The following is a 56,303-nucleotide window of genomic DNA, read 5'->3' on the forward strand; positions in this document are numbered from 1 at the left end:
TTCAGCCGGTCCGCTTGGTGTCAAATTGACACTCGCGGGCTGACCTGCGGGAATTTCGACCACCCCGTCTCCGGGGCAACCCCTCTAACTTACTCGCTCCGAGACCGACATGCAAATCGATCATCAGAACCAGCGCGTTGCAAGGGGATACCGACTCAGCACACGCCAGAACCACCCGAGAGAGGTGGTTGGTTGCGCCGCACTGCGTCGGCCTTAGAAGATTAGCAGCGCCCCAGACCACTCGGGACACCTTCCGCAACACAGAACGATCACAGCCGAACATAGACTCCCCCCGTGAGCAGGAACACGCCGCCGACGGCGAAGAGGGTCCCGACTGAGCGTCTCCATCACGGCGACACCGTGATCGACGAATACGCGTGGCTGACCGACAAGGAAGATCCGGACACGGTCTCCTATCTGGAAGCCGAGAACGCGTATCTCAAACAGGAGACCGCTCACCTGGCCGACCTCCAGGAGCAGGTTTTCCAAGAGATCAAGGGCAGGACGCAGGAAACCGACCTGTCCGTGCCCAGCCGTAAGGGCGCGTGGTGGTATTTCACCCGTACGGAGGAGGGCAAGCAATACGCCGTCTCCTGCCGGGTACCCGCCACCGGCGACGAACCTCCGGAGATTCAGCCCGGCAAGGTTCTCGACCACGAGCAGGTGCTGCTCGACGGCAACGCGCTGGCCGGCGACAGCCCGTTCTTCTCGGTCGGCACCAGCGCGGTCTCCCCCGACGGCACGATGCTGGCCTACTCCACCGACTACAAGGGCGCCGAGCGCTTCACCCTGCGCTTCAAGAACCTGACCACCGGCGAGACGCTCCCCGACGAGATCGAGGACATCTTCTACGGCGGCGCCTGGTCCGCCGACGGCTCGACGTTCTTCTACACCCGGGTGGACGACGCCTGGCGCCCCCACCAGGTCTACCGCCACACCCTCGGCACTCATGACGACGTCCTGGTCTACGAGGAGTCCGACGAGCGGTTCTGGGTCGGCATCGGCCTGACCCGCAGCGAGCGCTACCTGGTCCTGGGCGCCGGCAGCAAGATCACCAGCGAGGTGCGCCTCCTGGCCGCCGACGACCCTTCCGGCGAGTTCCAGCTGGTACGCCCCCGCGAGACCGGCGTCGAATACGGCGTCGAGCACGCCGGAGACTTCTTCTACGTGCTGCACAACAAGGCCGCCGAGAACTTCGAGATCGCCACCGCCCCGCTCGGCTCCCCCGGCGACTGGACGCCGCTGATCGAGCACCGCGAGGACACCCGCCTGCTGGAGATCGACGCCTTCGAGAACCACGCCGTGGTGCACTTCCGCCGCGAAGGTCTCACCGGCCTGCGGATCCTGCCCAAGGACGCGGACGCGTACGAGATCGACTTCCCCGAGCCCCTCTACGACGTCGGGCCCGCGGGCAACCCCGAGTTCTCCACCGGCAGGCTCCGGCTGGCCTACACCAGCATGATCACGCCGCCCAGCGTCTACGACTACGACCTGGCCACGCACGAGCTGATCCTGCTCAAGCAGCGGCCGGTGCTCGGCGGCTACGACCCGGGCGACTACGAGCAGGTCCGCGAGTGGGCCACGGCCGAGGACGGCACCCGCGTCCCGATCTCGATCGTCAAGCGCAAGGACGCCGCCAAGCCCGCCCCCACCGTCCTGTACGGCTACGGCAGCTACGAGACCTCCATCGACCCGAGCTTCTCCGTGGCCAGGCTGTCCCTGCTCGACCGCGGGTTCGTCTTCGCCATCGCGCACGTGCGCGGCGGCGGCGAGATGGGCCGTCGCTGGTACGAAGAGGGCAAGATGACCCGCAAGAAGAACACCTTCACCGACTTCGTGGCCGCCGCGAAGCACCTGAAGGCGGCGGGCTGGAGCGAGCGGGTGATCGCCAGGGGCGGTTCGGCCGGCGGCCTGCTGATGGGCGCGGTCGCGAACCTGGCTCCGGAGGAGTTCGCGGGCGTGGTGGCCGAGGTGCCGTTCGTGGACGCGCTGAACACGATCCTCGATCCGTCGCTCCCGCTGACCGTGATTGAGTGGGACGAGTGGGGCGATCCGCTGCACAACTCCGATGTCTACGCCTACATGAAGAGCTACACGCCTTACGAGAACGTGGACGGCCGGCCGTACCCGCCGATCCTCGCGATCACGAGCCTGAACGACACGCGCGTCCTCTACCACGAGCCGGCGAAGTGGATCGCCAGGCTGCGGGCGGTCGCGAACGGCGGGCCGTTCCTGCTGAAGACGGAGATGGGCGCCGGGCACGGCGGACGCAGCGGACGTTACGACGCGTGGCGCGAGGAGGCGTTCGCGCTCTCCTGGATCATCGAGAGGGGCACCGCATGACCTACCAGGCCGACGAGGGCCGGTATCAGGACCGCATGCCGTACAACCGGAGCGGGCGGAGCGGGCTCAAGCTGCCTGCCGTCTCGCTGGGGTTGTGGCACAACTTCGGCGACGACCGTCCGCTGGAGAACTCGCGCTCGATCCTGCGGCGGGCCTTCGATCTGGGCGTGACGCACTTCGACCTGGCCAACAATTACGGCGTGCCGTACGGCTCGGCGGAGCGGAACTTCGGGACGATCTTCGCCCAGGACTTCGCGCGCTACCGGGACGAGCTGATCATCTCGACGAAGGCCGGCTATGACATGTGGCCGGGGCCGTACGGGGAGTGGGGCTCGCGCAAGTACGTGCTGGCCAGCCTCGACCAGTCGCTCACCCGCATGGGGCTCGACCACGTCGACGTCTTCTACAGCCATCGGCCCGATCCGCAGACGCCGTTCGAGGAGACGATGGGCGCGCTGGACCACGCGGTGCGGTCGGGGAAGGCCCTGTACGCGGGCATCTCCAACTACTCGGCCGAGCAGACCGCGCAGGCGGCCAGGATCATGCGCGAGCTGGGTACGCCGCTGCTGATCCACCAGCCGTCCTACTCGATGATCAACCGGTGGATCGAGGACGGGCTGCTGGACACCCTGGAGGAGGCGGGGATGGGCTGCATCGTCTACTCGCCGCTGGCGCAGGGGCTGCTGACCGACCGCTATCTGAAGGACGTGCCGGCGGACTCCCGGGCGGCGACCAGCAGGTTCCTGTCGGCCGAGCGGGCGGAGCGCGACCGGGAACTGGCCCGTGGTCTCAACGGCATCGCCGAGCAGCGCGGTCAGACGCTGGCCCAGATGGCCCTGTCCTGGGCCATGCGCGACCCGCGGGTCACCAGCGTGCTGATCGGCGCGAGCAGCGTGAAGCAGTTGGAGGACAACGTGGCCTGCGTGAACGGCCCCGCCTTCACCGAGGACGAACTGACCCGGATCGACAAGCTCGTTGTTTAGAGGGCCTCGTGCTTCTGCAGCCAGGTGAAGGCGGCCCATCCGGGGAGGACGGGGAGCCAGAACGTGAGCAGGCGGTAGAGCAGGACGGCGGAGGTGGCCACGGCGCTGTCGACGCCGGCCACCGTGAGGCCGCCGGCGAGCGCGAGTTCGACCGCGCCCAGACCACCCGGTGTGGGCGCGGCCGAGCCGATCGCGTTGGCGGTCAGGAAGACCACGGCGACGGCGGTGAAGGAGATGTCGCCGCCGAACGCCGAGACGCAGGCGTCGAGGCAGGTCACGAACGCGATCGTGATCATCACGGTTCCGGCGAAGCCCTCGAACATCTTCCGCGGTGACTGCAGCACGTCCAGCAGGCGCGGCAGCACGTTCGAGAAGAGTGAGCGCAGCCGTTTGGTGAGCATCCTGCGCAGCGGCGGCACGCCGAGCACGGCGACGATCAGCACCGCGACGGCAAGCATCACCAGGACCAGCCCGCGTGTGGGCGTGAACGACGTGGCGGTGTTGGACCCGGTGATGTAGGCGAACAGCAGCAGCAGGCTGATGTGCGCGATCAGCATGACGAGTTGCGAGGCGCCGACGCTGGCCACGGCCGAGGCGGGCGGGATGCCGCGCTTCTGCAGGTAGCGGGTGTTGATCGCGACGGCGCCCACCGCGGGCGGCGCGACCAGCTTCACGAACGACGAGGCGAACTGCACCAGCACCGTCCGCCACAGCGGCAGCGACTCCGGCACGAACCCGCGCAGCATGAGCGCGGCGGCGATGAAGCTGACGAACGAGGCGGCCAGCGCCAGCAGCGACCAGGCCCAGTTGGCGGTGGTGATGACGGTGACGAGGTTGACCTGGCTGAGCTGGGACAGCAGGAAGTAGGCGGCCAGCGTGCTGGCGATGATCGTGACCAGCGTGCGCGGACGGAACCGCTCCAGCCGGATCTCCTCGATCTTGGCCTGCGGCTTGAGCGCCTCGATCTGCTCCCGGATGGCCGACAGCAGGCCCTTGTCCTTGGCCAGCGCGGACCGTGTCTGCCGGGTCAGCGCGATCTTCTGCAGCAGCGGCATGGCCCCGGCCAGCGCGTCCTCGCCCACGACCCGGGCGGCGGAGGCGACCGAGCGCTCGGCCCCGACGCGCAGCGCGAGATAGGTGAGCAGTTGGACGACGTCGAGCCGCAGCAGCAGGTCGCCGGCGGCGATCTCGCCGCTCCTGGCGTCGGTGAGCACGACCCGGCCGTCGGCGTCGACGTGGATGCTGTCGCCGGTCAGCCGCCGGTGGGCCAGCCGTTGCAGGCGCAGCAGTTCGAGTTGCTCCCAGATCTGGGCGAGCAGGTCGTCGTCGATCTCGGAGTCGGGCAGCGCGTCGAGCGGGCGGGTGCTGAGGTGCTCGTAGGCGAGGAGCGCGGCTTCGGTGCCGACCTCGCTGGTGCCGAGCAGGCGCGGGGTCGAGGCCCCCGCCGCCTGCGCGGCGTAGGCCATGAGCGCCTCGCGTTCCAGTTCCGCGCGCAGCGACCTGATCGCCCTGCGCCTGGTCTCGGAGTTGAGCCTGATGCGCCGCCACAGCCGGTACGGCAGGCCGGCCACCTGCCGGTCACGGTCGAGAACGGTGACGTCGAGGCTGCTGCCGTCGTGGAGCCCGATGGCGTAGCGGCGGCTGCCCTGGTGGTCGTCTTCGATCCGCCGGGCACTGACCGGCTGGAAGGAGAGCTTGCGCAGGGCGGCGATCACCGCGGTGCCGGGGGGTCTGGTGTTGGGGCTGCCGACGCCGTAGAGCGTGCCGTAGCCGATGGCCATGCCGGCCACGATCGTCACCATCGCGCTGGGCAGCGTGAGCTGCTTGCTGGTGAACAGCGAGAGCACGTCGAGCGCGATGACCGTCCAGATCAGCGCCCGCCAGGTGGGTCTGCGTGAGATGCGTACGGCGGTGCTGTAGGCGACCACGGAGGCGAGCAGGGTGTTGAACGGCTCCACCCCCGGCCGGTTGCCGGTGAGCAGTTGGCGCAGGTCGCCCGCGGCGTCGGAGGACATGACCCATTCGCCGATGAGGAACGAGCCGACCAGGCCGATGATCGCCGCGATGAGGCCTTCCGCCACGCGCAGGCCGTCGCGGTGGAAGACGCGCTCGACCGCGAAGGCCACCGGCACGACGAGCACCGCGCCGCCGCCGAGGAAGGCGGCGACCCGGCTGAGCAGGTTGGGTACGAGGTTGGCGCCCTCGGCGACGTCGCCGGCCAGGCCGTTCAGCGTCTGCTTGGCGACCAGCGACAGCAGGACGATCGCGGCGAGCGCGAGCAGGGCGGCGATGAAGCGGAGCAGGTCGGAGGGGCGGCGCAGGCGTTGCGGCAGGAGCGGTTCGACGACGTAGACCTCCGGGTCCTTGTCGTCGCCCTCCGTTTCACGGCGCGGCTCAACCACGGCCGGTTCCCTCTCCGAGAGGTCCGCCGCGTTGTCGCGTTCTCTGATTTCCGCCACCGTCCGCGATTCTGCACCTTCCGGGCCAGACCGTACGATCTTTGGCCTCTAGTGTCCCCAATCGTCACCTGAGTCAACGCCCCGGGTAAGGACTCGACCAGCGACGACGCGTCTAACCCCGGTCCGCGGCCAACGTTGGCATCCTCAGGCCATGATCACTCATACGATGCTGATCCTGGCCCTAGCCGCGCCGGGCGAACCGCTCGTAGACGCGGTCAAGGTGGACAACGTACTAGGACATCTCCAGGCCTTCCAAGCCATCGCTGACGCACACGCGGGTACCCGGGCAGCCGGCACGCCCGGATACGACGCATCTGCAGCCTATGTGGCCGCGCGGCTGCGTGACGCGGGTTACACCGTGCGGCTTCAGCCGTTCGCCTTCGACTTCTACCGGGAGCTGGCGCCGGCGGTGGTGGAGGGCGGCGGGCGGCGGCTCACGGGGGTCACCACGCTGAGGTACTCGGGCGGCGGCGACGTGCACGCGGCGCCGCAGGAGGCGGGCGAGGGGTGCGCGGCCCGTGACTTCAAGGGTTTTCGCGCCGGGCGGATCGCGGTGACGCGGCGCGGAACGTGCATGTTCGCGGTGAAGGCGCGCAACGCGGCGGCCGCGGGAGCCAAGGCGCTGATCGTGGTCGACCAGAAGGGCTCCTTCGCGGGGAGCGCGGGGACGCCGCAGCCGATCCCGGTCGTGGGGGTGCCGCCGGAGGCGGGCGCGCAGGTGACCAAGCTGAAGAGGGTCCGGGTCACGACGAAGACCGTGAGCGAGGAGCACATCACGCACAACGTGCTGGCCGAGACGCGGGGCACGGGCAGGGCGGTTATGGTCGGGGCGCACCTGGACTCGACGCTGGACGGGCCCGGCATCAACGACAACGGCTCGGGCAGCGCGGCGATCCTGGAGATCGCGCTGCGGGCGGCGCGTACGCCGTTGCGGCAGCCGGTGCGGTTCGCCTGGTGGGGCGCTGAGGAGGTGGGCCTGCTCGGGTCCGGCCACTACGTGCGGAGCCTGCCGGAGACCGAGCGCAAGAAGATCGAGGCCTATCTGAACCTCGACATGATCGCCTCGCCGAACCACACGTTCGCGATCTTCGACGGTGACGACTCCGAGCGCACGGGCGCGGGCGCGGGCCCGAAGGGCTCGGCCAGGGTGGAGCGGGCGTTCCAGCGGTATTTCCGCGAGCGCGGCCTGCCGTTCCGCGCCGCCGATCTGACGGGCCGTTCGGATTACGGGCCGTTCGTGGCCGCCGGGATCGCCTCCGGCGGATTGTTCACCGGCGGCGAGGAGAAGAAGACGGAGAAGGAAGCCGGTCTGTTCGGCGGTACGGCGGGCCAACCGCTCGACAAGTGCTACCACCAGGCCTGCGACACATTGCGGAACATCAGTGTGAAGGCGCTGGAGGTGACGGCGGACGCGGTCGCGGCGGTCGTCAGCCGCCTGGCCGCATAAGAACTCCGGGGCAACATCTTCCCCAGTAACCCCCCTTCGGAATATTTTTCACGCTATCGGGGGGATCGTTTCATCTTTACCGAGGAGCCATATGCGTCGTCGCCTGTCCGCAGGCGTGCTGGGTGCGGCCGCGCTCGCACTCGTCACCCCCCTCGCCCTGTCCGCTCCCGCTTACGCCGACCACGGCCGCGATCCGGCCCGCCAGCTCGTCCAGGCCGTCAAGGGCAAGCACGTCGAACGCCACCTGCGGGTGCTCGACCTGATCGCCAAGGCCGGCGGCGGCACCCGCGTCTCCAGCAGCCGCGGCTACGACCTGTCGCGTGACTACGTGGCCACGCTGCTGCGCGCCGTCGGCTACAAGGTGACCGTCCAGCCGTTCGAGTTCACCTTCGACGGCTACCGGACCAAGCCCGTGCTCGAACGGCTCTCGCCCAGTCCCAAGGCCTACAAGAACGGCTTCTTCAACGACTACGTCGCGATGGGCGACTCGCCCGCCGGCGGCGTCACCGGGCAGATCCAGGCCGTGGACCTGGTGCTGCCGCCGACGCCCCAGCCGTCGTCCACCTCGGGCTGCGAGCCGGCCGACTTCGCCGGGTTCGTCAAGGGCCGCGTGGCGCTGCTGCAGCGCGGCACCTGCAACTTCGGGGTCAAGGCGAAGAACGCGCAGGACGCCGGGGCCAGTGCGGTGATCGTCCTCAACGAGGGCCAGCCCGGACGCACCGACGTGGACCTCAACCCGGCGCTCAGCGACCCGTCGATCACGATCCCGTCCTTCTTCACGAGCTTCGCCGTGGGCTCCGACCTGGCGGCGACGCCCGAGGCCACCGTGAAGCTGAACTGGGACCCGCTGGTCGAGCAGCGCACCACCTACAACGTGATCGCCGAGTCGCGCGGCGGCCGGGCCGACAACGTCGTGATGATGGGCGCCCATCTGGACAGCGTGCAGGAGGGGCCGGGCATCAACGACAACGGCTCGGGCTCCGCGGGAGTGCTGGAGGTGGCGCTCCAGATGGCCAGGTTCCAGCCGGTCAACAAGGTGCGGTTCGGGTTCTGGGGCGCGGAGGAGTTCGGGCTGCTGGGGTCGAAGCACTATGTCGAGTCGCTGTCGCAGGAGCAGAAGAACGCGATCGGGCTCTACCTGAACTACGACATGATCGGCTCGCCGAACTTCGCGTACCACATCTACGACGGTGACGGGGATGCGTTCGGGGTGCCGGGTCCGGCCGGGTCGGCGCAGCTGGAGAAGGACTTCCAGGGGTTCTACGGGGCTCGCGGCCTGCCGTTCAAGCCGAGCGAGTTCGACGGGCGCTCGGACTACAAGGCCTTCATCGACGCCGGGATCGCCGGCGGCGGGTTGTTCACCGGGGCCGAGAAGAAGAAGACCGAGGAAGAGGCCAAGCTCTTCGGCGGTACGGCGGGCGAGCCGTACGACCCGTGCTACCACGGCGAGTGCGACACGATCGAGAACGTCGACGAGACCGCGCTGGACGTGAACTCCGACGCGATCGCGGCCCTGGCCGCCAAGTACACCTACAGCAAGGCGGCGCTGGACGCCATCCACAAGCCGGGGGCGCCGCACACGCCGCCCGCGGCGCGGATGGCCGCCACCGTCACCCATGACGGGGTGCCCGCGGCGACGAGCTGACGATGCTGGAGCGCCCCGGGGCAACTCCCGGGGCGCTCTTTCGTAAGCTGTGCGCTATGTCGGGAAATCTGCAGGTTTTGGGGGCGTGTCCGCTGGACTGCCCCGACACGTGCTCCTGGGTCGTCACGGTCGAGAACGGCGAGGCCGTCAAGATGCGCGGGAATCCCGACCAGCCGTACACGCGGGGCGCGCTTTGCGTGAAGGTCAACCGGTATCTGGAGCACACACGGGCGGCTGACCGGATTCTCCATCCGCTGCGCCGTACCGGGCCCAAGGGGTCTGGGCAGTTCGAGCGGATCAGCTGGGACGAGGCGCTCGACGAGATCGCCACCCGGTTGCGGAGCATCGCCGACGAGCACGGCGGCGAGGCGATCTGGCCCTACAACGGCACCGGGTCGCTCGGCTACGTGCAGGGGTGCGAGGGCGTGGCGGGGCGGCGGTTCTGGAACATGCTCGGCGCCTCACGGCACTGGCTCAACATCTGCTCCTCCGCGGGCTCCTCCGGGCTGCGGCGCGCCAACGGCACCGCGGGCGGCATGGACCCGGAGAACTTCGCGCAGTCCAAGCTGATCCTGCTCTGGGGCACCAACACGCTGACCAGCGGGCACCACCTGTGGAAGTTCATCCAGGACGCGCGGGCCGACGGCGCGCACGTGGTGGCGATCGACCCGATCAGGACCCGTACCGCCGACCAGGCCGACGAGCACATCGCGATCCGGCCGGGCACCGACGCCGTGCTGGCGCTCGGCCTGCTCAACGTGGTGCTGGCCGAGGGCACACAGGACGAGGAGTACCTGGCCGCACATACCGAGGGCTGGGATGACTTCCGCGAAGAAATCCTGAAATATCCGGTGGAACGTGCGGCCGAGATCACCGGCATCCCCGCCGCGACCGTCCACAGCCTGGGGATGAGGCTCGCCCACACCCGCCCCACCGCGATCCGCGCCACGATGGGCATCCAGCGCCACGCCGGCGGCGGTACGGCCATGCGCACGATCACCGCCATCCCCGGCGTGACCGGCGACTGGCGCCACCCGGGCGGCGGCGTGGCGTACTCGACCAGCGACCACGTGCACTTCACCATCGACACCCGCGAGGACCTGCTGGCCCAGCCGGTGCGCACGCTGGCCATGACCCGCCTGGCCGCGGAGCTGCCGTCGGTGAAGTGCCTGTTCGTCTACGGCGCCAACCCGCTCGCCTCGACCTCCGACACCAACAGGATCCGCCGCGAGATGCTGCGCGAGGACCTGTTCACGGTGGTCATGGAGCATTTCCCCACCGACACCGCCGACCACGCCGACATCGTGCTGCCAGCGACCATGCAGACCGAGCACATGGACCTGCACGCCGGCTACGGCCACCTCTACCTGCTGTGGAACGAGCCCGCGGTCCCGCCGCCCGGCGAGTGCCTGTCCACGACGGAGACGTTCCGCCGCCTGGCCGAGCGCATGGGCATGACCGAGCCGTCGTTGTTCGACACGGACCTGGAGCTGGCCGAGCAGCTTCTGTCGAGCGGGCATCCGTCGCTGGAGGGCATCACGCTCGACCGGCTGCGCAAGGAGGGATGGGTGCGGATGAGCTACCCCAAGCCCTTCGCGCCCTTCGCCGACGGCTTCCCGACCCGGTCGGGGCGGCTGCGCTTCCCGCCGCCCGGCAAGGCCTACGTGCCGCCGTACTCGGCGGGCAAGGACGGGCTGACGCTGATCACCCCGGCCGCGCACACGTTCCTCAACACGATCTTCGGCAACAATCCCGAGCTGCGCAGGAGGTCGAAGGAACCGGTGGTGCTGGTGAACGCGGCCGACGCGGTGGCGCGCGGGCTGGCCGACGGCCAGCGGGTGCGCGTGCACAACGCCAACGGCGAGTTCCTGGCCGACGTGGAGATCAGCGACCGGGTGGCCGCCGGGGTCGTGGCCTCGCCCAAGGGCCGCTGGCCGAAGTTCTCGCCCGGCGGCGCCGGCCCGAACGCCGTGGTGGACGAGCGCGACGCCGACATGGGCAAGGGCGCCGTCTACCACGACAACATCGTCGAGCTCACGCCGGTGTGAGCGGCAGCTTGAACCCTTCGTGGGACTGGGCGTAGCCGAGGGAGCGGTAGAAGCGGTGCGCTTCCTCGCGCTGCTTGTCCGAGGTGAGCTGCACCATCACGCAGCCGCGTGCCCGGCCCTTGGCGTGCGCCCACTCCATCATCTTGCGGCCCCAGCCCTGGCCGCGCAGGTGGGCGGCGACGCGTACCGCCTCGACCTGGAGGCGGGTGGCGCCGTTGCGGGAGATGCCGGGGATGTAGGTGAGCTGCATGGTGCCGACGATCTCGCCCTTCAGCTCGGCCACGATCAGCTCGTTGTTCGGGTCGGCCTGGATGGCGGCGAAGGCGGCCTCGTGGGCGGGGCCGTACGTGCCGGTGCGCCGGGCGGCGACCGCGTCGTCGGCGATGAGGGCCACCACGGCGGGGACGTCCTCGGCCCGTGCCGCGCGGAACACCAGCGACAGCACGTACTGGGAGTCCTGGAGCGACGGGTTGGACGGCAGGCCCATGACCTTGCCCGTGGGCACGAAACCCTTGCCCGCGTACAGGGCGCGGGCGGCGGTGTTCACGTCGACGGCCCAGAGCTCGACCTCCTCGGCCTGCCTGCCGCGGGCCCAGGCGATCACCTCGTCCACCAGCCGCGAGCCGACCTTGGCTCCCCTGGCCTCAGGGGCGACCCACATGGACAGCAGGTGCACGTGTTCCGGCCGCTCGGCGAGGCCGTAGACCATGCCGTGGATCGCACCGTCCGCCGTGGCGGCGAAGAATACCGAATCCGGATTTTCCAGGCGTTCGACCCATTTCTCCGCCGGGAAGGCGGCCTCGCGCTCATAGGTGGATCCGAACGCGTCGGGAGAGTCGGCGAGGGCGCGCAGCCGTACCTCGCGCAGGCGCCCGGCGTCGGCTGTGGTCAGGCGTTCCATGGTGAATTCAGGCATGTCCGCATCATGTCAGGGACGGGTCAGGGTCCATCCCCGATGTGAACAAGGGCACTGAAGGGGCAATCTGAGGCCATGAACGAAATCAGCCGACGCGACGAGATGTCGCTTTCCGGCGCCGCCCTCCGCGGCGCCCCCTGGAAGGCCGCCGTGGTCGGTGGCGGCGCCACCGCCGCCATCGCCTGGGTGTTCTCCGGATTCGACGACATGGCCTGGGCGCTCGGCCTGGGCATCAACCTGTTCGCGCTGATCGCCGCGATCGGCGCGGTCGCCAAGCCGGACGTGAGCGACCGGGTGACCAGGCAGGCCAGGATGTGGTCGCTGAAGCACCCGTGGAAGTTCGCGCTCCTGCCGGCCGGAATCTCGGCCGTCCTGGACTACCCGGTGCAACTGGTGCTCGACGGCGAGGGCGTCTTCGGGGCCGCATGGGGCGCGCTGTGGCACGGTGCGCTGGTCTACCTGATCGCGGCCGTCCTGACGTTCGTCATGCAGGGACGAGCACGATCTTCCCAGTGACCCGGCGCTCCACCAGATCCGCCATGGCCTGCCCCGCCTGTTCCAGTGGGCGCACCTGCGGGGCCACGGGATCGATGCCCGGCATGGCCAGCAGTTCCTCCAGCATCGCCCGGTTCTCCGCCGCATGGGTCATGGACCACGCGCCCCAGTCCAGGCCCATGACCGACCGGCTGCGCAGCAGCACCTGGTTGGCGGGAAGCCGCGGGATCTCCCCGGAGGCGAAGCCCACCACCAGCAGCCGGCCGCGCTCGCGCAGCGCGCGCAGGGCCTGCTCCGACAGCGCGCCGCCGACAGGGTCGACCGCCACGTCCACTCCCCAGGCGCGCGCCGTGGTCTTGAGGTCGTCGTAGCCGACGGCCTCGTCCGCCCCGGCCGTGATCGCCACCTCGCGCTTGGCCGCGCTCGACGCCGCCGCCAGCACGTCGGCGCCCAGCGCCTTGGCCACCTGAACCGCCGCCAGCCCGACCCCGCCGCCCGCGCCCAGCACCAGCACGCGCTCTCCCGGCCGCAGCCCCGCCCGCTCCCGCAGCGCGAACAGCGCCGTGCAGTGGCTCTGCGCGAAGGCCGCCGCTCGCGCGGCGTCGAGATGATCAGGCAGCGGTACGGCCTGCGCCGCGTGCACCAGCACATGGCTGGCGAACCCGCCGAGCCCGGTGATGGCCAGGACCCGCGTGCCGTCGGGGGTGCGCCCCGCCACCTCGTACCCGGGTGTGAACGGCAGCGGCGGCCTGATCTGGTAGCCGCCGCGCACCATGAGCCCGTCGACGAAGTTCACCCCGGCCGCCTCGACCTCGATGAGCACCTGCCCGGGTCCGGGGACGGGGTCGGGGGTCTCGACGAGTTCGACGGGCTTGCCGTACTCGGTGCAGACGATCGCCTTCATCGGCGCTCCGCCACGCGCTTGAGGTTCTCCAGCGTCGTGACCATGTTCGCGGTGTTGTGGCCGACCCGGTCGGGCACGCCGGTGGCCCAGCCGCCGACGACGCGCATGAACGCGCCGCGGGTGTCCCACGTCTTCTGTTCGACCAGGCAGCCCTCGTCGGTCGGGGTCAGCCCGAACCGCCAGACGGCCACGTCGAGCACCCCCCCGGCGCGGACGTGGTAGGCGAAGGCGCGGCCGGGTTCCGCGGCGGTGACCGTGCATCGCGTGGACCAGCGGCGGGCGCCGTTGCGGTTGCTGCCGACGAAGCGCGCGCCCCTTCTGGGCTCCTTGACCTCGCCGACCCAGCGGGCCCTGCGGCACTCGGCGTTCCACGTGCCGAGGTTGGCGAGGTCGGTGATGAGCTCGTAGACCCGCTGTGCGGGGGCGGCGATCTCGATGCGTGCGGACGCGCTTGGCTCGCTCATGCCGCCCAGTCTGATCGACCGAACTTTATTCGGGCAAGCCTCTCTCGGCCTGGCTTCTGCAGACGTCGAACTCGTTGCCCTCGGGATCGCGCATGACGACCCAGCCGACGCCGTCCGCGGTGCGGCGGTCGTCGAAGATCGTGGCGCCGAGGCCGAGCAGGCGCTCGACCTCCTGGTCGCGGGTGCGGCCCTCGGTGCCGTTGACGTCGAAGTGGATGCGGTTCTTGATCGTCTTGCCCTCGGGAACCTTGACGAACAGCAGGTAGGGGTCCTGTTTGGTGCGCAACATGACTTCGTCGTCGCCGGGGACGTCGCCTTCGCCGAGCGGCAGGCCAGTGGCCTCCGACCACCACACGGCCAGCTCGTAGGGGTTGGCCGCGTCGATGGTGACGGCATGGATCTCAATCATGCGACCCAGTGAATCGAACACCACCAAAGCCGTCAAGCAGGTTATGCGGCCGTGCGGCAGGGGAACAGACCGCACGGCCGAGACCGCGAGGGGGGTCAGTGGGCGGCGCCGCCCGCCAGGTTGAGGCCGATGACGCCGATGACGATGAGCGCGATGCTGGCGACCCGGGCGAACGACACGTTGTCCCCCATGGCGAGCATGCCCACGATCGCGGTGCCCACGGCGCCGATGCCGGTCCAGACGGCGTAGGCGGTGCCGACCTCAAGCGATTTCAGGCTGTACGCCAGCAGGCCGAAGCTCAGGACCGCGAAGCCCAGGAACGAGATGGTCCACCACAGATGCGACAGCCCGTTGCTCATCTTGAGCGACAGGGCCATCACCACCTCGAAGGCGCCGGCGATGATGAGCAGGATCCACGCCATGACGATGCACTCCCTTGCGAACGAGTCGACAATGTCGTGCGTCGTCTTGGCGAACCGGGTACGGCGCGTCTCGTCCGGGAGCTATGTCGCTCATTTCGTCTAACGGCGGGCGTTCTCCGATGATTCCCACCAGATCGTGACCCAGCGGTCACGCGGCACCGGCCACATGCCGAGCTCCATCGCGGTCTCCGCCACCTCGGGGGCGCGGGCGGGGTCGAGGCAGATGCGGTGGCAGGCGGAGGCGGCCAGTTCCTCCAGCGTGCCGAAGCGTTCCAGCGGCGACTCGCGCTCCTCCACCCGCACGTCGAAGCCCATCGCCGCGGCCAGCGCCACCACGTCTTCCGCGACGGGCCGCACGGGGCGGCGTACGTCGTGGAAGTGCTCCCACAGCGGAGCGAGCCAGCTCATCGGGTGGCGGTGGGTGAGCTCCAGCACCACGCGGCGGCGGGCGTGCGCGTCGAGTTCGCGCAGGAAGCCGGTGAGGTCGGGCACGTTGTAGACGACGTGCGCGGCCACGGCCACGTCGGCGACGGGCACCTCGGGGGCCACGTCGGGCCAGCGGCCCTCGACCCGGACGACCTCCACGCCGAGTTTGTCCGCCTTGGGGCCGAGTGCGGCCAGCATCTCGGATGAGGTGTCCACGGCGATCACCGCGCCCAGGTGCTCGTGCAACGGCAGCGAGGCGGCGCCCGCGCCCGCGCCGACGTCCAGGACGGTGCCGCCCTCGGGCAGCGCCTCGGCCAGGCGCGTCATCGTCGGGCCGTGGTCGGGCTCGGCCAGCGCGCGGTCGGTGCGCGTGGCGAATCTGGCGGGACGGTGACCCCACGGATCGGCCGGGGCCTTCTCCAGGATTTCCGGAGGAATGGCCCACGAACCCAGGCGCTCCCGCCACAGGGCGGAGAGCTCTTCGGCGTTCATGCAGACGAGCATGCCACGCATACCAGTGGTTACCCGCGGGTAGCATTTCTAGTAAGGTTACTGGCCAGTAGACTAACGCCGCGGTTCAAGGAGATCAGCAGCCATGGGCCACTACAAGAGCAACGTGCGCGACCTGGAGTTCAACCTCTTCGAGGTGTTCGGCCGCCGTGACATCCTCGGCACCGGGCCCTATGCGGAGGTCGATGAGGACGTCGCCCGGAGCATTCTCGACGAGGTCAACCGACTGTCCACGACCGTCCTTGCCGATTCGTTCGAGGAGGGCGACCGCACCCCGCCGGTCTTCGACCCCGCCACGAGCACCGTGACCGTCTCCGATGGCGTCAAGAAGTCCTACAAGGCGCTCGTGGACGGCGGCTGGGCGCACCTCGACCTGCCGGTGGACCTGGGCGGCCCCGGCATCCCGCGGACCCTCGCGTGGGCCACGGCCGAGATGGTCCTGGGCGCCAACCCGGCGCTGTACATGTACGCCGCCGGCCCCAATTTCGCCTACACCCTGTGGAAGACCGGCACCACCGACCAGAAGCGCTTCGCCGAACTGGCCATCGAGCGCAACTGGGGCGCCACCATGGTGCTCACCGAGCCCGACGCCGGCTCCGACGTCGGCGCGGGCCGCGCCAAGGCGATCCAGCAGCCCGACGGCACCTGGCACATCGAGGGCGTCAAGCGCTTCATCACCAGCGCCGAGCACGACATGTCGGAGAACATCTTCCACCTCGTGCTGGCCCGCCCCGAGGGCCACGGCCCCGGCACCAAGGGCCTGTCGATGTTCCTGGTGCCCAAGTACCACGTGAACCTGGAGACCGGCGAGCTCGGCGAGCGCAACGGCGCCTACGTCACCAACGTCGAGAAGAAGATGGGGCTCAAGGTCTCCACCACCTGCGAGCTCACCTTCGGCGACAAGCACCCGGCCATCGGCACCCTGGTCGGCGACGTGCACGAGGGCATCAAGCAGATGTTCATGGTCATCGAGCACGCCCGCATGATGGTCGGCACCAAGGCCATCGCCACCCTGTCCACCGGCTACCTGAACGCGCTGGAGTACGCCAAGTCCCGCGTCCAGGGCGCCGACCTGACCAAGATGACCGACAAGGCCGCCCCCCGCGTCACCATCACCCACCACCCCGACGTACGCCGCGAGCTCATGCTGCAGAAGGCCTACGCCGAGGGCATGCGCGCCCTGGTCATGTACACAGCGACCTTCCAGGACGCCATCCAGATCAACCCGGACGACCAGGCCGCGCACGCGATGAACGACCTGCTCCTCCCGATCGTCAAGGGCGTCGGCTCCGAGCGTTCCTACGAGCTGCTCTCCCGCTCGCTGCAGACCCTGGGCGGCTCCGGCTACTTGCAGGACTACCCGATCGAGCAGTACATCAGGGACGCCAAGATCGACTCCCTCTACGAGGGCACCACCGCGATCCAGGGTCTCGACCTGTTCTTCCGCAAGATCCTGCGCAACCAGGGCGCCGCCGTCGGCTCCCTGCTGGCCGAGATCAACGCCTTCGCCGGCTCCGAGGCGGGAAACGGCCGCCTGAAGGAGGAGCGCAAGCTCCTCGCCGAGGCCGCGGCCGAGGTCAAGGCCATGGGCGACACGATGGCCGGCTGGGCGCTCGGCTCCCTGGAGGCGCCGGGTGAGCTCTACAAGGTCGGCCTGAACTCCACCAGGTTCCTGCTGGCCCTCGGCGACCTCATCATCGGCTGGCTGCTGCTGCGCCAGTCGGAGGTGGCCCTGGCCCGGCTGGCCGAGGGCGAGGACGCCTTCTACCAGGGCAAGGTCGCCGCCGCCTCCTTCTTCGCCGGCACCGTCCTGCCGAGGATCGCCACCGAGCGGCGCATCCTCGACGCGACCGGGTTGGAGCTGATGGAGCTGCCGGAAGAGGCCTTCTGACCCAGGGGCCGGAGAAGACCGCCCGCCACGCCGGCGGGCGGTCTATTTTCGCTCCATGAGCTCATCGCGGCACGATCACCCCCTGCCACCGGCCCGTGCGCACGAGGTCTCGGACGGCGTCCACGCCTACGTCCAGCCCGACGGGAGCTGGTGGATCAACAACACCGGCTTCCTCGTCGGCCGGCGCGGCGTGGTCAGCATCGACGCCTGCGCCACGGAACGGCGGACCAGGACGCTGCGCGAGGCGGTCGCGCGGGTGACCGACCGGCCGATCACGACGCTGGTCAACACCCACTACCACGGCGACCACACGTTCGGTAACTACCTGTTCCCCGAGGCCACGATCGTCGGGCACGAGCTGGCCAGGCGAATGATCCTGGCCGAGGGCATCCCCGACTACCGCGCGGCCTGGTCGGCCGAGGTGGAGTGGGGCGAACTGGAGGCGGTGCCGCCGTTCCTCACCTTCACCGACCAGATCACGCTTTATGTGGATGAGCTGCGGTGCGAGGTCAGGCACCCCGGGATGGCGGCGCACACCACGAACGACGTGTATGTGTGGATTCCGGAGCGCCGGGTGCTGTTCTCCGGCGATCTGGTGTTCAACGGCGGCACGCCGTTCATGCTGACGGGCTCGGTGGCCGGGACTGTCGAGGTGCTCGACCAGATCAGGGAGCTCGGCGCGGAGACGATCGTCCCGGGGCACGGCGAGCCGTGCGGGCCCGAGGTGATCGACCGGGTCCAGGAGTACGCGCGGTTCGTGCTGGCCACGGCCGAGCAGGGGCGCGCGGCGGGGCTGACGCCGCTGGAGGCGGCCAGGGAGACCGACCTGGGGCCGTGGGCGGAGCTGCTGGATCCCGAGCGCATCGTGGGCAACCTCCACCGCGCCTACGCCGAACTGGACGGCCTGCCCAGAGGCGGACAGATCGATGTCGTGGCCGCCGTCATGGACATGATCACTTACAACGGCGGCCAGCCACTTACCTGCCTCGCGTGACGATCACCCATACTCGGGTATGACCGAGTGCGTACGCGCTCATTCCCTCCGGAGGTCGCCATGGGTGTCGGGGTCAGCATCTTCTTCCTCACGCTTGGCGCGATCCTGAGATTCGCGATCGATCCCAACGTGTTCGGCAGCGCCGTCCGCATGGACGTCATCGGCCTGATCTTCATGATCGTCGGTGGCGTGGGGGTGGTGCTGAGCATCGTGCTCGCGCCCAAGCGGGGCCGTACCTCAGAAGACCGGCTGATGCACCGGGAGAACAACCCCCCGGAGGTCTAGAGCTCGACCTGGAGCGCCGCGCGGGCGGCGAGGATCGGCTTGATGCGCTCGGCGATGACGGCCTGGTGCACGGGGTGGTCCCGGTAGACCTCGTAGTCGGCGACCGAGTCGAACTCGGCCACGACCGCGAAGTCGGAGTTGCCCGCGCCCAGGCCGAGGTCGGTGCCGAGGTCGTAGCGGCGCAGCTGCGGGATCGCCCCGGGCAGCGCCGCCAGTCCCTCGGCCACGGCGGCCTTCTGGTCGTCGGTGGCCTCTTCTGACCAGGTCAGCAGCACGATGTGACGGATCATGCCGGTCAGCCTAGGGGCCGATCGACAACCGGTCGACGTTGGGTCCTCCGTTCGCGGTGGTGGCGGTGGCTCGGATCTTGTTGACTCCGGCCTGGAGCTGGATCGGCACCGTCCTCGTCTGCCAGGTGCTCCAGGCGCCGGTGCCGGGGAAGTCGGCCGTGGCGCCGTTGACGTTCAGCGGGCGGTTGACCGTCGTGCCGTTGGCGTAGCGGATCACCGCGTTCACGGTGCCGGCGGTGGCGGCGGTGACCGTCCACTCGACGTAGGAGCCGGTGACGTTGTCGTAGTTGACGAAGCCGGTGCCGGTGAAACCGGCGTGGTTCGACTCGACCACGCCCTGCGAGATCACCGCGTCCTCCGCCTGGTGGTCGGGGCCCGGCTGCCGCGGGGTCACGATGAGGCGGTCGAGGTTCGGGCCGCCGTTGGCCGTGGTCGAGGTGGCTCGGATCTTGTTGACTCCGGCCTGAAGCTGGATCGGCACCGTCCTCGTCTGCCACGTGCTCCAGGCGCCGGTGCCGGGGAAGTCGGCCGTGGCGCCGTTGACGTTCAGCGGGCGGTTGACCGTCGTGCCGTTGGCGTAACGGATCTCCAGGTTCGCCGGGCCCGCGGCGGCGGCGTTCACGGTCCACTCCACGTACGAGCCGACGACGTTGTCCAGATTGACGAAGCCCGTGCCGGTGAAGCCGGCGTGGTTCGACTCCACCGCGCCCTGCGAGATCACCGCGTCCTCGGCCTGATGGTCGGCGGGGCCGCTGCCGGTGGTGGCCTGGACCTCGTTGGAGGGGTCGGAGACGAGGCCCGCCGCGTCGCGGGCGCGGACGGTGAAGGTGTACGGCGTGCCCGGCTGGAGACCGGAGACCGTGGCGGTGGTGCCGGTCACCGAGGGGCCGCCCCGCACGTCGTAGCCGACGACGCCGACGTTGTCGGTCGCCGGGTCCCAGGCCAGGGAGACCGACGACGAGGTCGAGCCGGTGACGCGCAGGTTCGTCGGCGGGGTGGGCCGCTCGACGTCCGGCGGGCCGGTCGGGACCGTGACCGTGGCGGTGTTCCAGCCCGAGACCCTGGCGTTCGCGCCGGTGCCGCCGGCCGTCAGCGTCTTCGACTCGCCCGGCCACAGGCTGATCGCGTTGTCGGACCAGGTGATGGGCAGGACCGGTGTGCCCGCGGCGTCGACCATCCTGACGTCCAGGTAGAGGGCGGGCGCGGTGCCGGTGTTGGTGATCGTGACCGTGTTCGTGGTCGCGGTGACGCTCAGGGAGGTCCTGGGCATCGAGTTGAGGCCGGTCAGGTTGGCGTAGCTGGAGGTCGGCACGTAGTACCAGGTGTTGCCCGACCAGTCGATGACGTCGTCGGAGGTGGACAGCCAGTAGACGTTGCGGTCGATCTCCTCGCCGGCGCGCAGGAGCGTCAGCCGTACCAGGTAGGTGGAGCTGAGGCCGGAGATGGACGGGATCGTGACCGCGGTCGCCTTGCCGCCGTCGGCGGGGACGTTGACGGTCGCCGTGCTGGAGTACTTCGCGGTGCCGTCGAGGTTGAAGACGTCGGTCTTGACCTGGAGGTTCTGGGCGGCGTTCGTCGTGGAGTTGACGACGACGACCGAGTCGTTGTCGTAGGAGTACTGGACGTGCAGCGGCTTGTTGGCCTCGCGCGCGCCCCAGTAGGAGCCGCCCTGGTCGAGGTAGTAGTCGAACAACTGCCAGTGCAGCGAGGACCAGCCGCTGTTGAGCATCCAGTAGATGACGCCGGTGGAGGGGTTCGTGGAGTCGGTGAAGTTACGGCCATAGGCCTCGAACTGGGCTCTCACCGCCTCGTACTGGGCCAGTTGCGCCTTCTTCACGTAGTCCTCGCGGCCGGAGGGCACGCCGTACCGGCCTCTGAGGGCGTTGTGGTAGATCGACAGGTTGTTGAAGGTGCTGGAGGGCGAGCGGTGGTACTGCGTGGCGCCCGGGTTCTGCCAGAGCGAGTCGATCTGGGCCGGGGTCATCATGCGCTTGAGCGAGTCGAGCGTGGGCACGTCGGGCCCGGCGCCGGTCTCGGAGTTGAAGCCGAACGCGCCGCCTTCGCGCTTGTTGTACCAGTAGTTCGGCGGCACCCAGTCGTACGGCCCCGGCATCTTCATGCCCGAGTTGCCCAGTTGCGGGCTGGACTTGTCGCTGGCCACCGGGACGATCGGCAACTGCCATTCGGCCTGGTTCAGCGCGTCCAGGTAGCCGGTCTCCTTCTGCGCGGGCGGCGGGTTGTCCGAGCCGATGAGGAAGGAGATCACGCTCGGGTGGTTGCGCAGCCGTACGGCTTCGGCCAGCATCGACGCCTTGGCGATCGGGTAGTCGCCGCTGGAGAAGGAACCCTCCCACTTGTTGCAGCACTCCCAGCCGGGCAGGGTCAGGATGCCGTGTTTGTCGGCCAGGTCGTAGAGCTCGTCGCCCTCCAGATGCCCCTCGATCCTGATCGTGTTGAGGCCGAGGTCCTTGACGTAGCGGAGCTTGTCCTCGAGGTAGCCGATCTTGGGCCGCAGGAAGATGTCGGGCGACCAGCCGCCGCCCCTGATGAGGAGGTTCCGGCCGTTGATCTTGTAGTAGCGGCGGCCGGAGGCGTTCTTGGCCGACTCGACCTTGCGGACGCCGAAGCGCTCGCCGACCACGTCGCTGGTGACGCCGCCGACGGCCGCGGTGAGGCCGAGGTCGTAGAGGGGCTGGGCGCCCATCGCGTACGGCCACCAGACCCGCGGGTTGCCGATCGTCTGGTTGAACGTGATCCGCCTGGTCTCGCCCGCGGCCAGGGAGACGTCCTGGCTGAACGTGAGCGCGCCGATCGTGCCGCTGACCGTGGTGGTCACCGGGCTCGTGGTGTGGTTGCGTACGTCGGCCTTGATCGTCAGGTCGGCGCGGTCCAGGGCGGGCACGGCGAGGTTCGTGATCACGTGCGGGTTGTTGAGCGAGACCGCGGCGGTCCGCTTGATCAGCACGTCGCGGAAGATGCCCATGTTGTCGTCGCGCGGCAACTGCACCCAGTCGATCCAGCCGATCGTCAGATGGCTGTTCGGGTTGTTGGGGTTGATCCGGAAGGCGATGGAGTTGAGACCCGCGCGTACCTGGGCGGTGATGTCGCGCTCGTGCCGCGTGTACGCGCCGTCCGCGCCGCTGACCACCTGGGTCCCGTTGACCCAGACGTCGGCGCCGGAGATCACCCCGCTGAAGTCGAGCAGGGTGCGCATGCCGCTGTCGGCGCCGAGCGTGAAGTCGGCCCGGTACCACCACGCCACGTCGAAGTCGGCGGTGGGGATGGACTGCATGTTCGTCGAGAAGAACGGGTCGGGGTAGACGCCGTTCTCCAGGAGGCCGGCGAGGACCGTGGAGCGCGGGCCGACCGGGTACCAGCCGGTGGCGGCGTACCCGGGAGTGGAGATGGCGGCGCCGGAATCGCTCACCTTGGCCGAGGACTGGATCTTGTAACCGGGCAGTGCGGTCACCGACGGCGCCTCGGCATGGGCGGGAAGTGAGATCCCGAAAGCGGCCATGAGCAGCGACAACACGACGAGTAATCGGGCCATGGGGCACTCCGCTGAGATGAGTCCGTTTGTTAATAAACCTTCTTAACCACCAAATCGGATCTCGTAAATCCCCTTGAAGCCACAAAACACAACAGGCCGCCACCCTTCGCGGGCGGCGGCCTGTCGCGTGTCGTCAGCTCCAGGCGAGCATCCGCAGCGGATCCTCCAGCATCGCGCCCACATCACGCAGGAACAGCGAGCCCAGCTCGCCGTCGATGATCCGGTGATCGAACGACAGCGCCAGCGTCGTCACCTTGCGCACCGCCAGCTCGCCGTCCACCACCCACGGCATGTCCCGCACCTGGCCGAACGCCAGGATCGCCGACTCGCCCGGGTTGATGATCGGCGTACCGGTGTCGACGCCGAACACGCCCACATTGGTGATCGTGAACGTGCCGCCGGACATCTCCGCCGGCTGCGTCCTGCCCGCCCTGGCCGTCTCGGTGAGCTTGCCGAGCGCCTCGGCCAGCTCGGGCAGCGACAGCGTGTGGGCCGACTTGACGTTCGGCACCACCAGGCCGCGCGGCGTGGCCGCGGCGATCCCCAGGTTCACGTAGTGCTTGACCACGATCTCCTGGGCCTGCTCGTCCCAGGCCGAGTTGATCATGGGGTAGCGGCGGGCGGCCACCAGCACCGCCTTGGCCACCAGCAGCAGCGGCGAGACCTTGACCTCGGCGAAGTCCGGCACCTCGCGCAGGCGCCGGACGGCCTCCATGGTCGCGCTCACGTCGAGCTGCAGGAACTCGGTGACGTGCGGGGCGGTGAACGCGCTGGCCACCATGGCCTGCGCGGTCATCTTGCGCACGCCCTTGATCGGAATGCGCTCTTCCTGTACGGCCGGCCGACCGGCCACCTCCTGGGTGGCGCCTCCGGCGGCGGCGTGGATGTCCTCCCTGGTGATCGAGCCCTGGGGCCCGGTGCCGTTGAGCGTGGTCAGGTCGACGCCCAGGTCCTTGGCCAGCTTCCGTACGGGCGGCTTGGCCAGGACCATCACGCGGCCGCTCTCCGATGCGGGCGTGCCCGCCGCAGCGGGGCCGGTGACCTCGGTGCGGGCCGGGTTGGCCACAGGCGCCACGGGCGTGGGAGCGGCGCTCGAAGGAGCGGCACTTGACGGCGCGGCGGTGGCGGGTTGCTTGCGCGGCCGGCGCTGGGCGGCGCCGGTCTTGACGCCGTAACCCACCAGGACGGCCTGACGCTCCTCCTTGGGCGCCGGGCTCCCGTGTACGCCCGGCTCCACGGCGGCCTCCGCCGGCGGGCTGGGCACCATGTCGTCGGCCAGCGCCTCGGCCCGCTCGCCGGTCTGCCCGGCGGCCGTGTCGATGGCGATGATGGGCAGGCCCACGTCGACGGTCTGGCCCTCCTCGGCCATCAGGCCGGCGACCACCCCGTCCCACGGGATCGGCAGCTCGACGATCGACTTGGCGGTCTCGATCTCGACCACGATCTGGTCGACCTTGACCGCGTCACCCGCCTTCACCTTCCACCGGACGATCTCCGCCTCGGTCAGCCCCTCGCCGACGTCGGGGAGCTTGAACTCGCGTCGCATACGGGATCCCCCTCTCAGTAGGCGTAGGCGCGGTCGACGGCGTCGAGCACCCTGTCCAGGTCGGGCAGGTAGTGCTCTTCGAGCTTCGACGGCGGGTAGGGGGTGGAGAACCCGCCGACACGCAGCACCGGCGCCTCCAGGTGGTAGAAGCACTGCTCGGTGATCCGGGCGGCGAGCTCGGCGCCGAAGCCGCTGTAGACGGGCGCCTCGTGCACGATGACGACCCGGCCGGTCCTGCGTACCGAGTCCATGAGGCGGGGGGTGTCCAGGGGGTTGAGCGAGCGCAGGTCGATGACCTCCAGGGAGCGGCCCTCCTCGGCGGCGGCGCCGGCCACCTCCAGGCAGGTCTTGACCATGGGGCCGTAGGCGACGAGCGTGAGGTCGGTGCCCTGCCGTACCACGGAGGCCTGGTCGAAGGGGGTCCACCAGTCGGTGGTGCCGGTGTCGACCTCGGCCTTCTCCCAGTAGCGGCGCTTGGGCTCGAAGAAGATGACCGGGTCGTCGCTGCTGATGGCCTGCTGGATCATCGAATAGGCGTCGAGCGGGTTGGAACAGGCGACGACGCGCAGCCCGGCGGTGTGCGTGAAGTACGACTCGGGCGACTCGCTGTGGTGCTCGACGGCGCCGATGCCGCCGCCGCAGGGGATGCGGACCACGATGGGCAGCTTGATCGCCCCCAGCGAGCGCATGGGCATCTTGGCGAGCTGGGTGATGATCTGGTCGGCGGCCGGGAAGACGAAGCCGTCGAACTGGATCTCGCACACCGGGCGGAAGCCGCGCAGCGCCAGGCCGATGGCGGTGCCGATGATGCCGGACTCGGCGAGCGGGGTGTCGATGACCCGGTCGTCGCCGAAGTCCTTCTGCAGGCCGTCGGTGACGCGGAAGACGCCGCCGAGCTTGCCGACGTCCTCGCCCATGATGAGGACCTTGGGGTCGTCCTCCATGGCCTTGCGCATGCCCTCGTTCAGCGCCTTGGACAGGCTGAGCACCGTCATGCCTCGAACCCTTCCAGGTAGGCGGCGAACTGGGCGCGCTCCTCGTCGATCAGGGCGTGCGGCTCGCGGTAGACGTGGTCGAAGATGTCGAGCGGCTGGGGGTCGGGCATCTCCAGGCAGCGCCGGCGCACGTCCGCGCCGAGCTGCTCGGCCTCGGCGTCGATGGCGTCGAAGAACGCCTGATCGGCCATCTCCTGCTTGAACAGGTACGCCTTGACCCGCTCGATGGGGTCCTTGAGCTTCCAGGCTTCGAGCTCGGAGGCGACCCGGTAGCGGGTGGGGTCGTCGGTGGTGGTGTGGGCGCCCATGCGGTAGGTGAAGGCCTCGATCAGCGTGGGGCCCTGGCCGCTGCGGGCGTCGGCCAGCGCCTTGCGGGTGACCGCGAGGCAGGCGAAGACGTCGTTGCCGTCGACCCGGAGCCCGGGGAAACCGAAGCCGGAGGCGCGCCGGTAGAGCGGGATGCGGGACTGCTTCTCGATCGGCTCGGAGATGGCCCACTGGTTGTTCTGACAGAAGAAGACGACCGGGGCGTTGAAGACGCTGGCCCAGACGAACGACTCGTTGACGTCGCCCTGGGAGGAGGCGCCGTCGCCGAAGTAGACGATCGCGGCGCCCTCGCCGCCGTCGCGCTGGATTCCCATGGCGTAGCCGACCGCGTGGAGCGTCTGGCTGCCGATCACGATCGTGTAGAGGTGGAAGTTGTGCTCGACGGGGTCCCAGCCCCCGTGGTTGACGCCGCGGAACAGGCCCAGCAGCTTGACGGGGTCGACGTCGCGGCACCAGGCCACGCCGTGCTCGCGGTAGGTCGGGAAGGCCATGTCGGCGTCGGTGAGCGCCCGGCCTGAACCGATCTGAGCGGCTTCCTGGCCGAGCAGCGATGCCCAGATGCCCAGTTCGCCCTGGCGTTGCAGCGCAACCGCTCCAAGGTCGACACGGCGGACGAGCACGAGATCGCGGTAGAGCGACCTGACCTCCTCCGGTGTCAGGTCGATGTCGTAGTCGGGGTGCTCGACTCGCTCGCCCTCGGGGGTGAGCAACTGGACGAGCTCTGGGGGTGCTTCAGCACCACGAGAGGCGTCGACTGTCACGTGCCACTCCTGTGCGGTCGGGGCCGGGGTGGGTGGGGTTGCCACCGGCGGCCGGCCTTCTGGGCGTCCAAACCACTTGGTGGTGATTCGTCCACATATGGGGACATGGTGGCAGACGTCACAGCCCTTCGCGCAAGCCCCATGTCGTCCAAGTTCCCCACGTAACGGGCGTGAACCCTTTCGGCAACAGGCGGCAAGAAGAGGTAAACGACCGCCAAAGGAGCCGACGTGATATCGACATCACGTGTCTTTGTGCTGCCCAGAAACCACTGGTTTCTGCTCGTGGCACTGGTCCCGGCCGTGGTGTTGCGCGTTCTGACCATGGCCGGACATCCCCCGGCCCTGCTGTTCTTCGCCGACTCCTTCACCTACCTCCGCGCGCCCGCCCCTGGAACGTTCCGACCTGCGGGTTACTCCATCTTCCTGCACCTGCTCCGCCCGGCGCACAGCCTGGCCCTGGTCACCGCGGCGCAGCACGTGATCGGGCTCGTCCTGGCAGTTTCGGTCTATGCATTACTACGCCGCCGCGGCCTGCCCGGGTGGGGCGCCACGCTGGCCGTCACGCCGCTGCTGTTCGATGAGTTCCTCATCCTCATGGAGCACATGGTGATGGCCGACGCGCTGTTCGCCGCGCTTGTGACGGGCGGCGTGCTCGCCCTGCTCAGCGGCTGGTACGGCACGGCCGGCCTGCTACTCGGAGCCGCCGCGCTCACCAGGACCATCGGCCTGCCGGTGCTCGTCCTCGGCGTTGCCTACCTGACGGCGCGCAGGGTGGGTCCGCGGCCGGTGCTGCGACTGGCGGCGGCCGGGCTGGCGCCGCTGGTGGCGTACTCCGCCTGGGCGTTCGCCGAGACCGGATCCCCGGCCCTGACCAGGGCGGACGGGATGTTCCTGTGGGCGCGGACCATGAGCTTCGCCGACTGCCGCATCATCAGGCCCGCCGACACCCGGCTCTGCACCGGCCAGCCCGCCGGGAAGCGGGCGGCGCCGCCGTTCTGGCTGTGGGGCGGGACGCTCGATCGCATCCCGGTCAAGGAGCGCAACGCGGTCGCCGGGCGGTTCGCCCGCGAGGCGATCGCCGCCCAGCCCGTGGCGTACCTGGCGGCCGTGGGCAGGGATCTCGGCGAGTTGCTGCGCTGGGAGCGCACCTCCGCGCGGGTGGTGCCCGGCAAGCGCAACCCGTACCAGTTTCCGCGCGAGGAACGGCCGGTGAAGGATCCCGGGCCCGCGAGCTACGAGCGGGGCCGCGCCGGCACGCGCCTCGTCGAGCCGTACGCCGGGTGGATGCGCGCCTACCAGCGCTTCGGCTACCTGCCGTATCCCCTGCTCACGCTGGCCCTGCTCGGCTCACTGGCGGCGGCGGTCATCAGGCGGCGGCCCGAGGCGCTGCTGCCCGGACTGGCGGCGGTGACGCTGGTGGCCGGCCCGCCGTTCGTGAGCGGATACGACATCCGATACGTGCTCGCGGCCGTCCCGCTGACCTGTCTGGCAATCGGGATGGTGACATTTCCTATTAGCCTGGGTCGCGGTCTCCCTAGGAAGAGAAGTTCTCGTGTCAGCACACCGCGCCCTGATCGTCACCCTGATACCCGCGATCGCGCTGCGCCTGCTGGCCGTCCTGGGCTATCCCCCGTCGCTGCTGTTCTTCGGCGACTCCTTCGCGTTCCTGAGTGAGAAGCTCGCCCCCGGCACCACCCGCCCGTCGGGCTACTCCCTGCTGCTGGCGCTGCTGCGCCCCGCGCACAGCCTCACGCTGATCACCGTCGCGCAGCACCTGCTCGGCCTGGCCCTCGCGGTCGGCGTCTACCTGCTGCTACGCCGCCGCGGCCTGCCCGGCTGGGGCGCCACGCTGCTGGTCACACCCATCCTCTTCGACGAGTTCATGGTCCTGCTCGAACACATGATCATGGCCGACCTCGTCTTCATCGTGCTGGTCTGCGGCGCGATCACGCTCATCGTCTGGCGGGTGACCCCGGCCACCGCCGCCGTGGGCGGGCTGCTGCTCGGGCTCGCGGGCATCACCCGCACGGTCGGCCTGCCGCTGCTCATCCTCACCGCCGCCTACCTGCTCATCCGCCGATACGGCTGGCGCCCGCTGGTGGCCCTCGTCGTGGCCGGGGCCGTCCCGCTCGGCGCGTACGCCACCTGGACCAAGGTCGAAAAGGGCAAGTTCGCGCTGACCGAGGCGGACGGCAACTTCCTGTGGTCCAGGACCATGAGCTTCGCCGACTGCGCGGTGATCAGACCGCCGGAGCGCCTGGCCGTGCTCTGCCCGAACATGCCGGTGGAACAGCGCCCCTACCCGCCGTACTGGCTGTGGGAGAGCTTCTCGCCCCTGCTCAAGGTGCCCGGCACCGCCAACCGCAACCAACTGGCCGGCGAGTTCGCCAGGAAGGCGATCCTCGCCCAGCCCGGCCCCTACCTCGGCGCGGTGGCCACCGACCTCACCAAGCTGCTGCGCTGGGAGCGCACCGCCGCGGCGGAGAAGACGCCCTACAAGTTCCCCGCCGCCGAGCGCCCGTTGAAAGGCTCGGTCAAGGAGATCGCCGAGTCCTACGAGGACGGCCCCGCCGCCACCCGCGTCGTCGAGCCGTTCGCCGGGTGGCTGCGCGCCTACCAGCGCTTCGGCTACCTGCCCTTCCCCGTGCTGATGCTGGGCCTGGCCGGCGCGCTGGGCGCCGCGCTGGTCCGGCGGCGCTGGGACGCGCTGCTGCCGGGCGTGGCGGCGCTCGCGCTGGCCGTCTCGCCGCCCTTCCTGGCCGCCTATGACGTGCGTTACGTCATCCCGGCGATTCCGCTGGTCTGCCTGGCACTAGGCTTGACCCTCGGCACCCGACCACCATCGCCATCGCAGGAGGACCCAAGTGGCGCGCGTCATCGTCGACGTCATGCTGAAGCCGGAGATTCTCGACCCGCAGGGGCAGGCGATCGCCCGAGCCCTGCCTAGGCTGGGCTTCGCCGGGGTCTCCGCGGTCCGTCAGGGCAAGCGCTTCGAGATCGAACTGGACGGCCCCGCCGACGAGGCGGCACTTGCGGACGTCCGAAAGATGGCCGAGACGCTCCTGGCCAACACCGTCATCGAGGACTACGTCGTGCGGGTTGAGGGGTAGAAGCGTACGTTTGGCACCAGAATTGCCCCTGGCGGCTTAAAGCCGGGTTTTGCTGTGCCACAATCCCACGGGCTTACCAATACTAAATAACAACAACGTGATTTTGCGGTTAGCCCTGATTTCTCGGGGAAACCTACTCCAGGTGACGTTCTGGCGCCGGGAGGGGTCCGGTGGATATTGAGTTCTCGTTGGCACTGCCTCGGGATGCGATCGGCATACCGATGGTCAGGCGAGTGCTCGGCGATGCTATGCGCTCACTCAGCGTAAGCGAAAGCTGCATCGCCGACATGCTGCTCGCCGTCTCCGAGGCATGTTCCAACGCGGTGCGGCACGGGGGTCCCGCCAATCGCTACGAGGTCACGGCCGCCATCGGCTATGGCCGGTGCGACGTCCGCGTCGCCGACAACGGCGGCGGACTGCCCTCGATGCCCCTGCACTTCCCGCCTCCCGAGACCGAGAACGGCCGCGGCCTGCTGATCATGCGCTCCGTCGTGGACGAGATCTCCTTCGGCGTCACGCCCGGCCAGGGCACCACGGTCCACCTGCGCAAGCAGCTGGCGTGGGACGAGGCCGACACCCGGCCGCGCGAGCTCGCCGCCGTCTGACATTCCCCCCATTCCGTACGGCAGGCCGCCGCCTCGCCGTACCAGCGGCATGTCCGCATCCGGAGGCCCTCACAGAGGCACGCCCGCGCACCCGATAGATTGTGGGCACCGCCGCAGACCGCCATCCGCCAGCAAGAGATGGTGGCGCGCGCGTGCGCATCCTCGGAGGGACGAAGTCATGAGCGCTGCCCGAGTGGGCATTGTCACGTTTCCCGGCACACTCGACGACCAGGACGCGGCGAGAGCCGTGCGGCTGGCCGGTGCCGAGGCCGTTCCGCTGTGGCACGCCGACCACGATCTCAAGGGAGTGGACGCGGTCTTCCTGCCCGGCGGCTTCTCCTACGGCGACTACCTGCGGTGCGGGGCCATCTCCCGGTTCGCGCCGCTGATGGACGATCTGATCCCGGCGGCGAGGGCGGGCCTGCCCGTGCTCGGCACCTGCAACGGGTTCCAGATCCTGTGCGAGGCGCACCTGCTGCCCGGGGCGCTGACCCGCAACGCCTCGCTGCACTACGTCTGCCGCGACCAGCGGCTGCGCGTGGAGTCCGACCGGACCGCCTGGACCCACGACTTCGCGGCCGGTCAGGAGATCGTGCTGCCGGTCAAGCACGGCGAGGGGCGCTACGTCGCCTCCGACGAGACGCTGGCCGAGCTGGAGGCCGATGGCCGGGTGGCCTTCCGCTACCTCGGCAACCCCAACGGCTCGCTCAACGACATCGCGGGCATCACCAACGAGGCCGGAAACGTCGTCGGCCTCATGCCCCACCCCGAGCACGCGGTCGAGGACCTGGTCGGCGCCCCGTCGACCGACGGGCGTGCCTTCTTCACCTCCATTCTGAGGAAGCTGGTGAACTCATGACCGACTCCGTGAAGCGGGCCGGGGTGACGCCTGATGAGGCGATGCCGTTCGCCGAGCTTGGGATGAAGCGGGACGAGTACGACCGGGTCAAGGAGATCCTGGGGCGCCGGCCCACCGGGTCCGAGCTGGCCATCTACTCCGTCATGTGGTCGGAGCACTGCTCGTACAAGTCCTCCAAGGTGCACCTGCGGCAGTTCGCCACCAAGGCGCCCAAGTCCGAGGCGCTGCTCGTCGGCATGGGCGAGAACGCCGGCGTCGTCGACATCGGCGACGGCTGGGCCGCCACGTTCAAGATCGAGTCGCACAACCACCCGTCCTACGTCGAGCCGCACCAGGGCGCGGCCACCGGCGTCGGCGGCATCGTGCGCGACATCATGTCGATGGGCGCGCGCCCGATCGCCGTCATGGACGCGCTGCGCTTCGGCGGCGCCCACCAGCAGGACACCAAGCGGGTGCTGCCCGGCGTCGTCGAGGGCATCTCCTCCTACGGCAACTGCCTCGGCCTGCCCAACATCGGCGGCGAGGTCGTCTTCGACCCCTGCTACATCGGCAACCCGCTGGTCAACGCCCTCTGCGTCGGCCTGCTGCGCAAGGACCAGATCAAGCTGGCCACCGCGCCGGGCCCCGGCAACAAGGTCGTGCTGTTCGGCGCCTCCACCGGTCCCGACGGCATCGGCGGCGCCTCGGTGCTGGCCTCGGCGACCTTCGAGGACGAGTCGCAGGCCAAGCGGCCCGCCGTACAGGTCGGCGACCCGTTCATGGAGAAGCTGCTCATCGAGTGCTGCCTGGAGCTCTACGCGGCCGACGTGGTCGTCGGCATCCAGGACCTCGGCGCGGCGGGCGTCTCGTGCGCCACCACGGAACTGGCCGCCAAGGGCACCGGCGGCATGCACGTCGACCTCAACCTGGTCCCGCTCCGCGATCCCTCGCTAAGGCCCGAGGAGATCCTGATGAGCGAGTCCCAGGAGCGGATGATGGCGGTCGTCACGCCGTCGGACATCCCGGCCTTCATGGCCATCTGCGAGAAGTGGGACGTGCCCGCCGTCGTCATCGGCGAGGTGACCGACACCGGCCGCCTGATCATGACCTGGGACGGCGAGGTCATCGTGGACATCCCGCCGGGCACCGCGGCCGACGACGGACCGGTGTACGAGCGGCCCTACCACGAGCCGGTCGGCCAGCCCGCGCTCAACGCCGACACCCCGGACCGCCTGGAGCGCCCGGACAACCTGCGGGCCGCGCTCCTGCAGCTCCTCGGCTCGCCGAACCTGGCCTCCAAGGAGTGGGTGACCTCCCAGTACGACCGGTACGTGCGCTCCAACACCGTGCTGGCCCAGCCGGCCGACGCGGGCATGCTGCGTATCTCGGAGGTGATGGCGGGCTCGGAGCCCACCACCCGCGGCATCGCGCTGGCCACCGACGGCAACGGCCGCTACGCCAAGCTCGACCCGTACGCGGGGGCGCAGCTCGCTCTGGCCGAGGCCTACCGGAACGTGGCCGTCACCGGAGCCAAGCCGCTGGCCGTCACCAACTGCCTCAACTTCGGCTCGCCCGAGGACCCCGAGGTGATGTGGCAGTTCGCCGAGGCGGTCCGCGGCCTGGCCGACGCCTGCAAGATCCTCGGCGTACCGGTGACCGGCGGCAACGTCTCCTTCTACAACCAGACCGGCAGCACCGCCATCCACCCGACGCCGGTCGTGGGCGTGCTCGGCGTCATCGACGACGTGGCCAAGCGGGTGCCCTCAGGCTTCACCGCCGAGGGGCTGCGGGTCGCGCTGCTGGGTGAGACGAAGGCCGAGTTCGGCGGCTCCGAGTGGGCGCACGTGGCGCACGGCCACCTGGGCGGACTGCCGCCGGAGGCCGACCTCGTCGCGGAGGCCGCGCTGGCCACCGTGCTGGTCGAGGCGGCGCGGCGCGGGCTGCTGCGGGGCTCGCACGACCTGTCGGACGGCGGGCTCGGGATCGCGCTGGCCGAGGCCTGCCTGGCCGCCGGGGTCGGCGCGACGGTGTCGGCTTCGCTGACCGGGGACACGTTCACCGACCTGTTCAGCGAGTCGTCGGCACGGGCGCTGGTGGCGGTCAGGCCGGAGGCGTTCGACGAGTTCGCGGCGCTGTGCGCGCGGCACGAGGTGCCCTGCTACGGGCTCGGCGTGACCGGTGGGTCTTCCCTGGTCGTCGAGGGCGTGTTCGAGGTACCGCTCGCGGAACTGCGCGAGACGCACGAGGGGACGCTGCCGGAGCTGCTGGGTTAGACGGTGGTTCCGCGGGGCCGGTGGCGTTCCCACCGGCCCCGCGGCGCGGGTCAGACCTTCTTGAGGCAGACCACGTAGACGGTGCCGTTGCCGCTGCCGCCGTGGGTGCTGGTCTCCGCGACGCTCCTGTCGTCGTTGTTGTTGTCCTTGGCGATCGTCACCGACCAGCTCTTGGAGCCCGAGGGCATGCTGCTGATGACGGTGTACCGGGTGGAGATGCCGGAGAAGCCGCCGCCCGTGACCACGTCGTTGCCCTTGCACGAGGCGGTGCCGGAGGTGTAGCCGATCGAGCTGGTCTCGGTGTAGGTCGTGTAGGTGCCGCCACCGCCGGTACCGGGGTCACCCTTGGGACCCTGGGGGCCGGTGTCGCCCTTGTCGCCCTTGAAGCCGCGGGGGCCGGTCTCGCCCTTTTCGCCAGTCTTGCCGGGGGTGCCGGGCCTGCCGTCGTCGCCCTTGGGGCCCGCCGGCCCGGCCGGGCCGCGCTCGCCGTCCTTGCCGTTCAGGCCGTCCTTGCCGTCTGCGCCCTTGGGACCGGTCGCGCCGTCCTTGCCGTCGGTGCCCTTGGGGCCGGTGGCGCCGTCCTTGCCCGGGGCGCCGTCGGCGCCCTTCGGGCCCTGCGGGCCGGTGGCGCCCTTCAGGCCGGGCACGCCCTTGGGGCCCTGGGGGCCGGTCGGGCCGGTGGCGCCGGCCGGGCCGGCGGGGCCCGCTGGACCGCGCTCGCCCTGGGGGCCCTGGACGCCGGAGGTGCTGTGCCCGCCGCCGCCCCCGATGAGCACCCGGATCTCGGTCTTCCTGCAGGGCGTGGCCGGGTTGACGATGCGGGCGTACCGGGTCTTCTTGTGCACGCACGCGTGCACCTCGGCCGCCGAGGAGGTGGAAGCGGTGGCGACGCCACCGACGGTCAGCAGTGAGGCGGCCAGCGCGCCTGCGGCGGCGAGCGGGAGCACGCGAGTCTTGAGGGCCACGGTTGTCCTTCCAGGGGAATCTGATGCTCATGGTGAGCATGAGGTTCACGCTTCAACCGTTCCAACGGATGGCAAGAACCACATAACGTGTTCATAACTGACAGAGAGTGACGAACTGGGCTTACCAACTCTGACTGACGGACTGCGTAAAACGACGCACCGCTCTCCGCCGGACTTAGGGATAATCAGGACTGTTCGGGGCCCACGTCACTGCGGAGGCCGCACGTTGCCTACCGACCGTCCCTTCCTCCCGCCAGCCACCCAGCCGGTCAGAGCCGTCGTCTGGGCGATCCATCTAGCGCTGCCCCTGCTCGGACTCTGGCTTCTCCTCGCGCAGGAGAAGCTGAACATCATGTGGCAGCACAATCCCAGCCACTTCTGGATGATCCTCGCGGTCGCCGGACTTAACGTGACGCTCGGCCTGATGGTCAGCGAGGCCTCGCGCCGGCGGCAGGACGCGCGGCTGTTCCTCGTGTCCATGGTGTTCCTGACCAGCGCCGGGTTCTTCTTCCTGCACGGCCTGGCCACCCCGCAGGTGATCCTTCCGGTCGGCTCGCTCGGGTTCGACATCGGGCAGCAGGTCGGGCTCACCCTCGCGGCCGGGTTCGCGTTCGCCTCCGCGCTGCCGCTGGGTGAGCGTGCGGCGGCGCGCGTACTGGAGGCGCAGCACGTCATCCGCGGCGCGCTGATCGGCTTCATGATCCTGTGGGGGCTGTCCTCACTGCTGCCCGGCCTCACCCCGCTCAGCGACCCGCCGCTCGGCGAGCACGCCGACTGGCTGGTCTGGGGCTCCATTCCAGGCGTCCTGCTGTACGGCGCCGCCACCGTCATGATGTTCCTGATCCACCGCAGACGCCCCGCGGCCATGCTGATCAGCCTGATCACCGCCTACGCGCTCCTGGGCGAGGCGATGCTGGCCGGGATGTCGCAGCTCAACTGGCACCTGACCTGGTGGCTCTGGCACATCCTGCTGACGCTGGCCTTCGTCTTCGTCGGCTACAGCTCCTACCTGAAGTTCCGCCGCGAGGGATCGAGCGCGGGCCTGTTCGACGCCGTCGCCCTGTCGGCGACGGTGGCGCGCGTCAAGGCCGACTACGACCGCGCCCTGGAAGAGCTCGTCGAGCACGTACGGCGCGGCGAACCCCTGGCCGCCACCCGCCTGGCCGGCAAGTTCGACCTGACCGAGAACCAGGCGGCCGTCCTGGACCGGGCCGGCGAGGCCCTGGCCAACGAGCGGCGGCTGTCGGAGCGCCTGGCCGCCCTCGTGGACGTCAGCGCCCAGACCCGGGTCGGCCTGCCGGAGACGGAGCTGCTGGCCACCGCGCTGGAACGGGTCCGCCAGGCGTACGGGGACGTCAGGATCGGCCTGGTCTCCGACGGGCAGGTGGACATCGGCTCCCGCGAGTACGTCTTCGAGGGACACGCCCCGGTCCACCGGGACCAGCTCGTCGCCTACCCGCTGACCGTGAAGGGGCATCTGGCCGGGGCGCTGGAGGTGCCGCTGGGCCGTACCGCGCAGGATGAGGCGCTCGCGGCCACGCTGGCGGGACAGCTGTCGATCTCGCTGGAGAACGCCCGCCTCTACCACGAGCTCAACACGTTGTTCCGGCAGTACATGTCGCCCGACGTGGCCAACGCGCTGCTGGCCGATCCGGACCAGGCGGCGCTCGGCGGGCAGCTCAAGCAGCTCACGGCGTTGTTCGCCGACCTCAAGGGGTTCACGACGTTCTCGGAGCGGGTCACGCCGGGCGAGATCGTGGAGATGCTGAACCGGTACCACACCGCCGCGGTGCCGTGCATTCTCGACAACGGCGGCACGATCGTGCAGTTCGTCGGGGACGCGCTGCTGGCGTTGTTCAACGCGCCGGCCACCCAGCACGACCACGCGGCGGCGGCCTGCCGGGCGGCGCTGGCGATGCAGGAGGCGGCGGAGGTGATCGCCGCCGAGAGCCGGGGCGCGGACGTGGAGTGGCCGACGTTCCGTGTCGGGGTCAACACCGGTCCCGCGCTGGTGGGCAACATCGGCAGCCCGGAGCTGCGCGGGTTCAACGCGATGGGCGACTGCGTGAACGTGGCCGCGCGGCTGCAGGGTGTCGCGGAGCCCGGCTCGGTGGTCATCGGCGCGACCACGCTGGCCCAGCTCGGCGCCGGCGTGGCGACCCGGTCCCTGGGAAGGCTGGAGCTCAAGGGCAAGGATGAGCGGGTGGAGGCCCACGTTCTGCTGACAATGCCATAGAAGGGGCGGCGGCCGTACAGTCATAATCGCGGCATGAACCCAGAGCCTGGCGAGTTCACCTCCTTGCTCACCCCGGAAGAGATCGCCGCGCTGCGCGCGGCGGGCCGGCCGCGCCGATGGGAGCGCGGCACGACCGTCATGACAGAAGGCGACACCTCCGACTGGGTGCTGGTGCTGACCGAGGGCCGGGTCAAGTGCTCATCGCACACCAGCAGCGGCACCGAGGTCGTGCTGGCCATCCGCGGGCCGGGCGCGCTGATCGGCGAGATGTCGTCGATCGACGGCTGGCCGCGCTCGGCCACGGTGGCGGCGCTGGAGCCGATCGAGGGCATCGTGGTGCAGGACTTCCCCGCCTACCTGCGCGAGCACGGGCGGGTGGCGGTGCTCCTCATGCAGTCGGTCACCGAGAAGCTGCGCGACGCCGACCGCAAGCGGATCGAGTACGGGGCGTTCGACACGACAGGGCGGGTGGCGACCCGGCTGATCGAGCTGGCCGAGCGCTACGGCGAGAAGACCAACAGCGGGGTACGCGTGGCGCTGCCCCTGTCCCAGGACGAGCTGGCCGGCTGGACCGGCGCCTCGCGGGAGGCGGTCAGCAAGGCGCTGCGCTCGCTGCGCGACCGCGGGCTGATCGAGACCGGGCGGCGGCGGGTGATCATCCACAACCTGGAGGGGCTGCGCAAGCGGGCCAGGTGAAAGCGGACGTACGTCGTACGTCATAGTGGGGGGCATGGTCGCGGTCTCCCCCGATTACGCCAGCCGCCTCCGGTATGCCTGGAAGGTCGTGTCGGTCACCAGTCTCGGGCTTGTCCTGATCGGCATCGCCGGGAGCACGCTCAACGTGGCGCTGCCCGCGGTCGTCCGGCACTTCCGGGCGGGGCCGTTCGAGTCGGGCTGGATCCTGCTGGCGTTCCTGCTGGTCAACACCGCCAGCCTGGTCTTCTTCGGCCGGGTCGCCGACCTGCTCGGGCGGCGGGAGATCTATCTGGCCGGGTTCGCGCTGTTCACCGTGGCCTCGCTGCTGGCCGGGTTCTCGCCGAACGTGTGGTTCCTGGTGGCGATGCGGGTCGTCCAGGCCATCGGCGCCGCCATGATCCTGGCCAACGGCACCGTCATCATCACCGACGCCTTCCCGCCCGACCGGCTCAGCCAGGGCATGGGCGTCTACATCGGCACCCTCTCCGTCGCCCAGCTCGCCGGCCCCACACTGGGCGGCCTCATCGCCGACACAGCGGGCTGGCAGTGGATCTTCTGGGTGAACGTGCCCGCCGGGGTGATCGCGCTGGCGTGGGGCGCGGTGACGCTGCGCAAAATGCCGCGCGGGCCGCGCGAGCCGGTGGACGCGCTGGGCAACGTGCTGGTGTTCGCCGCCCTGTCCGCGGTACTGCTGGCGTTGTCGGAGGCCGGTTCCCGTGGCCTGTCCAGCCCCGTCGTGCTCACCGGCGCCGCCGTCTTCCTGGTGCTGGCCCCGCTGATCGTGGTCGTGGAACGGCGGGCCTCGCACCCGGTGCTCAACATGGGGCTGTTCGCGGGACGGATGCTGGCCTGCGCGAACCTGGCCTCTTTCTGCAACGCTCTGGCCCGCTCGGCGCTGATCCTGGTGGTCGCCCTGTACTTCCAGTCCGCCCGGGGCCTGGACGCCTTCACCGCCGGTCTGAGCGTCCTGCCGGTGCCCGTGGGCATGGCGCTCGCCTCGCCCATCGCCGGGGCGCTCGGGCGCCGCCTGTCTCCGCACGCGCTGTCGATCGGGGGGTCGGTGTTCAGCGCCCTGGGTCTCGGGACGCTGATGCTGACGGCGGATCCGGCCACGCCGTACTGGATCATCGGGGTGGGGCTCTTCCTGGCCGGGTGCGGGAGCGGGACGTTCCTGACCGGCAACACCACGCAGGTGATGTCCGCGCTGCCCGCCGGCAGCCTCGGGGTGGTGAACGGCTTCCGCATCATGGTCATGAACGTGGGGGTCGTGCTGAGCGTGGGCCTGTCGCTGAGCCTGATCACCAGCGCGGTGGGGCCGGAACTGCGCGACCAGGTGTACGCGGCCACGCTGTCCAAGCTGTCACCCGTGGCCGTGGACCAGCTCATGACCGGTTTCCAGCGCGCTTACACCGTCCTGTTCGCCGTCGCCCTCCTCGGCACCCTCCTGGCCGTCCTCGCCCGCAACCCCAAGCCGTAACGTCTCACGCGATCCTGCGGACGTTCAGGGAACACCTGCTTGAGCAGGCGAACGAGGATGCCGAACGACTGCGAAACGACCCAGACGACCAGGCCGAGATGCTGGCGATCCGGCGCTTCATGGGAGTCGCGGAGTGATCTTCGGGGTCAGGCGAGTTCGGTGGACAGGCGGGACTCGACGTCGCGGTAGCGGGCGACCGGGATGAGGTGGACGCCGTCGTACGCGCCGGAGTCGCGGACGGCCAGCACGTGCTCGCAGGCCGCCTCGACGCCGGCCATGCGGTCGGCGGCCAGGGCGGTGAACATCGACTCGGGGATCGCGATGTCGGGGATGGCGCCGGCCAGGCGGCGCGCGTGCGACTCGCTGGCCAGGACCATGACGCCGGCGTAGACGGGCACGTCGACGGGGTTGGCCTCGCGCCAGCGCAGCAACGTGTCCAGGTCGAAGCTGACCTGGACGAACAGGAAGTCGGCCGCGCGCTTCCACGCGGGGAGCGGGCGGTGCCCCGCTGCCGCGCCGACCTTGAAGTCCGGGGAGAACGCCCTGGCCTCGTCGATCATCGAGCGGACCGTGAGGTCGCTGGTGCGGTTGCCGCTCGTCGGCTTGTCGCCGAAGACGAACAGAAACTGGTCGACCCCGTACGCGGCGGCCGTCAGCAGGTCGCGGCGGAAGCCGAGCAGGTTGCGGTCGCGGGAGTTCAGGCAGGCGATGCTGCGCCCGCCCATGGCCTCCACCTCGTGCGCGACCGCGACCGACGAGACCGTGGCGCGGCCGATGTGGTTGTCGGGGATGAGGAAGGAGTGGGCGATCTTGCTCAGCGTGCCGATCTGGTGCCTGACGTGCTTCAGATCGGGCTTGGTGGGCGGTTCGATCTCGCAGATCAGCTCGAAGGTCATGTCCGTGATCCTGCCAGGGCGGCGATGCCGCTGAGGATCAGCTCGACGCCGAAGGAGTCGTAGAAGCCGGGGTCCAGGTCGCCGACCATGGGCGCGGCCATGGCCACGATGTTCGGGTAGCGGTCGGCGGGCAGCGACTCCAGGCCCACCCGCTTGACCCTGAGCATCTCGCTCGCCTGCTCGGGGGTGCAGGCGGCGCGGAAGTGCACCGGGGCGTCGGCGATGGCGATGGCGCTCTGCAGGATGTACTTGGTGATCAGGCAGCTCTCCTCCACGCCGAACCCGCCCTCGCGGGCCAGGCCGAGCGCCAGGTCCCAGACGGCCAGGAACCGCGGCACCTGGGTCTGGTCGGTCTGCTCCAGCACGTTCTTGGCGCACGGGTGCCGGCGCAGCGTCCTGATCAGGCCCTCCACGAGGTCGCGTAGCTGGTCGAGCCAGGGCCGCCCGTCGTCGTGGCCGACCTGGAACCCGGCGATCAGGTGGTCGGCCATGCCGATGAGCAGCAGTTCCTTGTTCTTGAAGTGCCAGTAGAGCGCCATCGGCGTGACGCCCAGGTCGGTGGCCAGCCGCCGGATCGTGACCGCGTCGAGTCCTTCGTCGTCGCCGATCTCCAGGGCGCGTTCGACGATCGCCTCGGCGCTCAGTTTTCCCATCACGGTTGACAACTATACGCCGTACAAGGTCTCCTGTACGTCGTACACGTACGGCGTACAGGAAGGAATGATCATGCGTAGATGGTGGGCCCTGGGCGCTGTGACGCTCGGGACGACGATGACCTACCTGGACAACAACATCCAGAACACCGCACTGCCGACGATCCAGCGGGAGCTCGGTCTCACGATCTCCGGACTGGAGTGGATCACGACCGCGTACATCCTGGTCTTCGCCGGACTCATGCTGGTCGGCGGGAGGCTGGCCGACCTGTTCGGCGCGCGGCGGATCTTCCTGGCCGGGCTGTCGCTCTTCACGCTCTCGTCCCTGGCGGCGGGCCTGTCGGAGTCCGGCGGCACGCTGATCGCCGCCCGCGCCGCCCAGGGCGTCGGGGCCGCGCTGCTCACGCCGACCTCGTTGGCGCTGCTGTCGCAGATCTTCCGCGACCCCGCCGAACGCGGCAGAGCCGTCGGCATCTGGAGCTCGGCCGGCGCCCTCTCGATGGCGCTCGGCCCGGTCACCGGCGGCTTCATCAGCGAGTACCTGCACTGGGGCTGGATCTACCTGATCAACGTGCCGCTCGGCGTCGCCACGTTCTGGCTGGCCTGGTGGGCGGTGCGCCCCGCCTTCCAGCCAGTACGGCACAGCCTCGACCTGCCCGGCCTGGCCGGTTCCACGATCGCCCTGTTCGCCCTGACCTTCGCGCTCATCGAAGGTTCGTCGGCCGGCTGGACCTCGCCTCTGATTCTGGCCGCCTTCGCCGTCGCCCTGGCCGGCGCCGTGTTCTTCGTGCTCGTGGAGTCCCGCTCGGCCGAGCCGGTGATCGACGTGTCGCTCTTTCGCGACCGGGTCTTCAGCGGCGGAATCCTGAGCATGGGCGTCTGGTCGTTCGGCGTGTTCGGCATCTACTTCTTCAGCGCGCTGTGGCTGCAGAACGTGCTCGGCTTCTCCCCCACCGAGGCGGGCGCCGCGTTCGTGCCGATGGCGCTGGTCATGGCCGTCGTCGCCCTCCTGTCACAGCGGCTGGCCCGGCTCATCGGCATCGGCCCCACCGTGGCGCTCGGCCTGGTGCTGATGGCGGCGGCCATCTTCATGCTCTCCGGGGTGGGGGCCGACGGCCGTTACCTCGACGTGCTGCCCTGGTTCCTGGTCTACGGGATCGGCGGCGGCATGCTGGTGCCGCTGACCACCGCCGTCCTCGACGCGCTGCCGGAGGGACGCTCGGGCGTCGCCTCCGGTGTGCTGAACGTCTCCCGGGAGGTGTTCGGGCTGCTCGGGATCACCGTGCTCGGCGCGATCCTGACCTCCCGGCAGAGCGGCAGCGGCCTGGCCCCGCTGCCCGCCTTCCTCGACGCCTACCAGTTCACGCTGGTGATCGCGGCGGTCATCGTGCTGGTCGGGGTGCCGGTGAGCCTGTCGGCCATGCGGCGGCGGCCCCGTACGCCCGATCACGCCGCGGCGGAGATGGCCGGGTCGGCGAACTGAGTGCGGTAGAGCTCCTCGTAGCGGCCACCCGCGGCCAGGAGTTCCTCGTGCGTGCCGCGCTCGGCCACCCGGCCGTCCTCGATCACCAGGATCTGGTCGGCGGCGCGGATCGTCGACAGGCGGTGCGCGATCACCACGGCGGTCCGGCCGTCGAGCGCCTCGGCCAGCGCCGCCTGCACGGCCGCCTCGCTCGTGGAGTCGAGCGCGGCGGTGGCCTCGTCCAGGATCACCACCTGCGGCTTGGCCAGCAGCAGGCGGGCGATGGTCAGGCGCTGGCGCTCGCCGCCGGACAGGCGGTAGCCGCGTTCGCCGACCACGGTGTCCAGCTTGTCCGGCAGCGACTCGATGAGGGTGGACAGACGGGCCCGGCGCAGGGCGTCCCAGATCTCCTCGTCGGTGGCCTCAGGGCGGGCGAAGAGCAGGTTGCCGCGGATGGAGTCGTGGAAGAGGTGGCCGTCCTGGGTGACCATGCCGAGGGTCTCGCGGATGGAGTCGGCGCTCAGGTCGCGTACGTCGACGCCGCCGAGCCGTACCGTGCCTTCGTCGACGTCGTAGAGGCGCGGCAGGAGCTGCGCGATCGTCGACTTGCCCGCGCCCGAGGAGCCCACCAGGGCGATCATCTGGCCGGGTTCGGCGGTGAAGGAGATGCCGTGCAGGACCCGCTCGCCGCCGCGGGAGTCGAGCGTCGCGACCTCCTCAAGCGAGGCGAGGGAGACCTTGTCGGCCGAGGGGTAGGCGAAGCGCACGTCGTCGAACTCCACCGTCACCGGCCCATCGGGTACGGCCCGCGCCCCCGGCCTGTCCTTGATCAGCGGCTCCAGGTCGAGCACCTCGAAGACCCGCTCGAAGCTGACCAGGGCGCTCATGACGTCCACGCGGGCGCTGGCCAGGCTGGTCAGCGGCGCGTACAGGCGGGTCAGCAGCAGCGCCAGAGCCACCACCGAGCCGGGGTCGAGACTGCCGCTCAGGGCGTAGAAGCCGCCGAGGCCGTAGACGAGCGCCAGGGCGAGGGCCGAGACGAGGGTGAGGGCGGTGACGAAGAAGTACTGGGTCATCGCGGTGCGCACCCCGATGTCGCGCACCCGCCTGGCCCTGGCGGAGAACTCCGCCGATTCCCTGGCCGGCCGTCCGAACAACTTCACCAGCGTCGCGCCGGGCGCCGAGAACCGCTCGGTCATCTGGGTGCTCATGGCCGCGTTGTGGTCGGCGGCCTCGCGGCGCTGGTCGGCGATCCTGAGGCCCATCCTGCGGGCGGGCAGCACGAAGATCGGCAGCAGGAGCAGCGCCAGCAGCGTGATCTGCCAGGAGATGCCGATCATGACCGTCAGGGTGAGCACGAGTGTGACCACGTTGCCGGCGACGCTGGAGAGCGTGTCGGTGAAGGCGCGCTGGGCGCCGATGACGTCGTTGTTCAGCCGGCTCACCAGCGCGCCGGTGCGCGTCCTGGTGAAGAAGGCGATCGGCATGCGCTGGACGTGGTCGAACACCGCGGTACGCAGGTCGAGGATCAGCCCCTCGCCCAGCCCGGATGACAGCCAGCGGCTGATCAGGCCGAGCCCGGCCTCGGCCAGCGCCAGGCCGGCGATGAGCACGGCCAGCCAGATCACCACGCTCAGGGGCTGCGCCTTGACGATGGCGTCCACCACCCGGCCCGCCAGGACGGGGGCCAGGACGGCCAGGCCCGCCATCACCACGCTGAGCGCCAGGTACATGGCGATCCTGCGGCGGTGAGGGCGGGCGAAACCGCCTATCCGTTTCAGCGTGGCCTTGGACAGTCGTCTTCGGTCACGCTGGTTGTTGTTCATCGAGTACAGCTGGTGCCAGGCGGTCATCTCCATGCTCATGGGTAGACCGTAAGAGCTCAACCAAACTTGAGGTCAAGCCGTTTTCAGGAGCCGATCTTGCGGCCCCTGCCGTGCCAGACGACGGCGACCGACGGGCGGGGCTGCTCGCCGTCGGGCCAGCGGCTGGCGGGGTTGTCCGGGGTGGCGCCGTCGATCTCGCCCGGGTGCTGGACCGCGACGAAGACGCTGCGCTGGTCGTCGGTGACCATCGGGCCGCAGGTCTCCGCGCCCACCGGCACCGTGAGGAACTGGCGGACGTGCCCGCGCTCACGGCCGCGCATCGGCGTGACGAACAGGCCGTCGTTGGCGCCCAGCGCGTTGCCGTCCGTGGAGATCCACAGGTTGCCGTCGCGGTCGAAGGCCAGGTTGTCCGGGCAGGAGATCGGCGAGACCTTCGTCTTGTCGTACCCGGCGAAGTAGGTCGAGGCGTCGTTCGGGTCGCCGCAGACCAGCGGCAGCGACCAGGCGAAGCCGTTGCCGCGGCCCTCGACGATCTCCAGCACGTGGCCGTGCTTGTTCGACGGGCGCGGGTTGGCCTCGTCCACCTGGGCGGGGGTACGGGCGGTGTTGTTGGTCAGCGCCACGTAGACCGCGCCGGTGACCGGGTTGCGCTCCATGTCCTCGGGCCGGTCCATCTTGGTCGCGCCCACCTTGTCGGCGGCGGTACGCGTGTAGATCAGCACCTCGGCCGCGCTCATCCCCTGCACGTGCGACTCGTCGCCGGACACCAGCGGGATCCACTCGCCGGACCCGTCGAAGGCGCCGTCGGCGGGCAGCTTGCCGGAGCCGTCGATCTCCTCCTTGGGGCTGTCGCCGCTGAACTTGGCCACGTACAGCGTGCCCTCGTCGAGCAGCGTGCGGTTGTGCCGGTCGAAGCCCGGGATGTAGCGCTTCTTCGAGACGAACTTGTAGATGTACTCGAAGCGCGAGTCGTCGCCCATGTACACCACGAGGCGGCCGTCACGCGAGATCGAGGTGGTGGCGGCCTCGTGCTTGAAGCGGCCGAGCGCGGTGCGCTTGAGCGGCGTCGAGTCCGGGTCGAACGGGTCGATCTCCACGATCCACCCGAACCGGTTGGCCTCGTTCGGGTGCTTGGCCAGGTCGAAGCGCTCCTCGACCTTGTCGAAGCGGCGGTTGGACGCCTGGATGTTCGTCGGGATCGTGTAGCGGGCGATGTTGGGGTTGTTCTTGTCGCCGTTGACGAAGTACTGGTCGAAGTTCTCCTCGGCGGTCAGCACCGTGCCCCAGGGGGTGGTGCCGCCGGCACAGTTGTTCAGCATGCCGACCGGCTTGCGGCCGGCCGGGTCGGCCGCCGTCTTGAGCAGGTCGTGGCCCGCGGCGGGACCAGTGAAGCGCATCGGGGTCTGCGCGGTGACACGCCGGTTGTAGCGCCGCCGCCCCTTCGTCACCAGCTTCCACTCACCGGTGCTCCGGACGCGCTCCACCTCCACGACCGAGCCGCCGTGCGCGGCCAGCGCGATCTTGATCCGCTCGGGGGTCGCCGTCGCCGCCGTGTACCCGCGGAACATCAGCGACTCGTCGGTGTACTCGTGGTTGACCCAGAGCAGCCCGCGGTTGCGCCCCATCTCGAAGAGCGTCACGAAGTCGCAGTTGTAACCGAACTGCTTGGCCTGCGCCTCGGCCGTCTGGTTGTCGAAGTCGAAGTCGGGGGCGTCGGGCAGCACCGGGTCGCCCCAGCGGACCACGACGGAGGAGCGGTAGCCGTCCGGGATGCGCAGCGCGTCGTCCTTGTTCGGCGGCACCGGCGTGAAGCGCAGGTCACCGTGGTGCCATCCGGCCGCGGACAGCTCTCCGTCCGGCTCCGCGGGATCCGCCATCGCGGGTACGGCTCCCGCCACACCCGCCCCGACCACCAGCGCGCCCAGGGCACCCGCGCGCAGGGCGCCGCGACGGGACAGGGCTTCGGTGGCGATGTCGCTGAAGTAGGCGTTGCCGCTGCGGTTGGCGACGTCGTGCGCGCACGCGTTGCCGCATCGGAACATGCACGTCAGGGCCGACCGGCCGCCCTTGTGCGAGTCGTTGAGCAGGGGCAGCAACACGGGGTTCCTCCAAGGTGGTGCGCAATCGTTCCGCCGGGACGCTACGGCCGCATTCGGAACCGCCGGTGAACGACGGTCACCGCCTCGATGAACGCTGGCTGGGGGTACGTGGGGTCGGGGCTGGAGAATAGGGGGATGGCAGCCAGGAAGATCGACCCCGACAAGCTGAGGGCCGCGCTCGACGCGCAGCTGATCGCCAACGACCAGCCGGAATACGACGGCCCCGCGGCCGGGCTCGCCGACACGTTGGTCGGGGCCGTGGTGACCGCCTACGACCGGGGGTCCGCTCCCGAGCGCGCCGCCGAGCGGCTGGCCGTGCGGTATCTGCTGGAACGGCTGGCGTCCGGGGCACCGGGGCGGACCGTCGAGGTCAGGGTGCCGCCGCATGCCGCCGTGCAGGCGATCGAAGGACCCAGGCACACCCGGGGGACGCCGCCCAACGTGGTCGAGACCGACGCGCGGACCTGGATCGACCTGGCGCTCGGCCGGATCGGGTGGGACGAGGCGATGGCGAAGGGCGCCGTCTCAGCGAGCGGCGCCCGTGCCGACCTATCCGAATTCCTCCCCCTCTGACGTCAGGGGGTGCTCCACGGGAGCTTGTTCTGCACGCAGCGCTCGCTGAGCTGCGGCGGCAGGTTGGCGCACTCCGAGAAGTAGGCGCGGATCGCGAAGAACCCGCACACCGCCAGGACCAGCGTGGCGATGCCCAGGCCGATGCCGGTCCAGGACATGCCCTTGCTGCCGCCCTTGGACAGGGCGACCGCGCCGAGCACGATCGCGATGATCGCGGTGAGCACGCCGGTGAAGCACACCAGCAGCAGGAACACGCTCGCCACACCCAGCACCAGCGACGCCACCGCCAGGCCGTTGCCGGGCTTCTTGGGCTGCCAGTCCGGCTGGTACGGGCCGGGGCCGCCGGTGGGCGGGGTGTAGGCGCCGCCTCCGGCGGGTGGGTAGGCGGGGCCGCCGGGGGCGCCGCCGTACGGGCTGGACGGGGTGGAGCCGGGGACCGACGGGTCGGCGCCGCCGTACGGGGAGGCGCCGGGGACCGGGCCTTCCGCCGGACTCTGGGCGGCGGCCGCATAGGGATCCCGAGGCGGCCCCGCCCCATAGGGCACCTCCCCCGCACCCGCCCCTTGACCACCCGCACCCTGGCCACCGGCACCCTGGCCACCCGTGCCTTGACCGCCGGTGCCCTGATCGCCTTGACCCTGACCGCCCTGACCGCCCTGACCGCTTTGACCGCCCTGACCGCCCTGACCGCTTTGACCGCCCTGACCGCCCTGACCGCCCTGACCGCTCTGGCCGCCTGGGGCTGTGGCGCCGAAGGCCGCGCCCGCCGCGGCGCCCGCGGCGGCGGCACCTGCCGCACCTGCCGCACCTGCCGCACCTGGGCCGGCGGGTGTTCCGCTGCCCGGGGTGCCGCCTTCCGGGTACTCGCCGTACGTGGCGCCGGTGCCGTACTCCTTGGGGCCGCCCTCGTACGGGCTGGCCGGAGCGAACGTCGGGCGTTCCGGCGGCGTGGGCGGGTCGTAGCGCGACGGCTGCGGGCCCGATGACGACGAACTGCCCGGCCCCTCCCAGCTCGACGCCGGCGACGAACTCTCCCAGCCCGGGTAGGAAGGCGTCGAGCCCGGGACCTGGTACGCCTGCGTCTCCCCCGCTCCCGGCTGTTCGGAACCCTGCGGCTCCGGCGCGTCCCATGACCGGGTGGGCTCGGGTGTCCCGGCCGGAGGCGTGTCGTCGCGTGCCCACTCCGGGATCTCGTACGCGGTGGTGCGCTCGGTGTCCTGCGGCGCGGGCACGTCCGGCTCGTTCCACGGGGACGGCTCAGGCGGCGGCGGTGGCGGTGGCACGGTCGGCGGCACCACGGGCGGCACCGGCGTGATCGGCTCCTCGGCCGCCGCGCCTCCCCACGCCTCGGGCTCCCCCGCCCCACGCTCTTCCCGGCCGCCGCTGCCCTGCCCGTAGGGGCTGCTCCCAGCCTGACCGCCCTGTCCGGGCGTGTCATAGGGAGAGGGCTCGCCGTTGGAGGCGGGCTCCTGCCGCCCGTACGGCGGCGCCGCGGTCTCGTCTTCTCCGGGTACCGTCTCCTCCACCCACCACGAGGCGGGCTGCTCGTCGGAGTCGGGCGGCTCGGGCAGGTCGTCGTCCGGCCCGGCCGCGCGCGGCTGCGAGGGCGGCTGCGAGGGCGGTGCGGGCGGCGGCGACGGCTGGTCTGGCGCGTCTGGTGCGGGACGGCCGTGCGCAGGTGGGCGCGGCTCGTCCGGGTCCCCAGGTGTGGTCACGTCTGCGTCTCCCGACGGGGTCGTCATAGCCGGATACCCCACCTTCGCGCGCGTCCGGTCCCGGCAACCGCGCGACACGGTAAGAGTCCGCCCACGGTTGCTTCACGTTGCGCCAAAACCGCTGGCGGCGGGCAAGATGAAGGCATGCTCGACGAGACCCTCACCTACGCGCTCATCAAGATCACCAAGGTGCACCGCTACCGGGTGGCGGCCGAACTGAGCGAGCTGGGCCTGCACGTGGGCCAGGAGATGCTGCTCAACCAGTTGTGGCGCGAGGACGGGCTGTCGCAGAGCGAGCTGATCGCCCGGCTGGGCGTGGAGCCGCCCACGGTGACGAAGACGATCCAGCGCCTGGAGCGGGCCGGGTTCGTCCGCCGCACGCCGGACCCGAAGCGGCCCCGGCTGAGCCACGTCCATCTGACGGAGGCGGGCAAGGCGTTGCGGGCGCCGGTGGAGGAGATCTGGGAGCGCAACGACCGCGAGGTGCTGGCCCAGCTCGCCCCGGAGGACCGCGCGACGATGGTCAGATTGGTCGGCCAGCTGTGGGCCTGCCCTTCCGCCGAGGGCGAAACTCCCTTGCACCGTTGCGATTAGCCGACTAATTAGTTGGCTAAGAGCAACGAATGGAGTCCTCATGCACGTTCTCGTCACCGGCGGCTCGTCCGGCATCGGCGCCGCCACCGCCCGCGCGTTCGGCCGCGCCGGGCACCGTGTCACCCTGACCTACAAGTCCGGCCCCGACCGTGCCGAACGGGTCGTGAAGGAAATCGAGCAGGCCGGCGGGACGGCGGCGGCCGTACACCTGGATCTGGGTGAGCACGGGAGCGTCCGGGCGGCGGTCGCCGCGGCGGGGCCGTTCGACTCGGTGATCGCCAACGCGGTGATGTGGGGCGGGGACGCGCCCAGGACGGAGAGTTTCGAGGAGATTCCGATCGAGCACTGGAGCGAGATGCTCCACGCCAACGTGCTCGGCAACGTGGTGCTCGCGCAGTCCGTGTTGCCCGCGATGCGGGAGCGGGGTTTCGGACGGGTCGTTCTGGTCTCCTCGGGGATCGCCGAGGAGGGTACACCCGGCGCCGGCCCGTACGGCACCGCCAAGATGGCCCTGCACGGCCTGGCCCGCACGCTGGCCTGGCAGGCGGGCATGGACGGCGTCCTGGTGAACGTGGCCGCCGTCGGCCTGACCAGGACGGACAGCAGTCCGATCCCCGGGCAGGTGTTCGACGCGGTGGCCGGCCGTACACCCAGCAAGAGGTTGTCCACCGCGGACGACGTGGCGGCGCTCCTGCTCTTCCTCGGTTCCGCCGCCAACCACAACCTCACCGGCGAGATCATCCGAGAAGGGTCGAACGCGGCACGATCCTCCCATGTCACCTGATCTCGCACCCGGGTGTGCGAGCACGGAAGTGGCCGACCTAAACTGAGGTACGTGCTGAAGGGCGACGGCCGGCTCGGCCATGACCTGGACCCCCAAGACCGTGCTCCCAAGGATGCCTGCGGTGTCTTCGGCGTGTGGGCCCCAGGCGAGGAAGTATCCAAACTCACCTACTACGGGCTGTACGCGTTGCAGCACCGCGGCCAGGAGTCCGCGGGCATCGCGGTCAGCGAGGGCAGCAGGATCCTCGTCTACAAGGACATGGGGCTCGTCGCCCAGGTCTTCGACGAGTCGGTGCTCGGAACCCTGCGCGGTCACCTGGCCATCGGCCACTGCCGCTACTCCACCACCGGTTCCAGCGTCTGGGAGAACGCTCAGCCCACGCTGAGCTCCACCGACCAGGGCGGGCTCGCGCTCGCCCACAACGGCAACCTGATCAACACCCCGGTCCTGGCCCAGCGCCTTGAGCCGGGCACCACCAGGGCCACCACCGACACCGAGGTGCTCACCACCCTGCTCGCGCAGGACCGCAGCCGCTCCATCGAGGACGCCGCCGCGGAACTGCTCCCGCAGGTGCTCGGCGCCTACTCGCTGGTGTTCATGAACGAGAAGACCCTCTACGCGGCCCGCGACCCGCAGGGCATCCGCCCGCTGGTCCTGGGCCGCCTGGAGCGGGGCTGGGTCGTCGCCTCGGAGACGGCCGCGCTCGACATCGTCGGCGCCACGTTCGTGCGCGAGGTCGAGCCGGGCGAGCTGCTGACCATCGACGAGCGCGGCGTGCGCTCGCGCAGGTTCGCGGTCGCCGAGCCGAAGGGCTGCCTGTTCGAGTACGTCTACCTGGCCCGCCCCGACACCACGATCGCCGGGCGCGGCGTGCAGGTCACCCGCGTCGAGGTCGGCAGGGTGCTGGCCCGCGAGCACCCGGTCGAGGCCGACCTGGTCATCCCGACGCCCGAGTCGGGCACCCCCGCCGCCGTCGGCTACGCCGAGGAGTCCGGCATCCCCTACGGCCAGGGCCTGGTCAAGAACTCCTACGTCGGCCGCACGTTCATCGAGCCGTCGCAGACCATCCGCCAGCTCGGCATCCGGCTCAAGCTCAACCCGCTGCGCGAGGTCGTGGAGGGCAAGCGGCTGGTCGTCGTCGACGACTCGATCGTGCGCGGCAACACCCAGCGCGCGATCGTCAAGATGCTGCGCGAGGCGGGCGCGCGCGAGGTGCACGTGCGCATCTCCTCCCCGCCGGTCTCCTGGCCGTGCTTCTACGGCATCGACTTCGCCACCCGCGCCGAGCTGATCGCCGGCTCGCTGTCGGTGGAGGAGATCAGGGCCTCCCTGGGCGCCGACTCGCTCGGCTACATCTCCCTGGAAGGCCTGACCGAGGCCACGACCATCCCCGCCGACCGCCTCTGCCGCGCCTGCTTCGACGGCAGTTACCCGATCCCGATCGACCAGGACAACGTCGGGAAGTACGTGTTGGAGAGCACCAAGTGACCACCTACGAGGCCGCCGGGGTCGACATCGCGGCGGGCGAGCGCGCCGTCGAGCTGATGAAGGCCAAGGTCGCGCGCTCGCGCCGGCCCGAGGTGGTCGACGACGCCAGTGGCTTCGCCGGGTTGTTCGACGCCTCGTTCCTGCTGCGTTACAAGCGGCCGCTGCTGGCCACGTCGACCGACGGCGTGGGCACCAAGGTCATGATCGCGCAGCAGTACGGCAAGCACGACACCATCGGCATCGACCTGGTCGGCATGGTCCTCGACGACCTGGTGGTCTGCGGCGCCGAGCCGCTGTTCATGACCGACTACATCGCCTGCGGCAAGGTGGTGCCCGAGCGTGTCGCCGAGATCGTCGGCGGCGTGGCCGAGGGCTGCCGCCTGGCCGGGGCGGCGCTGGTCGGCGGCGAGACCGCCGAGCACCCCGGCGCCATGGGCGCCGACGAGTACGACCTGGCCGGCGCCGGCACGGGCGTGGTCGAGGCCGCGGACATGCTCGGTCCCGACCGGGTGCGCGCGGGCGACGTGGTGCTGGGCCTGGCCTCGTCGGGCATCCACTCCAACGGCTACTCGCTCGTGCGGCACGTGGTGAAGAACGCCGGGCTGTCGCTGGACGACGAGCTGCCCGAGCTCGCCCGCCCGCTGGGCGAGGAACTGCTGGAGCCCACCCGTATCTACTCCCTCGACTGCCTGGAGCTGGCCCGCTCGGTCGAGGTGCACGCCTACTCCCACATCACGGGCGGCGGCGTCGAGGGCAACATCGCGCGTTCCCTGCCGCCAGGGCTTGACGCGGTGCTGTCGCGGGAGTCGTGGACGGTGCCCGCCGTCTTCCAGGTCCTGGCCGGGCACGGCTCGATCGAGCAGCAGGCGATGGACCGCACGTTCAACCTGGGTGTGGGCATGGCCGCGATCGTCGCCCCCGAGGCGGCCGACGCGGCCCTGCGCCTGCTGGAGTCGCGCGGGCTGCCCGCGTGGGTGCTGGGCGAGATCGTCCCCGGCACCGGCGCCGCCCGCTACTCCTAACCCGCCATCCGGCCCACTCCCGCGTCGATGAGCACGTGGGGTGGGCCGTCCAGCAGCGGTACGGCCGGCACCTCGTCCTCCGGCATCCGCCAGTCCTGCACGGGCACCAGTCCCGGCCCGATCAGCTCGAACCCGTCGAAGAAGCCGAGCACCTGCTCGCGGGTGCGGAACACCGACTGGATCGGCGAGCCGGCGGTGGCGACGCTCAGCTGCCGTTTCGCCTCGGGGTGGCTCTCGTCCATGGCGTGGGTGAGCACGAGATGGCTGCCCGGCGCCATCCGCTCGCGGAAGCGCTTGACGATGCCGTGGGGGTCCTCGCCGTCCAGGACGAAGTGGAGCAGCCCGACCATCAGCACCCCGACCGGCTGCTCGAAGTCGATGAGGCCGCGGACGTGCGGGTCGGTGAAGATGGCGTCGGGGTCCCTGGCGTCGGCCAGGATGCCGGCCACGCCGGGCGCGCTGGCCAGCAGCACCTCGGCGTGCAGCCGTACGACGGGGTCGTAGTCGACGTAGACGACCCGGCAGGCGGGGTTGGTCCGCCTGGCCACCTCGTGCACGCTGGGCGAGGTGGGGATGCCGGTGCCGAGGTCGATGAACTGCCGGATGCCCTGCTGGGCCATGTGGTGCACGGCGCGGGTGAGGAAGTTCCGGGAGGCGCGGGCGACGAGTTTCGTGTCCGGCGCGAGCGCCAGTAACTTGTCGGCGACCGCTCGATCCACCGCGAGGTTGTCCTTGCCGCCGAGCAGGTAGTCGTAGACACGGGCGGAGCTGGGGACGGTGGGGTCGACGCCGGGCGGAACACGTTCGAGCTCGGTCACAGGAACCATCGTATGCCGCGCAGGTCCCATGATCGTGGGATCATCCCGGATATTCCGCCTATGGACTCGGCGCCGCCGGAACACTGACATACGGCACTACCCGGGGGCATCGCCCGTCGAGCAGCCTTTTTCCATGGCAAACGCCCTGGAACTCACGGCCGTCAGCAAACGCTACGGCCAGACCAGAGCCCTCGACGGCGTCGATCTGACCGCCGAGCAGGGCCAGACGATCGCGGTGCTCGGCCCGAACGGCGCGGGCAAGAGCACCCTGCTCTCCATCGCCCTCGGCCTGCTCCCGCCCACCTCCGGTGCCGCCGCCGTACTCGGCCATCCGCCGGTCGCGGCCCTGCGCAAGGGCCTGGTCGGCGTCCTGCTGCAGGAGTCCGGCCTGCTGGAGGACGTCCGGGTGGCCGAGCTGGTCACGGCGACCGCCGGCATGTACCAGAAGCCGATGCCGGTGGAGCAGGCCCTGCGCGCCGCCCGCGCGGACGGCTTCGCGGCCCAGCGGATCGGCAGGCTCTCCGGCGGACAGCGGCAGCGGGTGCGCATCGCCCTCGCCCTGATCGGCGACCCGCGCCTGCTCGTGCTGGACGAACCCACCGTCGGACTCGACGTGGACGGCCGCCGCGCCCTGTGGCAGGAGGTACGGGCCCGCACCGCCCAGGGCCGCACCGCGGTCTTCGCCACCCACTACCTCACCGAGGCCGACGACTACGCCGACCGGGTGATCCTGCTGGCCAAGGGCAAGGTCGTGGCCGACGGACCGGTCGAGAAGATCAAGGAGCTGGTCGGCGGCAGCGAGGTGCACGTCACGCTGGACGCCGCCGAGGTGGGGGCGCTCCAGGCGTTGCCCGGGGTGCGCCAGGTGCGGGTGGAGGGCGGCGCCGCCGTACTGCGGACCAATGACTCCGACGCGACATTGCGCGCGCTGTTCGCGACATTCACCGACGCCAGAGACGTCCGCACGGCCGGGACCGACCTCGAAAGCGCCTTCGTGAGCCTGACGGGAGGCAACTGATGCGCTCCTACGTCAAGCTCGAACTGCTGCGGTCCGTGCGCAACACCACCAGCCTCATCATGCTGACCGTCTTCCCCCTCGTGCTCTACCTGGTGTGGACGAAGGTGCTGCGGGTCGTCCCCGCGGGGCCGCAGCAGGTCGACTTCGCCGCGTACACGATGGTCTCGATGGCCGTCTACGGCGCGATGGGCGGCGCGCTGTTCATCGGCGGCGCGATCGCCATGGAACGCTCGAAGGGCTGGCTGCGGCAGCTCGCCGTCACGCCGCTGCCCGCCCACGGCTACATCTCGGCCAAGCTGATCGCGGGCGCGACCGGGGTCCTGCCGAGCATCTTCGCCGTGCTCGCCGGGGGCGCCCTCATCTCCGGTGTACGGCTGCCGCCCGGCACCTGGCCCGCGCTCGTGGTGCTGATCTGGGTGGGCGTGGTGCCGTTCGCCGCTCTGGGCGTCGCCTTCGGCTACACGATGAACGGGCAGGCGGCGAACCTGGCCATGATCGGCGTCTTCTTCGGGCTGTCCGTCCTGGGCGGGTTGTGGCTGCCGGTTCAGCTCATGCCGGAGTTCATGCGGACGCTGGCCGAGTACAGCCCTGCCTACCAGGCCGGATCTCTCGGCTGGCGGGCTCTGGCCGGCGACTGGCCGACGGTCAGGTCGCTGGTCGTGCTGGCCGGGTGGACGCTGCTGTTTTCCGGGCTGGCCGCCTGGCGTTACCGTCGGGCCTTGTGAAGGTGGCGGCGCGCGGCGAGTTCGGCAACGGCCGTAGCAAAGTCAGGGCGGGCTCGGTGGCCTGGCTGCTGGTGACGCTCTGGCCGCTGTGGACGTTCTTGTCCACCGGTCCGGCCCTGCCGCGCGTCCTGTGGGCGTTCGGCGGGCTCGCGGTGCTGTCGGGCTGCTGGATGACGATCATGTGGCGGATGCTCGGCGAGCACAGCGGCGCGCCCCGGCGGTGGCCCATGGCCGGACTGGCCGCGGCCGCGCTCGCGCTCCTTCCCGTGCTCGGGCCGCCCTGGGCGTTCGTCGCGTTCATCTACGTCATCACCGGACTGGCCGCGACGACCGGCGGCGCCGGGTTCGTCGCCGGAGTGCTGCTGACCATCGCCGTGACCATGGGCTTCCTGCTCGCGCACGGGCTGACGGTGTGGTGGCTGATGCTCGTCATCCTGGCCCAGGCCGGTGCCGTACACGGCATGAAGCAGATGGGCCACCTGCTCGTCCGGCTGGCCGCCGCGCGCGCCCAGGTGGCCCAGCTCGCCGTGGACAACGAGCGGCTGCGCTTCTCCAGGGACCTGCACGACACCCTCGGCCACACCCTGACCTCGATCACCATCAGAAGCCAGCTCGCCGCCCGGCTGGCCCGCACCGACCCCGACCGCGCCGCGCGGGAGATGGGCGACGTGGAGGCCGCCGCCCGCCAGGCCCTCGACGAGGTACGGCACGCCGTCGCCGGATACCGGGCCCCGGCGCTGTCTGAAGAGCTGGAGAAGGCGGCGCGGGAGCTGGAGCTGGCCGGGGTCGAGGTGGAGGTCTCCCCCGCCGGCGGCCCGATCCCGGGGGCCGCGGAGACGCTGCTGGCGTGGGCGGTGCGCGAGGCCGCCACCAACGTCCTGCGCCACAGCGACGCGCGGCACTGCTGGATCACGTTGAGCGTGGACACGACCTGGGCGGAGCTGGAGGTCCGCGACAACGGCCCCACGACCGCCCCTCCCGCCACGCTTTCAGACCGGCCTCCCGCCACGGCCGGGCTTCTGGATGGCGCGGCCAGGCGGGGTAACGGGTTGACCGGGCTGGCCGAGCGGGTGGCCGGGGCCGGTGGGTCGCTGGATGTGGGTGCCCTGCCGGAGGGCGGGTATCGCCTGTGTGCCCGCGTGCCGCTGGAGGCCGCGTGATCCGTGTGCTCATCGCCGACGACCAGGACCTCGTCAGGGGCGGGCTGGCCGCGCTGCTCGGCCTGGAGGCCGACATCGAGGTGGTGGCCCAGGTGGGCCGGGGCGACCTGGTCGAGGCCGCGGCGGCGGAGCACCGGCCCGACGTGATCCTGCTCGACATAGAGATGCCCGGAATGTCCGGGCTGGAGGTGGCCGAGCGGTTGCCGGGCCATCGGGTGGTGATCGTGACCACGTTCGGGCGCCCCGGCTACCTCAGCCGGGCTCTGGACGCCGGGGTGGCCGGGTTCGTGGTCAAGGACGCGCCGGCCGCGGAGCTGGCGGGAGCCGTACGGCGGGTGATGGCGGGTGAGCGGGTGATCGACCCCAAGCTGGCCGTGAGCGCGAGCGCCGTCGGGCCGAGCCCGCTCACGCAGCGGGAACGCGAGGTGCTGCGCACGGCCCGCGACGGCTCGACCGTGGCCGACATCGCCCGCCGCCTGTTCCTGACCGAGGGGACGGTACGCAACTACCTGTCGTCGGCGATCGGCAAGACCGGCGCCCGAAACCGTGCCGAAGCGGTACATGTGGCCGAGTCGCGGGGCTGGTTGTAGCTGTACAGTGCCACGCATGACTGAGGGGCTCGTGCAGATCGCGGCAGAGGTGGAGACGTTCCTGGCGAGCCTGCCGCCGGGGGCCGGGCGGGTGACGCTGCGGCCGCTGACCAGGCACGACGAGGACGAGTTCACCAGGCTGACCAAGGCCAGCGCGGAGCTGCACCACCCTTGGATGTCGTTGCCCGCCACCGCAGAGGAGTACCAGGCCTACCTGGCCCACTTCGACCCCGCGACCACCCGCCGCCTGCTGGTGTGCCTGCGCGACAGCGGCGACATCACCGGCATGGTCAACATCAACAGCATCATCCGCGGCCGCTTCCAGAACGGCTCGCTCGGCTACGCGGCCTTCGCCCCCACCGCCGGCCACGGCTACATGAGCGAGGGCCTGGCCCTCGTCCTGCGCTACTCCTTCGAGCAGTTGCGGCTCCACCGCCTGGAAGCCCAGATCCAGCCGGGCAACCACGCCTCGCTCAAGCTCGTCCAGCGCCTCGGCTTCCGCCATGAGGGCTTCTCCCCCGGGATGCTGTTCATCGACGGCGCCTGGCGCGACCACGAACGCTGGGCCAT

Annotated in this window: 48 protein-coding genes and 1 riboswitch (1 of these 49 running past the window's edge); of the genes, 29 read left to right on the forward strand and 19 right to left on the reverse strand. The window is 70.3% G+C overall.

The window, feature by feature from the left end:
* Nucleotides 1–294 precede the first annotated feature (294 nt).
* Nucleotides 295–2,343, forward strand: coding sequence for a S9 family peptidase (locus tag ACFWY5_RS30785; protein WP_379636113.1), 2,049 nt, complete (start codon nucleotides 295–297; stop codon nucleotides 2,341–2,343).
* Complete coding sequence (gene mgrA / locus ACFWY5_RS30790) at nucleotides 2,340–3,326, forward strand: L-glyceraldehyde 3-phosphate reductase (protein WP_379636115.1); 987 nt, start codon at nucleotides 2,340–2,342, stop codon at nucleotides 3,324–3,326. Before ACFWY5_RS30785 ends, mgrA begins: the two co-directional genes overlap by 4 nt.
* On the opposite strand, the gene ACFWY5_RS30795 is transcribed toward mgrA, so the two are convergent.
* Nucleotides 3,323–5,785 (reverse strand): flippase-like domain-containing protein, encoded by a 2,463-nt coding sequence (locus tag ACFWY5_RS30795; protein WP_379613954.1) that lies wholly within the window; start codon nucleotides 5,783–5,785, stop codon nucleotides 3,323–3,325. The two genes, mgrA and ACFWY5_RS30795, sit on opposite strands and share 4 nt — an antisense overlap.
* A 151-nt stretch (nucleotides 5,786–5,936) precedes the next feature.
* On the opposite strand from ACFWY5_RS30795, the gene ACFWY5_RS30800 reads away from it, so the two are divergent.
* The 3 genes from ACFWY5_RS30800 to ACFWY5_RS30810 all read left to right on the forward strand — a co-directional run bounded on the left by ACFWY5_RS30800 (nucleotide 5,937) and on the right by ACFWY5_RS30810 (nucleotide 10,925).
* Nucleotides 5,937–7,232 carry a M28 family peptidase gene (locus tag ACFWY5_RS30800; RefSeq protein WP_379636117.1) on the forward strand — a complete coding sequence of 432 codons (1,296 nt, stop codon included), beginning with the start codon at nucleotides 5,937–5,939 and terminating at the stop codon, nucleotides 7,230–7,232.
* Nucleotides 7,233–7,323: 91 nt separating this feature from the next.
* Nucleotides 7,324–8,877, forward strand: a complete 1,554-nt coding sequence (locus ACFWY5_RS30805) for a M28 family peptidase (protein WP_379613958.1) — start codon at nucleotides 7,324–7,326, stop codon at nucleotides 8,875–8,877.
* A 56-nt stretch (nucleotides 8,878–8,933) separates the two neighbouring features.
* Complete coding sequence (locus ACFWY5_RS30810; protein WP_379636119.1) at nucleotides 8,934–10,925, forward strand: molybdopterin-dependent oxidoreductase; 1,992 nt, start codon at nucleotides 8,934–8,936, stop codon at nucleotides 10,923–10,925.
* Here ACFWY5_RS30810 and ACFWY5_RS30815 read toward each other — a convergent pair.
* Nucleotides 10,912–11,841: a GNAT family N-acetyltransferase gene (locus ACFWY5_RS30815; protein WP_379613962.1), complete on the reverse strand. Its 930-nt coding sequence runs from the start codon at nucleotides 11,839–11,841 to the stop codon at nucleotides 10,912–10,914. The two genes, ACFWY5_RS30810 and ACFWY5_RS30815, sit on opposite strands and share 14 nt — an antisense overlap.
* Nucleotides 11,842–11,916: 75 nt before the next feature.
* Between ACFWY5_RS30815 and ACFWY5_RS30820 the strand changes: the two genes are divergently transcribed.
* The gene (locus ACFWY5_RS30820; protein ID WP_379613964.1) at nucleotides 11,917–12,357 is read left to right on the forward strand and encodes a hypothetical protein; all 441 of its coding nucleotides are present in this window, start codon (nucleotides 11,917–11,919) and stop codon (nucleotides 12,355–12,357) included.
* On the opposite strand, the gene ACFWY5_RS30825 is transcribed toward ACFWY5_RS30820, so the two are convergent.
* The 5 genes from ACFWY5_RS30825 to ACFWY5_RS30845 form a co-directional block, all read right to left on the reverse strand.
* Nucleotides 12,326–13,240, reverse strand: a complete 915-nt coding sequence (locus ACFWY5_RS30825; RefSeq protein ID WP_379636121.1) for an NADPH:quinone oxidoreductase family protein — start codon at nucleotides 13,238–13,240, stop codon at nucleotides 12,326–12,328. The two genes, ACFWY5_RS30820 and ACFWY5_RS30825, sit on opposite strands and share 32 nt — an antisense overlap.
* Nucleotides 13,237–13,704 carry an SRPBCC family protein gene (locus ACFWY5_RS30830; RefSeq protein ID WP_379636123.1) on the reverse strand — a complete coding sequence of 156 codons (468 nt, stop codon included), beginning with the start codon at nucleotides 13,702–13,704 and terminating at the stop codon, nucleotides 13,237–13,239. Before ACFWY5_RS30830 ends, ACFWY5_RS30825 begins: the two co-directional genes overlap by 4 nt.
* A gap of 25 nt (nucleotides 13,705–13,729) precedes the next feature.
* Nucleotides 13,730–14,113: a VOC family protein gene (locus ACFWY5_RS30835; protein WP_379613970.1), complete on the reverse strand. Its 384-nt coding sequence runs from the start codon at nucleotides 14,111–14,113 to the stop codon at nucleotides 13,730–13,732.
* 95 nt (nucleotides 14,114–14,208) lie between these two features.
* A complete protein-coding gene (locus tag ACFWY5_RS30840) occupies nucleotides 14,209–14,535 on the reverse strand; it encodes a DMT family transporter (protein ID WP_379613972.1) in 327 nt (108 codons plus the stop codon).
* Between the two features lie 35 nt (nucleotides 14,536–14,570).
* Nucleotides 14,571–14,630, reverse strand: a riboswitch (guanidine-III (ykkC-III) riboswitch).
* Between the two features lie 4 nt (nucleotides 14,631–14,634).
* Nucleotides 14,635–15,453 carry a class I SAM-dependent methyltransferase gene (locus ACFWY5_RS30845; RefSeq protein WP_379636124.1) on the reverse strand — a complete coding sequence of 273 codons (819 nt, stop codon included), beginning with the start codon at nucleotides 15,451–15,453 and terminating at the stop codon, nucleotides 14,635–14,637.
* Nucleotides 15,454–15,556: 103 nt separating this feature from the next.
* Here ACFWY5_RS30845 and ACFWY5_RS30850 point away from each other — a divergent pair, with 103 nt between their 5' ends.
* From ACFWY5_RS30850 to ACFWY5_RS30860, 3 genes are read left to right on the forward strand one after another with little or no spacing between them, the layout of a single operon-like run.
* The gene (locus tag ACFWY5_RS30850; protein WP_379613976.1) at nucleotides 15,557–17,362 is read left to right on the forward strand and encodes an acyl-CoA dehydrogenase; all 1,806 of its coding nucleotides are present in this window, start codon (nucleotides 15,557–15,559) and stop codon (nucleotides 17,360–17,362) included.
* Between the two features lie 55 nt (nucleotides 17,363–17,417).
* On the forward strand, nucleotides 17,418–18,356 hold the full coding sequence (locus ACFWY5_RS30855; protein ID WP_379636126.1) for an MBL fold metallo-hydrolase: 939 nt from the start codon (nucleotides 17,418–17,420) through the stop codon (nucleotides 18,354–18,356).
* 60 nt (nucleotides 18,357–18,416) lie between these two features.
* Nucleotides 18,417–18,641, forward strand: coding sequence for a hypothetical protein (locus ACFWY5_RS30860; RefSeq protein WP_379613980.1), 225 nt, complete (start codon nucleotides 18,417–18,419; stop codon nucleotides 18,639–18,641).
* On the opposite strand, the gene ACFWY5_RS30865 is transcribed toward ACFWY5_RS30860, so the two are convergent.
* From ACFWY5_RS30865 to pdhA, 5 genes are all read right to left on the reverse strand, one after another.
* Nucleotides 18,638–18,931 (reverse strand): Dabb family protein, encoded by a 294-nt coding sequence (locus tag ACFWY5_RS30865; RefSeq protein ID WP_379613982.1) that lies wholly within the window; start codon nucleotides 18,929–18,931, stop codon nucleotides 18,638–18,640. The genes ACFWY5_RS30860 and ACFWY5_RS30865 overlap by 4 nt on opposite strands.
* 10 nt (nucleotides 18,932–18,941) lie before the next feature.
* Nucleotides 18,942–22,481: a fibronectin type III domain-containing protein gene (locus ACFWY5_RS30870; protein ID WP_379636128.1), complete on the reverse strand. Its 3,540-nt coding sequence runs from the start codon at nucleotides 22,479–22,481 to the stop codon at nucleotides 18,942–18,944.
* Nucleotides 22,482–22,614: 133 nt separating this feature from the next.
* A complete protein-coding gene (locus tag ACFWY5_RS30875; RefSeq protein WP_379636130.1) occupies nucleotides 22,615–24,027 on the reverse strand; it encodes a dihydrolipoamide acetyltransferase family protein in 1,413 nt (470 codons plus the stop codon).
* A 14-nt stretch (nucleotides 24,028–24,041) separates the two neighbouring features.
* The gene (locus ACFWY5_RS30880; protein WP_379613988.1) at nucleotides 24,042–25,022 is read right to left on the reverse strand and encodes an alpha-ketoacid dehydrogenase subunit beta; all 981 of its coding nucleotides are present in this window, start codon (nucleotides 25,020–25,022) and stop codon (nucleotides 24,042–24,044) included.
* On the reverse strand, nucleotides 25,019–26,110 hold the full coding sequence (pdhA, locus tag ACFWY5_RS30885) for a pyruvate dehydrogenase (acetyl-transferring) E1 component subunit alpha (RefSeq protein ID WP_379613990.1): 1,092 nt from the start codon (nucleotides 26,108–26,110) through the stop codon (nucleotides 25,019–25,021). Before pdhA ends, ACFWY5_RS30880 begins: the two co-directional genes overlap by 4 nt.
* A 228-nt stretch (nucleotides 26,111–26,338) precedes the next feature.
* Here pdhA and ACFWY5_RS30890 point away from each other — a divergent pair, with 228 nt between their 5' ends.
* The 6 genes from ACFWY5_RS30890 to purL all read left to right on the forward strand — a co-directional run bounded on the left by ACFWY5_RS30890 (nucleotide 26,339) and on the right by purL (nucleotide 32,936).
* Nucleotides 26,339–27,784 carry a hypothetical protein gene (locus ACFWY5_RS30890; RefSeq protein WP_379636131.1) on the forward strand — a complete coding sequence of 482 codons (1,446 nt, stop codon included), beginning with the start codon at nucleotides 26,339–26,341 and terminating at the stop codon, nucleotides 27,782–27,784.
* Complete coding sequence (locus tag ACFWY5_RS30895; RefSeq protein WP_379614336.1) at nucleotides 27,720–29,057, forward strand: hypothetical protein; 1,338 nt, start codon at nucleotides 27,720–27,722, stop codon at nucleotides 29,055–29,057. Before ACFWY5_RS30890 ends, ACFWY5_RS30895 begins: the two co-directional genes overlap by 65 nt.
* A complete protein-coding gene (purS, locus tag ACFWY5_RS30900; RefSeq protein WP_379613994.1) occupies nucleotides 28,975–29,220 on the forward strand; it encodes a phosphoribosylformylglycinamidine synthase subunit PurS in 246 nt (81 codons plus the stop codon). Before ACFWY5_RS30895 ends, purS begins: the two co-directional genes overlap by 83 nt.
* A 221-nt stretch (nucleotides 29,221–29,441) precedes the next feature.
* On the forward strand, nucleotides 29,442–29,825 hold the full coding sequence (locus ACFWY5_RS30905) for an ATP-binding protein (protein ID WP_184970239.1): 384 nt from the start codon (nucleotides 29,442–29,444) through the stop codon (nucleotides 29,823–29,825).
* A gap of 178 nt (nucleotides 29,826–30,003) precedes the next feature.
* Complete coding sequence (gene purQ, locus ACFWY5_RS30910; protein ID WP_379636133.1) at nucleotides 30,004–30,684, forward strand: phosphoribosylformylglycinamidine synthase subunit PurQ; 681 nt, start codon at nucleotides 30,004–30,006, stop codon at nucleotides 30,682–30,684.
* Nucleotides 30,681–32,936, forward strand: coding sequence for a phosphoribosylformylglycinamidine synthase subunit PurL (purL, locus tag ACFWY5_RS30915; protein ID WP_379636134.1), 2,256 nt, complete (start codon nucleotides 30,681–30,683; stop codon nucleotides 32,934–32,936). The genes purQ and purL overlap by 4 nt, the downstream gene beginning before the upstream one ends.
* Nucleotides 32,937–32,986: 50 nt before the next feature.
* Here the strand turns inward: purL and ACFWY5_RS30920 are convergent, their stop codons facing one another.
* Entirely contained in the window at nucleotides 32,987–33,901 is a 915-nt protein-coding gene (locus ACFWY5_RS30920; RefSeq protein WP_379636136.1) for a hypothetical protein, read from the reverse strand.
* A 226-nt stretch (nucleotides 33,902–34,127) separates the two neighbouring features.
* Between ACFWY5_RS30920 and ACFWY5_RS30925 the strand changes: the two genes are divergently transcribed.
* The 3 genes from ACFWY5_RS30925 to ACFWY5_RS30935 are packed head-to-tail and all read left to right on the forward strand — an operon-like array spanning nucleotide 34,128 to nucleotide 38,310.
* Nucleotides 34,128–36,137, forward strand: coding sequence for an adenylate/guanylate cyclase domain-containing protein (locus ACFWY5_RS30925; RefSeq protein WP_379636138.1), 2,010 nt, complete (start codon nucleotides 34,128–34,130; stop codon nucleotides 36,135–36,137).
* A gap of 33 nt (nucleotides 36,138–36,170) precedes the next feature.
* Nucleotides 36,171–36,833, forward strand: a complete 663-nt coding sequence (locus tag ACFWY5_RS30930) for a Crp/Fnr family transcriptional regulator (RefSeq protein ID WP_379636140.1) — start codon at nucleotides 36,171–36,173, stop codon at nucleotides 36,831–36,833.
* Between the two features lie 34 nt (nucleotides 36,834–36,867).
* Nucleotides 36,868–38,310 carry an MFS transporter gene (locus ACFWY5_RS30935; RefSeq protein ID WP_379614006.1) on the forward strand — a complete coding sequence of 481 codons (1,443 nt, stop codon included), beginning with the start codon at nucleotides 36,868–36,870 and terminating at the stop codon, nucleotides 38,308–38,310.
* Nucleotides 38,311–38,456: 146 nt separating this feature from the next.
* On the opposite strand, the gene ACFWY5_RS30940 is transcribed toward ACFWY5_RS30935, so the two are convergent.
* Together ACFWY5_RS30940 and ACFWY5_RS30945 are read right to left on the reverse strand one after the other, a co-directional pair.
* Complete coding sequence (locus ACFWY5_RS30940; protein ID WP_379636142.1) at nucleotides 38,457–39,206, reverse strand: methylenetetrahydrofolate reductase; 750 nt, start codon at nucleotides 39,204–39,206, stop codon at nucleotides 38,457–38,459.
* Complete coding sequence (locus ACFWY5_RS30945) at nucleotides 39,203–39,859, reverse strand: TetR/AcrR family transcriptional regulator (protein ID WP_379614338.1); 657 nt, start codon at nucleotides 39,857–39,859, stop codon at nucleotides 39,203–39,205. The genes ACFWY5_RS30940 and ACFWY5_RS30945 overlap by 4 nt, the downstream gene beginning before the upstream one ends.
* Before the next feature lie 73 nt (nucleotides 39,860–39,932).
* Here ACFWY5_RS30945 and ACFWY5_RS30950 point away from each other — a divergent pair, with 73 nt between their 5' ends.
* Nucleotides 39,933–41,342 carry an MFS transporter gene (locus tag ACFWY5_RS30950; RefSeq protein WP_379636144.1) on the forward strand — a complete coding sequence of 470 codons (1,410 nt, stop codon included), beginning with the start codon at nucleotides 39,933–39,935 and terminating at the stop codon, nucleotides 41,340–41,342.
* Here ACFWY5_RS30950 and ACFWY5_RS30955 read toward each other — a convergent pair.
* Entirely contained in the window at nucleotides 41,306–43,186 is a 1,881-nt protein-coding gene (locus tag ACFWY5_RS30955) for an ABC transporter ATP-binding protein (RefSeq protein ID WP_379636146.1), read from the reverse strand. The two genes, ACFWY5_RS30950 and ACFWY5_RS30955, sit on opposite strands and share 37 nt — an antisense overlap.
* 44 nt (nucleotides 43,187–43,230) lie before the next feature.
* On the reverse strand, nucleotides 43,231–45,189 hold the full coding sequence (locus ACFWY5_RS30960; RefSeq protein ID WP_379636286.1) for a PhoX family protein: 1,959 nt from the start codon (nucleotides 45,187–45,189) through the stop codon (nucleotides 43,231–43,233).
* Nucleotides 45,190–45,381: 192 nt separating this feature from the next.
* On the opposite strand from ACFWY5_RS30960, the gene ACFWY5_RS30965 reads away from it, so the two are divergent.
* Complete coding sequence (locus ACFWY5_RS30965) at nucleotides 45,382–45,819, forward strand: sterol carrier family protein (protein ID WP_379614014.1); 438 nt, start codon at nucleotides 45,382–45,384, stop codon at nucleotides 45,817–45,819.
* 2 nt (nucleotides 45,820–45,821) lie between these two features.
* Here the strand turns inward: ACFWY5_RS30965 and ACFWY5_RS30970 are convergent, their stop codons facing one another.
* Nucleotides 45,822–47,534: a hypothetical protein gene (locus ACFWY5_RS30970; RefSeq protein WP_379636148.1), complete on the reverse strand. Its 1,713-nt coding sequence runs from the start codon at nucleotides 47,532–47,534 to the stop codon at nucleotides 45,822–45,824.
* 144 nt (nucleotides 47,535–47,678) lie between these two features.
* On the opposite strand from ACFWY5_RS30970, the gene ACFWY5_RS30975 reads away from it, so the two are divergent.
* Genes ACFWY5_RS30975 through purM form a run of 4 tightly spaced genes read left to right on the forward strand, consistent with a single transcriptional unit; the run spans nucleotide 47,679 to nucleotide 51,422 of the window.
* Entirely contained in the window at nucleotides 47,679–48,128 is a 450-nt protein-coding gene (locus tag ACFWY5_RS30975) for a MarR family winged helix-turn-helix transcriptional regulator (protein ID WP_379614018.1), read from the forward strand.
* Between the two features lie 40 nt (nucleotides 48,129–48,168).
* Entirely contained in the window at nucleotides 48,169–48,912 is a 744-nt protein-coding gene (locus tag ACFWY5_RS30980; RefSeq protein ID WP_379636150.1) for an SDR family NAD(P)-dependent oxidoreductase, read from the forward strand.
* A gap of 51 nt (nucleotides 48,913–48,963) precedes the next feature.
* The gene (purF, locus tag ACFWY5_RS30985) at nucleotides 48,964–50,400 is read left to right on the forward strand and encodes an amidophosphoribosyltransferase (RefSeq protein WP_379614022.1); all 1,437 of its coding nucleotides are present in this window, start codon (nucleotides 48,964–48,966) and stop codon (nucleotides 50,398–50,400) included.
* A complete protein-coding gene (gene purM / locus ACFWY5_RS30990) occupies nucleotides 50,397–51,422 on the forward strand; it encodes a phosphoribosylformylglycinamidine cyclo-ligase (protein WP_379614024.1) in 1,026 nt (341 codons plus the stop codon). Before purF ends, purM begins: the two co-directional genes overlap by 4 nt.
* Here the strand turns inward: purM and ACFWY5_RS30995 are convergent.
* The gene (locus tag ACFWY5_RS30995; RefSeq protein WP_379636152.1) at nucleotides 51,419–52,240 is read right to left on the reverse strand and encodes an SAM-dependent methyltransferase; all 822 of its coding nucleotides are present in this window, start codon (nucleotides 52,238–52,240) and stop codon (nucleotides 51,419–51,421) included. The two genes, purM and ACFWY5_RS30995, sit on opposite strands and share 4 nt — an antisense overlap.
* A gap of 133 nt (nucleotides 52,241–52,373) precedes the next feature.
* Between ACFWY5_RS30995 and ACFWY5_RS31000 the strand changes: the two genes are divergently transcribed.
* The 5 genes in view from ACFWY5_RS31000 to ACFWY5_RS31020 are tightly spaced (at most 16 nt apart) and all read left to right on the forward strand, a layout consistent with a single transcriptional unit that may run on beyond the window.
* On the forward strand, nucleotides 52,374–53,258 hold the full coding sequence (locus tag ACFWY5_RS31000) for an ATP-binding cassette domain-containing protein (RefSeq protein WP_379636154.1): 885 nt from the start codon (nucleotides 52,374–52,376) through the stop codon (nucleotides 53,256–53,258).
* A complete protein-coding gene (locus tag ACFWY5_RS31005) occupies nucleotides 53,258–53,983 on the forward strand; it encodes an ABC transporter permease (RefSeq protein ID WP_379636156.1) in 726 nt (241 codons plus the stop codon). Before ACFWY5_RS31000 ends, ACFWY5_RS31005 begins: the two co-directional genes overlap by 1 nt.
* Nucleotides 53,980–55,143, forward strand: a complete 1,164-nt coding sequence (locus ACFWY5_RS31010; RefSeq protein ID WP_379636158.1) for a sensor histidine kinase — start codon at nucleotides 53,980–53,982, stop codon at nucleotides 55,141–55,143. The genes ACFWY5_RS31005 and ACFWY5_RS31010 overlap by 4 nt, the downstream gene beginning before the upstream one ends.
* Nucleotides 55,140–55,733 (forward strand): response regulator transcription factor, encoded by a 594-nt coding sequence (locus ACFWY5_RS31015; protein ID WP_379614034.1) that lies wholly within the window; start codon nucleotides 55,140–55,142, stop codon nucleotides 55,731–55,733. The genes ACFWY5_RS31010 and ACFWY5_RS31015 overlap by 4 nt, the downstream gene beginning before the upstream one ends.
* A 16-nt stretch (nucleotides 55,734–55,749) precedes the next feature.
* Nucleotides 55,750–56,303, forward strand: partial view of a GNAT family N-acetyltransferase gene (locus tag ACFWY5_RS31020; RefSeq protein ID WP_379614036.1) — the 5' portion only. The gene runs 49 nt beyond the window's last position; 554 of the gene's 603 nt are visible here — the first part of the coding sequence; its start codon is at nucleotides 55,750–55,752; the stop codon falls past the right edge of the window.

Origin of the sequence: Nonomuraea sp. NPDC059007, from assembly GCF_042740555.1 — a bacterium.
In the GTDB taxonomy this organism is placed as follows: Bacteria; Actinomycetota; Actinomycetes; order Streptosporangiales; family Streptosporangiaceae; genus Nonomuraea.

What these genes read in the sequence shown, in the direction of transcription:
- mgrA (WP_379636115.1), top strand. Translation starts at nt 2,340, where the DNA reads ATGACCTACCAGGCCGACGAGGGCCGGTATCAGGACCGCATGCCGTAC.
- ACFWY5_RS30800 (WP_379636117.1), top strand. Translation starts at nt 5,937, where the DNA reads ATGATCACTCATACGATGCTGATCCTGGCCCTAGCCGCGCCGGGCGAA.
- ACFWY5_RS30805 (WP_379613958.1), top strand. Translation starts at nt 7,324, where the DNA reads ATGCGTCGTCGCCTGTCCGCAGGCGTGCTGGGTGCGGCCGCGCTCGCA.
- ACFWY5_RS30810 (WP_379636119.1), top strand. Translation starts at nt 8,934, where the DNA reads ATGTCGGGAAATCTGCAGGTTTTGGGGGCGTGTCCGCTGGACTGCCCC.
- ACFWY5_RS30815 (WP_379613962.1), bottom strand. Translation starts at nt 11,841, where the DNA reads ATGCCTGAATTCACCATGGAACGCCTGACCACAGCCGACGCCGGGCGC.
- ACFWY5_RS30820 (WP_379613964.1), top strand. Translation starts at nt 11,917, where the DNA reads ATGAACGAAATCAGCCGACGCGACGAGATGTCGCTTTCCGGCGCCGCC.
- ACFWY5_RS30825 (WP_379636121.1), bottom strand. Translation starts at nt 13,240, where the DNA reads ATGAAGGCGATCGTCTGCACCGAGTACGGCAAGCCCGTCGAACTCGTC.
- ACFWY5_RS30830 (WP_379636123.1), bottom strand. Translation starts at nt 13,704, where the DNA reads ATGAGCGAGCCAAGCGCGTCCGCACGCATCGAGATCGCCGCCCCCGCA.
- ACFWY5_RS30835 (WP_379613970.1), bottom strand. Translation starts at nt 14,113, where the DNA reads ATGATTGAGATCCATGCCGTCACCATCGACGCGGCCAACCCCTACGAG.
- ACFWY5_RS30840 (WP_379613972.1), bottom strand. Translation starts at nt 14,535, where the DNA reads ATGGCGTGGATCCTGCTCATCATCGCCGGCGCCTTCGAGGTGGTGATG.
- ACFWY5_RS30845 (WP_379636124.1), bottom strand. Translation starts at nt 15,453, where the DNA reads ATGAACGCCGAAGAGCTCTCCGCCCTGTGGCGGGAGCGCCTGGGTTCG.
- ACFWY5_RS30850 (WP_379613976.1), top strand. Translation starts at nt 15,557, where the DNA reads ATGGGCCACTACAAGAGCAACGTGCGCGACCTGGAGTTCAACCTCTTC.
- ACFWY5_RS30855 (WP_379636126.1), top strand. Translation starts at nt 17,418, where the DNA reads ATGAGCTCATCGCGGCACGATCACCCCCTGCCACCGGCCCGTGCGCAC.
- ACFWY5_RS30860 (WP_379613980.1), top strand. Translation starts at nt 18,417, where the DNA reads ATGGGTGTCGGGGTCAGCATCTTCTTCCTCACGCTTGGCGCGATCCTG.
- ACFWY5_RS30865 (WP_379613982.1), bottom strand. Translation starts at nt 18,931, where the DNA reads ATGATCCGTCACATCGTGCTGCTGACCTGGTCAGAAGAGGCCACCGAC.
- ACFWY5_RS30870 (WP_379636128.1), bottom strand. Translation starts at nt 22,481, where the DNA reads ATGGCCCGATTACTCGTCGTGTTGTCGCTGCTCATGGCCGCTTTCGGG.
- ACFWY5_RS30875 (WP_379636130.1), bottom strand. Translation starts at nt 24,027, where the DNA reads ATGCGACGCGAGTTCAAGCTCCCCGACGTCGGCGAGGGGCTGACCGAG.
- ACFWY5_RS30880 (WP_379613988.1), bottom strand. Translation starts at nt 25,022, where the DNA reads ATGACGGTGCTCAGCCTGTCCAAGGCGCTGAACGAGGGCATGCGCAAG.
- ACFWY5_RS30905 (WP_184970239.1), top strand. Translation starts at nt 29,442, where the DNA reads ATGGTCAGGCGAGTGCTCGGCGATGCTATGCGCTCACTCAGCGTAAGC.
- purQ (WP_379636133.1), top strand. Translation starts at nt 30,004, where the DNA reads ATGAGCGCTGCCCGAGTGGGCATTGTCACGTTTCCCGGCACACTCGAC.
- purL (WP_379636134.1), top strand. Translation starts at nt 30,681, where the DNA reads ATGACCGACTCCGTGAAGCGGGCCGGGGTGACGCCTGATGAGGCGATG.
- ACFWY5_RS30930 (WP_379636140.1), top strand. Translation starts at nt 36,171, where the DNA reads ATGAACCCAGAGCCTGGCGAGTTCACCTCCTTGCTCACCCCGGAAGAG.
- ACFWY5_RS30935 (WP_379614006.1), top strand. Translation starts at nt 36,868, where the DNA reads ATGGTCGCGGTCTCCCCCGATTACGCCAGCCGCCTCCGGTATGCCTGG.
- ACFWY5_RS30940 (WP_379636142.1), bottom strand. Translation starts at nt 39,206, where the DNA reads ATGACCTTCGAGCTGATCTGCGAGATCGAACCGCCCACCAAGCCCGAT.
- ACFWY5_RS30945 (WP_379614338.1), bottom strand. Translation starts at nt 39,859, where the DNA reads ATGGGAAAACTGAGCGCCGAGGCGATCGTCGAACGCGCCCTGGAGATC.
- ACFWY5_RS30950 (WP_379636144.1), top strand. Translation starts at nt 39,933, where the DNA reads ATGCGTAGATGGTGGGCCCTGGGCGCTGTGACGCTCGGGACGACGATG.
- ACFWY5_RS30955 (WP_379636146.1), bottom strand. Translation starts at nt 43,186, where the DNA reads ATGAGCATGGAGATGACCGCCTGGCACCAGCTGTACTCGATGAACAAC.
- ACFWY5_RS30960 (WP_379636286.1), bottom strand. Translation starts at nt 45,189, where the DNA reads ATGTTCCGATGCGGCAACGCGTGCGCGCACGACGTCGCCAACCGCAGC.
- ACFWY5_RS30965 (WP_379614014.1), top strand. Translation starts at nt 45,382, where the DNA reads ATGGCAGCCAGGAAGATCGACCCCGACAAGCTGAGGGCCGCGCTCGAC.
- ACFWY5_RS30975 (WP_379614018.1), top strand. Translation starts at nt 47,679, where the DNA reads ATGCTCGACGAGACCCTCACCTACGCGCTCATCAAGATCACCAAGGTG.
- ACFWY5_RS30980 (WP_379636150.1), top strand. Translation starts at nt 48,169, where the DNA reads ATGCACGTTCTCGTCACCGGCGGCTCGTCCGGCATCGGCGCCGCCACC.
- ACFWY5_RS31000 (WP_379636154.1), top strand. Translation starts at nt 52,374, where the DNA reads ATGGCAAACGCCCTGGAACTCACGGCCGTCAGCAAACGCTACGGCCAG.
- ACFWY5_RS31005 (WP_379636156.1), top strand. Translation starts at nt 53,258, where the DNA reads ATGCGCTCCTACGTCAAGCTCGAACTGCTGCGGTCCGTGCGCAACACC.